The 57,671-nt window shown below is 52.6% G+C and carries 47 protein-coding genes (2 of these 47 cut by a window edge); 25 read left to right on the plus strand and 22 right to left on the minus strand.

Features of this window, described 5'->3' with window-relative positions:
- On the plus strand, nucleotides 1–1,403 hold the 3' portion of the coding sequence (locus HG66A1_RS16835; protein ID WP_145186352.1) for a hypothetical protein. It extends 34 nt beyond the left edge of the window; only the last 1,403 of its 1,437 coding nucleotides appear in the window; the start codon falls outside the window, past its left edge; it ends in the stop codon at nucleotides 1,401–1,403.
- 164 nt (nucleotides 1,404–1,567) lie between these two features.
- The gene (locus tag HG66A1_RS16840; RefSeq protein WP_145186355.1) at nucleotides 1,568–2,221 is read left to right on the plus strand and encodes a hypothetical protein; all 654 of its coding nucleotides are present in this window, start codon (nucleotides 1,568–1,570) and stop codon (nucleotides 2,219–2,221) included.
- A gap of 81 nt (nucleotides 2,222–2,302) precedes the next feature.
- Here the strand turns inward: HG66A1_RS16840 and HG66A1_RS16845 are convergent, their stop codons facing one another.
- The 6 genes from HG66A1_RS16845 to HG66A1_RS16870 all read right to left on the minus strand — a co-directional run bounded on the left by HG66A1_RS16845 (nucleotide 2,303) and on the right by HG66A1_RS16870 (nucleotide 8,398).
- Entirely contained in the window at nucleotides 2,303–3,535 is a 1,233-nt protein-coding gene (locus HG66A1_RS16845; RefSeq protein ID WP_197996630.1) for a PmoA family protein, read from the minus strand.
- A gap of 28 nt (nucleotides 3,536–3,563) precedes the next feature.
- On the minus strand, nucleotides 3,564–4,886 hold the full coding sequence (locus tag HG66A1_RS16850) for a Gfo/Idh/MocA family protein (protein WP_145186360.1): 1,323 nt from the start codon (nucleotides 4,884–4,886) through the stop codon (nucleotides 3,564–3,566).
- 83 nt (nucleotides 4,887–4,969) lie between these two features.
- Complete coding sequence (locus tag HG66A1_RS16855; protein WP_145186364.1) at nucleotides 4,970–5,380, minus strand: hypothetical protein; 411 nt, start codon at nucleotides 5,378–5,380, stop codon at nucleotides 4,970–4,972.
- 72 nt (nucleotides 5,381–5,452) lie between these two features.
- On the minus strand, nucleotides 5,453–6,409 hold the full coding sequence (locus HG66A1_RS16860; RefSeq protein ID WP_145186367.1) for a DUF1559 domain-containing protein: 957 nt from the start codon (nucleotides 6,407–6,409) through the stop codon (nucleotides 5,453–5,455).
- Between the two features lie 109 nt (nucleotides 6,410–6,518).
- Nucleotides 6,519–7,865 (minus strand): FecR family protein, encoded by a 1,347-nt coding sequence (locus tag HG66A1_RS16865; RefSeq protein WP_197996631.1) that lies wholly within the window; start codon nucleotides 7,863–7,865, stop codon nucleotides 6,519–6,521.
- On the minus strand, nucleotides 7,862–8,398 hold the full coding sequence (locus HG66A1_RS16870; RefSeq protein WP_145186373.1) for a sigma-70 family RNA polymerase sigma factor: 537 nt from the start codon (nucleotides 8,396–8,398) through the stop codon (nucleotides 7,862–7,864). The genes HG66A1_RS16865 and HG66A1_RS16870 overlap by 4 nt, the downstream gene beginning before the upstream one ends.
- A gap of 244 nt (nucleotides 8,399–8,642) precedes the next feature.
- Here HG66A1_RS16870 and HG66A1_RS16875 point away from each other — a divergent pair, with 244 nt between their 5' ends.
- Both HG66A1_RS16875 and HG66A1_RS16880 read left to right on the plus strand, forming a co-directional pair.
- Entirely contained in the window at nucleotides 8,643–10,124 is a 1,482-nt protein-coding gene (locus tag HG66A1_RS16875; protein WP_197996632.1) for a sulfatase, read from the plus strand.
- Between the two features lie 93 nt (nucleotides 10,125–10,217).
- Nucleotides 10,218–10,982, plus strand: coding sequence for a hypothetical protein (locus HG66A1_RS16880; RefSeq protein WP_145186375.1), 765 nt, complete (start codon nucleotides 10,218–10,220; stop codon nucleotides 10,980–10,982).
- 595 nt (nucleotides 10,983–11,577) lie between these two features.
- Here HG66A1_RS16880 and HG66A1_RS16885 read toward each other — a convergent pair.
- From HG66A1_RS16885 to HG66A1_RS16905, 5 genes are all read right to left on the minus strand, one after another.
- Nucleotides 11,578–12,180, minus strand: a complete 603-nt coding sequence (locus HG66A1_RS16885) for a hypothetical protein (protein WP_145186378.1) — start codon at nucleotides 12,178–12,180, stop codon at nucleotides 11,578–11,580.
- A 179-nt stretch (nucleotides 12,181–12,359) separates the two neighbouring features.
- A complete protein-coding gene (locus HG66A1_RS16890) occupies nucleotides 12,360–12,962 on the minus strand; it encodes a leucine-rich repeat domain-containing protein (RefSeq protein WP_145186381.1) in 603 nt (200 codons plus the stop codon).
- A 961-nt stretch (nucleotides 12,963–13,923) separates the two neighbouring features.
- A complete protein-coding gene (locus HG66A1_RS16895) occupies nucleotides 13,924–14,340 on the minus strand; it encodes a hypothetical protein (protein WP_145186384.1) in 417 nt (138 codons plus the stop codon).
- Between the two features lie 1,040 nt (nucleotides 14,341–15,380).
- Nucleotides 15,381–16,640, minus strand: coding sequence for a sulfate adenylyltransferase (locus HG66A1_RS16900; protein ID WP_145186387.1), 1,260 nt, complete (start codon nucleotides 16,638–16,640; stop codon nucleotides 15,381–15,383).
- 172 nt (nucleotides 16,641–16,812) lie between these two features.
- Nucleotides 16,813–17,634 (minus strand): sugar phosphate isomerase/epimerase family protein, encoded by an 822-nt coding sequence (locus tag HG66A1_RS16905; RefSeq protein ID WP_145186390.1) that lies wholly within the window; start codon nucleotides 17,632–17,634, stop codon nucleotides 16,813–16,815.
- 144 nt (nucleotides 17,635–17,778) lie between these two features.
- Here HG66A1_RS16905 and HG66A1_RS16910 point away from each other — a divergent pair, with 144 nt between their 5' ends.
- Complete coding sequence (locus HG66A1_RS16910; RefSeq protein ID WP_145186393.1) at nucleotides 17,779–18,588, plus strand: SDR family NAD(P)-dependent oxidoreductase; 810 nt, start codon at nucleotides 17,779–17,781, stop codon at nucleotides 18,586–18,588.
- Between the two features lie 90 nt (nucleotides 18,589–18,678).
- Here HG66A1_RS16910 and rpsT read toward each other — a convergent pair whose 3' ends face one another.
- Nucleotides 18,679–18,948: a 30S ribosomal protein S20 gene (rpsT, locus tag HG66A1_RS16915; RefSeq protein ID WP_145186396.1), complete on the minus strand. Its 270-nt coding sequence runs from the start codon at nucleotides 18,946–18,948 to the stop codon at nucleotides 18,679–18,681.
- Between the two features lie 213 nt (nucleotides 18,949–19,161).
- Nucleotides 19,162–20,571 (minus strand): tetratricopeptide repeat protein, encoded by a 1,410-nt coding sequence (locus HG66A1_RS16920; RefSeq protein ID WP_197996633.1) that lies wholly within the window; start codon nucleotides 20,569–20,571, stop codon nucleotides 19,162–19,164.
- A 349-nt stretch (nucleotides 20,572–20,920) separates the two neighbouring features.
- On the opposite strand from HG66A1_RS16920, the gene HG66A1_RS16925 reads away from it, so the two are divergent.
- From HG66A1_RS16925 to HG66A1_RS16945, 5 genes are all read left to right on the plus strand, one after another.
- Nucleotides 20,921–21,928 carry a DUF1080 domain-containing protein gene (locus HG66A1_RS16925; RefSeq protein ID WP_145186402.1) on the plus strand — a complete coding sequence of 336 codons (1,008 nt, stop codon included), beginning with the start codon at nucleotides 20,921–20,923 and terminating at the stop codon, nucleotides 21,926–21,928.
- A 58-nt stretch (nucleotides 21,929–21,986) separates the two neighbouring features.
- On the plus strand, nucleotides 21,987–23,387 hold the full coding sequence (locus tag HG66A1_RS16930; RefSeq protein ID WP_145186405.1) for an MFS transporter: 1,401 nt from the start codon (nucleotides 21,987–21,989) through the stop codon (nucleotides 23,385–23,387).
- Nucleotides 23,387–23,620: a hypothetical protein gene (locus tag HG66A1_RS16935; protein ID WP_145186407.1), complete on the plus strand. Its 234-nt coding sequence runs from the start codon at nucleotides 23,387–23,389 to the stop codon at nucleotides 23,618–23,620. The genes HG66A1_RS16930 and HG66A1_RS16935 overlap by 1 nt, the downstream gene beginning before the upstream one ends.
- 264 nt (nucleotides 23,621–23,884) lie before the next feature.
- On the plus strand, nucleotides 23,885–24,340 hold the full coding sequence (locus HG66A1_RS16940) for an Hsp20/alpha crystallin family protein (RefSeq protein ID WP_145041631.1): 456 nt from the start codon (nucleotides 23,885–23,887) through the stop codon (nucleotides 24,338–24,340).
- A gap of 9 nt (nucleotides 24,341–24,349) precedes the next feature.
- Nucleotides 24,350–24,733 carry an Hsp20/alpha crystallin family protein gene (locus HG66A1_RS16945; RefSeq protein ID WP_145186410.1) on the plus strand — a complete coding sequence of 128 codons (384 nt, stop codon included), beginning with the start codon at nucleotides 24,350–24,352 and terminating at the stop codon, nucleotides 24,731–24,733.
- 5 nt (nucleotides 24,734–24,738) lie between these two features.
- Here the strand turns inward: HG66A1_RS16945 and HG66A1_RS16950 are convergent, their stop codons facing one another.
- Genes HG66A1_RS16950 through HG66A1_RS16960 form a run of 3 tightly spaced genes read right to left on the minus strand, consistent with a single transcriptional unit; the run spans nucleotide 24,739 to nucleotide 28,413 of the window.
- Nucleotides 24,739–25,860, minus strand: coding sequence for a tetratricopeptide repeat protein (locus tag HG66A1_RS16950; RefSeq protein ID WP_145186412.1), 1,122 nt, complete (start codon nucleotides 25,858–25,860; stop codon nucleotides 24,739–24,741).
- Nucleotides 25,857–27,629, minus strand: coding sequence for a CRTAC1 family protein (locus tag HG66A1_RS16955; protein ID WP_145186415.1), 1,773 nt, complete (start codon nucleotides 27,627–27,629; stop codon nucleotides 25,857–25,859). The genes HG66A1_RS16950 and HG66A1_RS16955 overlap by 4 nt, the downstream gene beginning before the upstream one ends.
- A complete protein-coding gene (locus HG66A1_RS16960) occupies nucleotides 27,610–28,413 on the minus strand; it encodes a creatininase family protein (protein ID WP_197996634.1) in 804 nt (267 codons plus the stop codon). Before HG66A1_RS16960 ends, HG66A1_RS16955 begins: the two co-directional genes overlap by 20 nt.
- A gap of 204 nt (nucleotides 28,414–28,617) precedes the next feature.
- On the opposite strand from HG66A1_RS16960, the gene HG66A1_RS16965 reads away from it, so the two are divergent.
- The 6 genes from HG66A1_RS16965 (at nucleotide 28,618) to HG66A1_RS16990 (ending at nucleotide 33,268) form a co-directional block, all read left to right on the plus strand.
- Nucleotides 28,618–29,565: a DUF1559 domain-containing protein gene (locus tag HG66A1_RS16965; protein WP_145186419.1), complete on the plus strand. Its 948-nt coding sequence runs from the start codon at nucleotides 28,618–28,620 to the stop codon at nucleotides 29,563–29,565.
- 61 nt (nucleotides 29,566–29,626) lie between these two features.
- The gene (locus tag HG66A1_RS16970) at nucleotides 29,627–29,986 is read left to right on the plus strand and encodes a DUF4339 domain-containing protein (protein WP_145186421.1); all 360 of its coding nucleotides are present in this window, start codon (nucleotides 29,627–29,629) and stop codon (nucleotides 29,984–29,986) included.
- Nucleotides 29,987–30,106: 120 nt separating this feature from the next.
- The gene (locus HG66A1_RS16975; protein WP_145186424.1) at nucleotides 30,107–30,970 is read left to right on the plus strand and encodes a DUF1559 domain-containing protein; all 864 of its coding nucleotides are present in this window, start codon (nucleotides 30,107–30,109) and stop codon (nucleotides 30,968–30,970) included.
- Nucleotides 30,971–31,017: 47 nt separating this feature from the next.
- Nucleotides 31,018–31,296 carry a hypothetical protein gene (locus tag HG66A1_RS16980; RefSeq protein WP_145186427.1) on the plus strand — a complete coding sequence of 93 codons (279 nt, stop codon included), beginning with the start codon at nucleotides 31,018–31,020 and terminating at the stop codon, nucleotides 31,294–31,296.
- A 120-nt stretch (nucleotides 31,297–31,416) separates the two neighbouring features.
- A complete protein-coding gene (locus tag HG66A1_RS16985) occupies nucleotides 31,417–32,343 on the plus strand; it encodes a DUF1559 domain-containing protein (protein ID WP_145186430.1) in 927 nt (308 codons plus the stop codon).
- 19 nt (nucleotides 32,344–32,362) lie between these two features.
- The gene (locus tag HG66A1_RS16990; RefSeq protein WP_145186433.1) at nucleotides 32,363–33,268 is read left to right on the plus strand and encodes a DUF1559 domain-containing protein; all 906 of its coding nucleotides are present in this window, start codon (nucleotides 32,363–32,365) and stop codon (nucleotides 33,266–33,268) included.
- Here HG66A1_RS16990 and HG66A1_RS16995 read toward each other — a convergent pair.
- Nucleotides 33,265–34,023, minus strand: a complete 759-nt coding sequence (locus HG66A1_RS16995) for a 5'-methylthioadenosine nucleosidase (RefSeq protein ID WP_145186436.1) — start codon at nucleotides 34,021–34,023, stop codon at nucleotides 33,265–33,267. The genes HG66A1_RS16990 and HG66A1_RS16995 overlap by 4 nt on opposite strands.
- Entirely contained in the window at nucleotides 34,020–35,105 is a 1,086-nt protein-coding gene (serC, locus tag HG66A1_RS17000; protein ID WP_145186439.1) for a 3-phosphoserine/phosphohydroxythreonine transaminase, read from the minus strand. The genes HG66A1_RS16995 and serC overlap by 4 nt, the downstream gene beginning before the upstream one ends.
- Before the next feature lie 264 nt (nucleotides 35,106–35,369).
- On the opposite strand from serC, the gene HG66A1_RS17005 reads away from it, so the two are divergent.
- From HG66A1_RS17005 to HG66A1_RS17020, 4 genes are all read left to right on the plus strand, one after another.
- The gene (locus HG66A1_RS17005; protein WP_145186441.1) at nucleotides 35,370–36,386 is read left to right on the plus strand and encodes a ribose-phosphate diphosphokinase; all 1,017 of its coding nucleotides are present in this window, start codon (nucleotides 35,370–35,372) and stop codon (nucleotides 36,384–36,386) included.
- A gap of 42 nt (nucleotides 36,387–36,428) precedes the next feature.
- Complete coding sequence (mutS, locus tag HG66A1_RS17010) at nucleotides 36,429–39,029, plus strand: DNA mismatch repair protein MutS (protein ID WP_145186443.1); 2,601 nt, start codon at nucleotides 36,429–36,431, stop codon at nucleotides 39,027–39,029.
- A 128-nt stretch (nucleotides 39,030–39,157) separates the two neighbouring features.
- Nucleotides 39,158–39,556: a hypothetical protein gene (locus HG66A1_RS17015; protein WP_145186445.1), complete on the plus strand. Its 399-nt coding sequence runs from the start codon at nucleotides 39,158–39,160 to the stop codon at nucleotides 39,554–39,556.
- 156 nt (nucleotides 39,557–39,712) lie between these two features.
- Nucleotides 39,713–41,689, plus strand: coding sequence for a glycosyltransferase family 39 protein (locus tag HG66A1_RS17020; protein ID WP_145186448.1), 1,977 nt, complete (start codon nucleotides 39,713–39,715; stop codon nucleotides 41,687–41,689).
- Between the two features lie 6 nt (nucleotides 41,690–41,695).
- Here HG66A1_RS17020 and HG66A1_RS17025 read toward each other — a convergent pair whose 3' ends face one another.
- On the minus strand, nucleotides 41,696–47,848 hold the full coding sequence (locus HG66A1_RS17025; RefSeq protein ID WP_232106595.1) for an alpha-2-macroglobulin family protein: 6,153 nt from the start codon (nucleotides 47,846–47,848) through the stop codon (nucleotides 41,696–41,698).
- A 270-nt stretch (nucleotides 47,849–48,118) separates the two neighbouring features.
- Between HG66A1_RS17025 and cls the strand changes: the two genes are divergently transcribed.
- Nucleotides 48,119–49,549 (plus strand): cardiolipin synthase, encoded by a 1,431-nt coding sequence (cls, locus tag HG66A1_RS17030; protein WP_145186454.1) that lies wholly within the window; start codon nucleotides 48,119–48,121, stop codon nucleotides 49,547–49,549.
- Between the two features lie 8 nt (nucleotides 49,550–49,557).
- Here the strand turns inward: cls and HG66A1_RS17035 are convergent, their stop codons facing one another.
- Nucleotides 49,558–50,799: a c-type cytochrome gene (locus tag HG66A1_RS17035; RefSeq protein WP_145186457.1), complete on the minus strand. Its 1,242-nt coding sequence runs from the start codon at nucleotides 50,797–50,799 to the stop codon at nucleotides 49,558–49,560.
- Nucleotides 50,800–50,948: 149 nt separating this feature from the next.
- On the opposite strand from HG66A1_RS17035, the gene HG66A1_RS17040 reads away from it, so the two are divergent.
- The 3 genes from HG66A1_RS17040 to HG66A1_RS17050 all read left to right on the plus strand — a co-directional run bounded on the left by HG66A1_RS17040 (nucleotide 50,949) and on the right by HG66A1_RS17050 (nucleotide 53,528).
- Nucleotides 50,949–51,614, plus strand: a complete 666-nt coding sequence (locus tag HG66A1_RS17040; RefSeq protein WP_197993520.1) for a TlpA disulfide reductase family protein — start codon at nucleotides 50,949–50,951, stop codon at nucleotides 51,612–51,614.
- A gap of 26 nt (nucleotides 51,615–51,640) precedes the next feature.
- Nucleotides 51,641–52,669 (plus strand): alpha/beta hydrolase family protein, encoded by a 1,029-nt coding sequence (locus HG66A1_RS17045; protein ID WP_145186464.1) that lies wholly within the window; start codon nucleotides 51,641–51,643, stop codon nucleotides 52,667–52,669.
- 334 nt (nucleotides 52,670–53,003) lie between these two features.
- Nucleotides 53,004–53,528, plus strand: a complete 525-nt coding sequence (locus tag HG66A1_RS17050; RefSeq protein WP_145186467.1) for an HPP family protein — start codon at nucleotides 53,004–53,006, stop codon at nucleotides 53,526–53,528.
- 20 nt (nucleotides 53,529–53,548) lie between these two features.
- Here the strand turns inward: HG66A1_RS17050 and HG66A1_RS17055 are convergent, their stop codons facing one another.
- Both HG66A1_RS17055 and HG66A1_RS17060 read right to left on the minus strand, forming a co-directional pair.
- Nucleotides 53,549–54,451: a uracil-DNA glycosylase family protein gene (locus HG66A1_RS17055; protein WP_145186470.1), complete on the minus strand. Its 903-nt coding sequence runs from the start codon at nucleotides 54,449–54,451 to the stop codon at nucleotides 53,549–53,551.
- Nucleotides 54,452–54,469: 18 nt separating this feature from the next.
- Nucleotides 54,470–55,798, minus strand: coding sequence for a leucine-rich repeat domain-containing protein (locus HG66A1_RS17060; RefSeq protein ID WP_197996635.1), 1,329 nt, complete (start codon nucleotides 55,796–55,798; stop codon nucleotides 54,470–54,472).
- Between the two features lie 336 nt (nucleotides 55,799–56,134).
- Here HG66A1_RS17060 and HG66A1_RS17065 point away from each other — a divergent pair, with 336 nt between their 5' ends.
- On the plus strand, nucleotides 56,135–57,671 hold the 5' portion of the coding sequence (locus HG66A1_RS17065) for a PQQ-binding-like beta-propeller repeat protein (RefSeq protein WP_197996636.1). Its footprint extends 2,426 nt past the window's final position; the window shows 1,537 of its 3,963 coding nt (coding positions 1–1,537); the start codon lies at nucleotides 56,135–56,137; the stop codon falls past the right edge of the window.

Consider the following 57,671-nt stretch of genomic DNA (forward strand, 5'->3'; position numbering starts at 1 on the left):
ATGAACGCCGACGCCGCAGACTGGCGTCGGAATGTTCTGAATCGCTCGATAACGCGAATGACGATTCAGATTCCCCTCGACTTGCGCGCACGCATCGTTTCGCTGCGGGACAGTATCCGCTACGGACACTGATCTTTCCGCGTCGCTGGAAGCTGGCGCTCTATTACCTGCCGGTACTGCTCTGTTTTTCCGGGCTGATCGCGGCTGACTTTTATCGGGCAGAACTTCCGCCGGAAGGAAAAACGCTCTCTGGCTTGCTGTCACTGAAACAGAGTCCCCTGCTCCCCGTACTGGGAGGCGGCCTCTTGTTCATGACCGGGCAGCTGGCATTGCTGATCGCATCCCTGCGGACTCAAAGCCTGCATGATTTCTCCGGACGATACCGGCTCTGGAAATGGATTGCCTGCGGTCTGTTTCTGCTCGCACTGTGCCTGACGACACAGCTGCATAACGTCTGGGCCCAGACTGTGATAGAGCTGCGGTTGTTTGACTGGGGACCACATACGGGTCTGCTGGCCTGGCTGGCACCAGCCCTGGCGTTCGGGTGTACTGTGGCGTTAATGGCCTATCTGGAAATGCGTGGCGACCGGGCGGGGCTGAACCTGCTGATCGTAGCAGGGGCCACTTATGTTTTGAGCCTGACCTTCCAGTTTACCGATAACCTGATTCCGGGCGAAGCCTGGCATCACATGATCGACGCGGGGCTGTTTTACTTCGCTCACTGGTGTCTGTTTACCAGTCTGCTGCTGCATACACATCATCTGCTGTATCATTCTGTGGATCTGCCCGAGAAAGCTCCTTCCCGCTTCAAGCATGCGGCCAAGGGATATCTGTATCGACGTCGCATTCGCGGTAAAGCCAAGCGGGTTGCCCGGGCTCTGCAACGGAAAGCACGTCTGCAGGAAAAAGAACAACAACAGAAAGAACGGGCAGAACAGAAACAGGCCGAGAAAGTACGTCTGGAACAGGAACGCACAGAAAAAGCGAAACTGAAAGAGGAACAGGCGGCCGCTGCGGCTGAGAAGAAACAGGCAGCCAAAGCAGCTGCGGAAGAAAAGGCCGCACAGAAAGCGGCTGAAAAAGAAGCTGCGAAACAGGCAGCAGCCGAAAAAGCGGCCCAGAAAGCAGCGCAGAAAAAGGCCGTGAAACAGCCCGATCCTGAACCAGAATCGGAAACAGTCGATGAAACGTCCGAACCGGAATCTCAAGTCGAGCAACCGTCAGAACAGCAGCCCACTTCGAGCAAGCGGTCTAAGACGGTCAAAAAGAAAACACGCGTCGACCTGAATCATGATCCGGAACAGCTGAAAGGGTTGAGCAAGCGCGAACGTCGCAAGCTGCAGAAACAGTGGCGTGACGAAGAGCGTCGTCTGGCGGCACAGGAAGCCGAGGACTGGGAATAATTCTCCCGATTTTTGTGATCCGGATTTGAATTTCGCTCGTTTCCCTGCCCGATTCGTTATAGACTGACGGTCATCAGGCGGTCACCCCCTTGTGTTATTCCCTCGATATCGCCTGTTTTCGACACAGTTTTCGCTCCGCCAGCCGGAAAAAAGGATAAGCGACGATGTCCGACGACAATTTTTACGCAGACGATGATCAATTCAAACCGGAAGAATATTCGGCTCCCCCCAAACAGGGAATGAGCTCCGGCGTTAAGATCCTGCTCATCCTGCTGGCGCTCGGGGGCATCGGCATGCTGCTCTGTTGCGGCGGTATCTTCTATGCCGTACGGAACGTGAAGGCCAAGGTAACTGAGAACAAACAGGAAATCACCGAAATCCAGAATGAGATCGCCACGATCAACATTCCCGAATATTTCGTTCCCCAGATGGGCATGTCGGCGGATGTCATCGGCAAAAAGATCCTGATGGCGATCTACGAGGAAAAAGAGAAAGATGGCGGACTGGTGCTGATGAGTTTCGGTATGCCGAACGATGGCATGGTCGACATGAACCAAGAGTTCCGTCAGAACCTGAAACAGCAGAATCAGAACCAGCGGGAACTGAAGATCGATAAAACGGAACAGAAAGAATTTGAAATCAACGGTGAAAAAGTCGAGTTCACGTTCGCCGAAGGCACGGATAAGAACGACAAGAGGTTTCACCAGGTCATGGGTGTCTTCCCGGGCAAAACCGGAGCCACTTTCCTGTTCCTGCAGATCGCGTCTGACAAGTACAACGCAGAAGACATTGAGAACATGATCAAGTCGATCAAGTAGTCACAATCTGACTTCAGTCACTTCACTGGCCCGAATCCCTGTTCGGGCCAGTTTTTTATGCGCGTGATCCCGTTAACGGAATTAAGGACCACTGATCACTTTGACCTCAGGCGGCTCGGCCAGGTCAATCCATAAGCGTTGATCCACTTCCTGGCTGGGCTTTCCGTCATGCACGTAGAACCGATAGCGTGAGACATAGGGTTGGCCCGGCTGGATATCAAAGGGATCGAGCGAAGCGACCGCGAAACAGAAATAAGGCATCGTGGGATGCAGTCGCACTGGTTGTGGGGACCGGAAATTGGTCGGTGCACTGAAAATCGCCACCCCGGCGGTTTCGTCGCCCAGGGGACCATACATCTCGACCCAGTGTGGCCGAGACTGGTTGCCGTTGGTCTTGTTCTTGCCTTCGCTGGTCAGATAATCATAGCCATGGTTCGTATGCCAGTCGGCGTGTCCGCGAATGGTCATGCCGCCGTAATGGATCTTATCAATGGTGACCGGTTTTTCGGTCGCACACTTCTGGACAGAAACGATATCAAACAGGAACTGTTTCTCCAGCGCATAGACGCGGACTTTCCAGTTTTCGTTGAGCATCGTCACGGGGCCCGTCTTTTTCGTCAGGTCGATGTGTTCGATGGAAGTATCTATTTCGCCGAACACCGGACCACCAGTAAATGAATTGACCTGGCTGTGTGCGACTTTCCCCAGTTTGGATTTCTGATCCCAGCCGTTGTTTTCTCGCCCTTCGAAGAGGATCTTTCGCCAGGAAAACATGATGCCATGCTGGTGGGCATGGTCAGGGTTGAAGTCGTCGGTAATCACTTTGCCGGAGGGCGTATAAAGCGGATGAATGTAACCGCTCTTGTCGTAGTAAGACTCATCCCGTTTCGGTGCCTTGACGATGGCGTGATTGTAGGTCAGCACCGGCTTGTCGGCGACTTTGACATTCAGATGGCTGCCATCATCGACGACAGTCACCTGCTCGGCCGGCTTCGTGAATTGCGCCGCATGGAGGCGATATTGACGCGAGGTGCCTGCAGGCAGCGGTTTGCTGAGAATCCAGACCAGAGTCCGTTTGGAATCCGAGGCATCAATCTGCACCGGAACTTCCTTTCCGTCATCGAGGCAGACCAGCGTCAGCTGTTTCTGATTCTGAAGTGGTTCAGGTACGGGGAGACTGATGACGGTCTGCTGCCGATCGTGTTTGCCGGCGCTGACTTTCAGGGTGACGGCGGGACCTGCATACAGGGATGCATCGGTCCCTGCAAACAGTGCCAGCATCAGGAGTGCGATAGTTCGTAGTTGTGATTTCATGTATGACTTCAATCTATAAAGCGGCATCTTAGAGTGTCCATCCTTTGCGGTATTCGCGTTGTACGTATTGCGCGGCCTGGTCGGTATTCGTGGCAGCACCTTTGTCTGCATCCCATTCCACTTTCTCGCCGACGCGGAAGGCGAGATTGCCCAGCAGGATTGTTTCCGTTAATGGGGCTGCATAATCGAAGTGGCAGTTGGTTTTGCCGTTGCCTTTGCAGGCTTCATACCATTCCTGGCGATGATTGCCGATTGCCGGTGGAATCGTTTTCGGCGGTGCTTTGAAGCCGGCGAATTTTTCTTCGGGCAGCAATACGCGCTTACCGTAATCCGCGGCCAGCATGCCATCGGTGCCGACAAACAGAATTCCCGCCGCCCATTCGGGGCCACCCAGTTCGAGAACAGGTTCGGGGGTGTTGCGTCCGTGGTACCAGATCACTTCGACGGGAGGCTTCGAGCCCCGGGCCGGAAACTGCCAGTGACAATCGAGCCAGAACGGAGTGGAATCGGGGTGCAGATCGGGGCCCTTGGTTTCGACCGCATTGGGATACTGCAGATCCAGCGACCAGAAAATCAGGTCCATGTAGTGGCAGCCCATGTTCCCCAGCGTGCCGTTACCAAAGTCCCACCAGTAGTGCCAGTCGTGGGGATGGTAACAGGGATGAAAGTTCTGCATCGGCGCCGGGCCGACCCAGAGATCCCAGTTCAGGGTTTTGGGAATCGGCTGTGGTTCGGCAGGACGATCAACGACATGCTTATAACGTCGCCAGCCTCCCGGTCGTCCAAACCAGACGTGGACCTGCTGCACATCGCCGATGGCTCCAGATTGAATGAGCTCGACCGTCCGCCGGTAATTTTCCCCGGCGTGGTTTTGGGTGCCCATCTGGGTGACGACCTTTTCCTCACGGGCCACACGCTGCATTTCGCGGACTTCATGTATGGAGTGGGCCAGCGGCTTTTCGCAGTAGACGTGTTTGCCGCGCCGCATGGCGTTGACAGCGATAGTGGCGTGGGTGTGGTTGGGAGTCGTCACGACGACGGCGTCGATCTCGTTTTCCAGCTTATCGAGCATGACGCGAAAATCGGCGAAGGATTTCGCTTTCGGAAACTTCGCCTGGTATTTATCAGTGCGGGCGGAATCGACGTCGCACAGGCCGACAATGTTCTGGCTGGAAACCAGTCCCAGGTTCGCGTTCCCCTGGTTCCCCAGCCCGATACAGGCAATGTTGAGCTTCTCATTCGGTGAGGTGCTTTCTGCCTGGGCCGTGTGTGCCCCGAGCCAGAGGCCCGCCCCGCTCAACAACGATGTTTTGAGCATCTCTCGTCGTGTCACTTCAGTTGACGAACTCATGAATAATCCTTTTCCTTTCATCAGCGGCGGTTGGATTGCCGGTTTTCAATCAAATCGTAGTGGTCAATTCAGGTCGCGTGATTTCAGGGAGCCTGTTCGAGATGAAAGACAAACTTATTGTCCGCATCGGGAGAGACCTCGCCGATGAGTTCACTGTCTGTATTGTATTTCTTCGGAATATACGATTCCATGACATCCTCTCCAAAATCACCTTTCTTTCCGGTCTTGCGTGAGGCAAAGATCAGCACCTTTTTTCGGCCGACCGAGCTGGAAAACTCGAAATGGCCCTGCTGAATGACTCCCGCAGAGGCGCTCCCCTTGCCGTCAGCCGGCTCGAAGATGATATCCCCCTGAGGGAGTGGCGTCCCATCGATGGTGACATCCCCTTTGACGGGGGCCATCACCGGGCCGTCACTGGAACCGCAGGCCTGGCAGATTCCACTCAGTAACAACAGACACGCAACATGGAATACATTTTTCTTTCTGACGGTCATTCCGTTTCTTTCCCTGCAGAACAATCAACAATGGCAATTCAATCTGATTCTCTGTGAACGCACTGGAATCGGTTAGAACTCTCCGAGCACTTCACCGCCGGCGCGGGTGCCCAGGCTGCGAAAAGTGCTGGTATCGACATTGTCGGAAATGAAACGGACCGCGCCGTCTCCGAGCAGGAAATGTGCGCCGCCGGTATGGCGACTGCGGGCATAAACGGCATTGTCTCCGCCGGAACAGGAGGTACTGATGGGAGCATAGTCCCGCGAATAACCGTAGGTCACGGTATCGGGCACTGAGGTATTCGGGCCCTGCAGGGTTGTAAATGTTCCGCCGCCTACGTATTTGGTTCCCCAGACGCGGCCGCGTAAATCGCCCACGGTCAGGCAGTCGGCAACCGGACCAGCATTGGGAGTATCATCAACGAGATTGATCTCTCCGGCGGCGATCGTATTTGAAGAACCATCGGTGATGTCGCTGATGCGAACTTTCGAGATGTTGAAGAACATGCCATTCAGTTTGGGAAACGTTCCTGTCGCCCCCTGCGTCGTAGATCCCGAGCAAAGGAGGTAGTTCGAGTAGAATGTGCTTTTCTGACTGCCGATCTTTCCGCTGTTGGGATCTGAGGGGCACATGAAAACGGGCACCTTCACCGAACGTTGTGGATGGGAAGCGAAGTCGCTGACGGTACCGGACTGGAAGCCGTCCCGGAGTTTATCGTACAGCGGTGCCTGATCGACGTAGGGTAAAATCAGATGAAACCAGGACTGCCGGGCATAGTTCTGTCCGGTGTAAGCAGAAACGTTGACGCCACAGACCGTCGCGAAGGGGAAGACCCGATGCGTATCGTGGTAATTGTGGAGTGCGATGCCGAGCTGCTTCAGATTATTTTTGCAGGTACTGCGGCGCGCCGCTTCCCGCGCCTGTTGTACCGCCGGCAGTAAGAGCGCGATCAGAATCGCAATGATGGCGATCACCACCAGTAGTTCAATCAACGTAAAACCGTCTCTTCGTCTTTTCAGGTAGCCCATGTTTTCCTCTTTACGTTTATTAAATAACAGTAATACAAAAACCTCTTATGAATCAGGAACGTTTGACTATGGAACTCGTAATGCAGGCAGTGCTCAATGCAGCCAACGGTCAGTTAGCGGACTCGACGATCACGCGGAACTCGTCGACGTATTTTTCGCCTGAGAGCAGGACGAACGAAAGTGTTTTGCGATCGGCGGAGAGCATGACCTGATCGTAGCGGGCCTTGGGATCGACAATGCCCCTATCCACTTCGGTTCCCTGGTGATAAATGTCTCCGGCGGACTGTTTGACCGGCGGATGGAATAAGACATCGGTCCGGTTCAGCTTTTTCTTTTCGAGGATGACGCCCAGCACGGGTCGCTCAAATGTAATCTCCCCCTGCACCGGGAGAAAGGTTCCTTCCTGGAGGGCGGGATCATAATAAACGCGAAAACAATCGACCTTCGTCCCCGCGGGGAGCAGAATCGGATAGTGCAGTTTGTTCTCTGTGAGCTGCTCCTCCGGGGTTGGCGAGACCAGCACGCTTAAATCCCGGGGCAGCTTAACCTGACTGCGTTCGGGGAAGATGAAGGCCAGGTCGTCGTGTTCGAAGACCTGATACTTGCCGGTTGCGAGTGCCTCGGGCAGTTCTTCCTGGAAGATCACCGAGTTGGAATAACCTTTAATGCCGTATTGTTCGCCCCGGGTGCGAAAATCGGGGGTGTCTTCGATTCTTTTCTGACGCGAGTCGATTTTCGCCGACTGATGTTCGTCGAGCTGTCGACTGCTGCTGACAACGCCGGCCGGATCGACGAGGGACGCGATGACTTTGCCGCGAAAGACTTCAACCCGGGTATCTTCGGTTTCTGCAGTCTGTACGGAAAACAGTGTCCCCAGATCGATAACCCGACCGTGGGGCGTATCGACCTGGAACCCGATGCCCGTGCTGGGGACATTGGCGATGAACTTGCCTTCCTGCAGATGGATCGAATTCTTCCCGGTGACTTCATAAGCGGCGGGCGCGGAAATCAGAACGGTGGCCCCGGTCGGAAAGTGCAGTTCCGCCGATCCCTCAGCGAGGACCTGCCGGATATGATTCTGTACGCGTTCTCCCGAACTCAACACGACGGTTTCCGCTTCTTTCAGCTGGAAAGTTCCCTTCAGGAGATAGCCGCCCGTCAGCAGGAGCAATAACGCAGCGACCGCAACGACCGGATACCAGAGGCGGCGTACCGTCGGGCGTGGCTGCAGGTTGTCTGTCTCGGGGAGGAATTCTGTTTCAGTGGGAAGACCGAATACGTGGTCCTGGTCGGCGGCCCATTCGCGGAGGACGAGATCATCGCTGGCAAACTCGATCAGCTGTTCTGCGAGTTCGGGTTCGCGGCAGAGTCGTTCTTCGAGCCGCGCTGTCCCCTGGGCAGACAGGCTGCGATCCAGGTAAGCCTGCAACAGTTGATCGTCATTCAATTCGTTCACTCTCCTGACTCCTGCTGCAGACGCTGTGCGATGCAATCGCGCAAGATCGTCCGAATACGATGAATTTTCGCGTAAACCGCGTTCACATTCTGACCGAACTGCCGGGCGACCCGGGTACCGCATTCACCTGAGGTGTTGTAATAACGGGCGATCAACTCTCGACTCCTCCGGGGCAGACGCTCCAGGCATTCCTGCAATCTCTCCTGTCGCTCCGAGAGCGGCTGACGCTGTTCCACATGATGGGCGGCGTCGGAGAGTGCTGAGATGACCTGCGGACTGACCGGCTGCTCTTTTTTCGACTTACGGTAAAAGGCGAGAACACGGCGAGAAGCGATCTCGCGTGCCCAGGGAAAAAAGCCGTCTTCGGTCTGCAATTGCGAAAACGACTCGACCACCGCCATGGAAACTTCCTGAAACAGGTCATCCGCGTCGGTGGGATTGCGTACACATGCATAGAGGTAGGCGTACAATGCCCCCTGATACTGCACGAGCAGCTGTGTGACGGCAGATTGTGAATCTGTCTCAGCAGGCATGTTTCGCTTTCATTGGCTGTTTGTTTCCTGATTAGTAAGGTCGCGAGCACGCGATTTTTTACGCGCAAAATTGAAAATTCACCATATTTTATCCCAAAAGTAGCTCAGGGGTGCCTGGAGGGCTATGATAGGCGTGCCCTGACCGGTGATTTTTGTGAAGTTGTGTCTCCCACGCTGGCCACTGCACGGGCTTCTGACCGACGGGTTGAAATAATCCATGATTCCTCAACACTGGAGTGCTCCGATGCCAGTCCTGTCCCGTTTTGCTTTACTGATGCTGTTCTGTCTGAGTCTAGTGCTCGTCGGTGGAAATTCCAACGAGTTGCGGGCTGAGTCACGCCCGAATGTGCTGTTCATTGCCGTGGATGACCTGCGGCCCGAGCTGGGCTGTTATGGAGCGTCACATATTCAGAGTCCGCACATCGATCAGTTGGCGGCCAGTGGTCTGCTGTTCAATCGGGCTTATTGCCAGCAGGCGGTCTGTTCGCCTTCGCGGACGAGCCTGATGACCGGGCTGCGTCCCGATTCGACGAAGGTCTACGATCTGGATACGCACTTCCGTAAGACGGTGCCCGATGTGGTGACACTGACACAGCAGTTCATGAAGCATGGATACAAATCGATCGGGATGGGCAAAATCTATCATGGGAGCCTGAACGATAAGGCGTCATGGGATGCTTACCCCACGGTCAGAGGCAGAGGATATCAGCTGCCTGAGACGCTGGCGGGAATTCGGGAACGGACTAAAGGACTCGACGTAAAAAAAATGAACTGGCGGCAACGTTCTAAGCTGACGCGGGGGCCCGCTACGGAGATGGCGGATGTGCCGGACAAACAGTATCGCGACGGGGCGATCGCCGAACAGGCGATTAAATCACTCCGGGAGTTGAAACAGAATCAGCAGCCCTTCTTCCTGGCGGTCGGATTTCTGAAGCCGCACCTCCCCTTTGTGGCGCCGCAGAAGTACTGGGATCTCTACGACCGCAGGCAGATCAAGCTGGCTGAGAACCGCTTCCCGCCTGAGAACGCACCGAAATTCGCGTTGACCAACTGGGGAGAACTGCGGAACTATTCTGACATGCCGGCCAAAGGGGATCTGACCGACGAGCAGCAATTGCAGTTGCGGCACGGTTACTATGCCTGCGTCAGTTTCACTGATGCAAACATTGGTAAAGTGCTGGATGAACTGCAGCGGCTGGAACTGGATGAGAACACGATTGTGATTCTGTGGGGCGATCATGGCTGGAAGCTGGGCGAACACAACGGCTGGTGCAAGCATACGAACTTTGAAAACGACACCCGCGTGCCGCTCATCATTCGGGCACCGGGGATGCAGGCGCAGGGAAAAACCAGCGAGGCCCTGGTGGAATTTGTGGATATCTACCCGACGCTCTGCGATTTAGCGGGACTCCCCCTGCCCGCGCACCTGGAAGGGACCAGCTTCAAACCGTTGTTAAGCAACCCGCAGCGTCCCTGGAAGCCGGCCGCTTTCAGCCAGTATCCACGGGGACGCGTGATGGGTTATTCGATGAAAACGGATCGCTACCGCTACACCGAATGGCAGGACCGTAAGTCAGGTAAGGTCGTCGACCGCGAATTGTACGACCATCGGCAGGATGGTGCCGAGAACGATAACATCGCCGGTCAGCCGGACCAGAAGCGGGTGGTGAAACAATTGTCGGCTCAGCTGAAAAAGAACTGGAAAGGGGCCGTGGTGCCTGATTGAGCTGGGGGATATTGGATGCAGTCTTGCAGTGGTAGCCATTATTGAATCCTGACACGTTTTCTATTTCTCGTTGGTTTATCAGGAGTAAGCAGTATGAGCTTTTCCCATTTTCTCAGTGCGACAATTCTTCTGTGGGCTGTATTCGCCGGACCTGTGGACCGACTGTTCGCGCTACAGGAGAACTCACCGACGAAGGAGTATCTCGGGTTTCCGGAGAATATCAAAAAACAGCAGACAGTCGCCTGGCAAGATACACAGGTCCCATTACTGCGATCAGGGGCTGAGTCACCTGAGATGATCACAGGAAAACGTGCCGTTTATAAACTGAAGCATGGCTCCCGAAAGCGGACCATTCCTGTGGTTATCTTCTCCGATCCCCAATCAGGCCTGACCTGGGCGGGCCCCGAACAGAATACTTATCTGGTGTTGCAAGAGGGGATTCTGGGCTTTCGCCTCATAGGAGATCGCATCGACTGGTGCGAGAGTTTACTGCAGCGTGATCCGAATGCGGTCTCCCCTGAACTGACATCTCGTTTTGAACAGGATATCTCAGGCTTCACATTGCTGCAGTCAGCGCTACCATTAAGCAATGTGTTGAAACAAGAAAATACAACCCTGCTGGGGGCGCATATCAAAAACCCGTGGATGTTTACGAATGGTGCATTCAGCTCTCAAGGTGCCACCCCGATTCTCAAAAAGCTGCAATGGGACGCCGGCTTATTGAAACTCGATTTGACTGATCGGACGAAAAAGTTTGCTGCGACGGTCTGGATTGATCCCCAGACCAGAAAGGTAAAGAAAACTGAGGAGAAACCCTGGAGCTTTTTTGGTGACAGCAACCCAAAAGTGAAGCAGTAAAGATAGTTTTTCTCAGGAGTCAGACAATGCTTCTTACATTGACTGCCTTTGCACTTTGTTTTCTTTTCACTGTCATTGATCAGGTTTGTCTTTCCATCGCCTGTCGGCATGCGCGAAATGCAGACTTGATCATCAGTAAGCCGAATGAACTTCTTAATGTGCGTGAATTGAAAACATGGTCGATGATTTCTGATTTCGCCCGTTGTGATTCGAATGAGAAATTAAGAGACCTGGTCACAGTGCATGACTTCCTTTTCAAAGCTCGTATTGTGACTTTTCTCCTGTTTATCCTGGCAGGTCTGTACTCTGTAACCAAATGGTAAACGGCATCAGACAAGAATCGTGTCTTTTCTCCCTGTCGCCCGGCGGGCGGACACGTGGGTCCGCACGCTCCTATTCCGGGGTTGGCAGGCTGGTTCTGAGTTGATTTTTCAACCGGGGCTAAGGCCCTGCGGCTGCTTTGATTTGAGCGGAATAGCGTTTGCCACCGTGATGTACTTTGATGATCTCACTGATTACCGGCGGCTAGCGCCTTGCCGCTCAGGAGGATACGGGGGCGATTGCAAATCACGTTTTGGAAGCATCCGATTAATCATCACATGATGAATCCATTGTTGAGATCGGGGAGATGTTGCCAGAGTTGCAGCATTCCCTCGCGTGTGATTGCGGTGCCTCTTATTTCGAGCAATTTCAACTGAGTCATGCCGTTTAAGTAGGGCAGGCCTGCATTCGTTACTTTCGTGTGATCGACCCACAACGTTTTTAGCCTGGGGAGCTTTGCAATTTCCTGCAGAAACGGATCTTCGATGTTGCTTTCAATCAAATTCAGATTTTCAAGATCTTGGCATTTGACGATTTGTTGGAAACCTTCCACGGTCAACTTATCGCATTCACGAAACGAGAGTTTCTTGAGTGATGTGAACTTGACGGTGGCGAATCCGGTTCCGGTTATTTTTGTATCCCCCAGGTCAAGTATTTCCAGTCGCTGCAGGGACGCTAATTTTGCAAGCCCTTCGTCGCTAATTTGCGTTCCATTAAGATATAAATGCGTTATTTCATTGGCACATGATTGTTTAAAAATGTCCAGATCGAGGTCATCAACATTTTGGTTAGCAAGTTCTACCAAACAAATATCGCCAAGTTCATTTTGCAGGGAGACCCCATCTTTCTTCTCAACGAACGCAGCTAATTCATCCATACCATTCCTTTCTTATTATTGAGTTCACTGATTGATCATGTTGACGAATCGATGAAGGGAGCAGGATCTGAATCTTCAGTTCGATCTGAAATGTTTCCTACTCGCTGTGCTCGAACCGAATTGCACTCGGGCCTACCCGGGGCGCTTGCGAATCACGTTTCAATGCATCCGATTAAGCATCACATGATCAATTCCTTGTTGAGATCGGGGAGATGTTTCCAGAGTTGCAGCATGCCCTCTCGTGTGACTGCAGTGCCCCTGGTACTGAGCGATTTCAACTGAGTCATGTCGTTCAAATATGGCAGACCTGCGTTTGTCAGTCTGGTGTAATCAGCCCACAGAGTTTTTAGCCTGGGGAGTTTGGCTATTTCCTGCAGAAATTGATCGTCGATGTTGCTTTCAATCAAATCCAGTTTTTCAAGATTTTGGCAGTTGACGATTTCTTTGAATCCATCCACTGTCAGCATATCACATTCATATAATGAGAGTTTCTTAAGTGATGAGAACTTGACATTGGCGAATCCGATCCCTGCAATTTCTGTGCCCCCCAAGTCAAGGTCCTCCAGTCGCCGCAGGTACGTTAATTTTGCAAGCCCTTCATCTGTCACTTGTGTGCCGCTGAGAAATAAATACGTAATTTGAGAGACGCCTGATTGCATAAAGATGTCCAGATCCTGGTCATCTACCTTTTGGTTCGTCAGATCTACCCAGACAAATTCGCCCTGTTCGTTTTGCGAAATGCGTCCGCCCTTACTTTCGACGAACGATATTAAATCTTCCATACCATTTCCTTTCCTGATCATGGATTTCAAATGTTGAGATTGATGAATTTCTGTTTTGTCGAGTTGAAGGGAGCGGGAACCGGATTCTTCGGTTCTCTTTGTGAAGTTCGGATCCGTTCCACTTCGCGATTTTCAGCTACGGGCGTGCGTTACTTTTGCTTAACATCGACCGTCGGGTTGACGGGATCAGCAGCAGCCCTGACAGAGAACATTGGGGGGCTGATTCAGAATCAGTATCACCAGGCGGGGACATGGGAGTCCGCACACCATAGTTCGATCTGGGATGATTCCTGCTCGCTGCGCCCGGCCCGAAATGCATTTGGGCCTAACGGTTGTGGCAACCGACGTCAGCGGGTTTTCAGTCAGGTGCCAATGAGAGCAGGATGGGATCAAATGGCATCTGGCAGACACGCAGGCCTGCTTGTACGGGTGATCTTAGCGGAAACTTGTTCGAGATGGAAGACATAATCGGGAATGAAGGATCTGGCGGGCGGATACGTGGGGTCGCACCCTGGTTTTCAGAGGTTGGCAGGCTGGTTATGGTTTGTTTGTTTCGACCGGGGCTAAGGCCCTGCGGCTGCTTTGGTTTTGCCTGTTGTTGTCGTGTCTTAATGCTGGCAGGTAGCGAAGTGTCACTGCAGACCATCTGACTTTGGGATCAGTTTTCCCAGATCCGATTATCTGGCGCGCAAAATCCTGTAACGAAGTCCAACAGTTCGAGTATTCGATCTTCTTCCTTTTCGGTTTTACATTCCTGGCGAAGACCTTCCAATGTCGTTCGAACCTTCTCCTGCTGAAAGCCCTCGCTTTTCACCTGACGCAGTTCTTCGATTACGAACTGTAATGATGTGTCAGATACGACGAGTATCTTAAGACGTTGTTTCAGTGAATGATCCATCTGATGTCTGAGTAAAAAGGTGTAAGCCAATTGTCCCCTGCTGCTTGTCGATTTCAGGGTCGACTATATGAAATAGAGGATACTCACGATTCCTATGGAAAATACGCCGGCTGCGAATGCAATTTTTTTGAATGTTTCTGGGGGGTATTTTTCTTTCAATCGCCGACCGAGCCAGAACCCGAAAAGACCGGCCATGAGTATGATGAAGAAAGGATAGCCATCCAGCCAGTTACCACCTGAGATGATGGGATTCGCGGCCGGTGCCATAAAGGCGCCCAGAACACCGAACATCATCGCATACCTGACACAGGTGGAGGCATCGAGTTGTTCTTCCAGTCGATAAGCGATCCACAATCCCATGAGAGACCAGACTGCAATCGTGCATAACCTGAAAGTGAACTCCCCCGGCAGGACAGCGCCGACGCCCATGCCTGCGATTACGATCAGCAATACGAGGAAATCCTTGAGATAGTTTTTCATTTTCAATACCCGATGTTCGTGTGAAACAGTTCTCAGCTTCGGAATGATATTTCTGTGATTGTTTAATGAGACAGCGGTAAGGTAGCGAGGACCTGAACTGGTTATTGGTTCAGATTAACATTTTTCAGCTAGGGGTGTGAGGGGCATTCCTTAAAATGATGGGTTTGGAATGTAGTTCCGTTGGTAATGATACTGGATTCATTATCACCCGGAGGGCGGACACGTGGGGCCGCACCCTGTTTTTCACGGTTGGTTTCCTGTTTCTGGATTGCTCTGTTGCTCTGATGGTTTTCTGCTCGCTGCGCTCGGCCCGAATTTTATTCGGGCCTACCCGGTTGTGGGCTGGTTCTGGATTGTTTGTTTCAGACTGGGCTAAGGCCCTGCGTCTGATTTGGTTTGAGCGGAATGGTGTTGGCTACCGGGATGTGCATTGACTGTCTAGCTGATTACCGGCGGCTAGCGCCTTGCCGCTCAGGGGATTTGGGTTCGATGTATTACTCTGGTTTACTGGTTTCTTCAGACAAGGTGATATGCAGGGAGACCGAACAGGTGGCTCGTGTTGAGATTGATTTTGTTGAAGGGCAGCTGGGGGTCAAGACAGAATTTTGTCCCGATGTGGCCGGATTTTGTCCTGGTGTGTCTCGGATTTTGTCCTTGTCTGACCGGAATCTGTCCTGGTCTGCCCTGAACATCGGGGGGAGAACTTTGCGAACCAGTTCAATCTGTTCCACTGAAAAGCCGGTGAAAAACGTCCGTGATTCAGGTGAATCTGAGTCAGTGGTGCGTCCTGTTCCAGTGCACGATGACCTGCCTCGCGCGCGAGCCACGTTCGAAACAGGATACGGATCGACGGGGGCGGTTCAAGTTCAATTTGAGCAGTCCCACTCAGGATCTGCGCAGTGGTGCGTACAGGAAAGTGAGATCTGTTTATGAGAGAACAACCAGGAGTGGGACGAGCGAAGCGTGTTGTGCGCATGAAAAAAGGCAGACAGGTCGAAGCCTGTCTGCCGATAGGTGGTTCTCGGTTAAACCGGGATCACTCAGGAGACCTTCATGGCCTCAGCGAGAATCTGGGAAGTACTTTCCCGCATGATCCGGGGATCAACCATTTCGCCCTTCTGGAGGGTGGCACGGACTTCTTTTCCGGAGATGAAGACCGGCTTTTCTTCGGAATGGTTTTCCATCAGGTCGACGCGGCCCATCGATTCGTAGTAGGCTGCGAAGCCAACGTTGACGGGCTGAATCAGCAGTTCGCCATTCAGGTTGTTGAAGATTTCCTGGGCGTCGAAGTCACCCCAGATCGCGGTGCCGTCTGCGTAAGGAGCGTCGGCATGTTTACGACCGATGATGATGTTCGTGTAGCCCATGTTCTGACGGTAGATGGCGTGCATGACGGCTTCTTTGGGACCGCCGTAGAACATTTTGATGTCCAGACCGAGCAGCAGAACGCGATCGGGAGGATTGTCGTCGCGGGCACCCCAGAGTTCGGGATCGCTGTCGCCATCGCCCAGTTCACGGTTTTCGATCAGCTTTTCGTAGGTCTGCATGCGGATCTCTGCACTCACGTCGTCGCTCTTGGTTTCCCCGATCAGCGGGTTGAGGACAGCGCCGGCGTTCTTGCCGTCTTTCAGGAGTTTTTCGAGACCGTAGACCAGGGCGTATTCGTGAGCCCGGTGCAGCGGGTTACGAGTCTGGAAGGCAACCACGGCATCCCAGCCTTTTTCTGCGATCAGGGCACGGACTTCGCGAGGAGTCAGAACGTATTTGCCGAATTCGCTGTTCTTGGGCTGAGGCAGCACGCGGATTTCACCACCGATCAGGTGAGTTTTATCGGCATCGCCTTCGAGGACCATGGCCGCACCAGGGTGGTCGGTGCGTTCGGTCTGGTAGACGCTCTGGATGTATTTGGGTTTGTCCCATTCGAAGACGTCACCGATTTCCAGGATCGCGACGATTTCGCCTGCCGGGCAGGTCAGAGCGACTTTCTGTCCGCTGGAGAGGGTGCCGGCCAGTTCGGAGGTGACGGGCAGTGCGAGCGGGATGGTCCAGGCGTATTTCTTACCGTTGACTTCGATGCAGGCTTCGTCCAGCACGCGATTGTAGACGTCCCCGTTCATCGGTCCGGTCAGCGGGCTCAGAGTCCCGTCGCCGAGGCGGTATACGGTAGACAAGTCGGCGGCAGAAACAGGAACCTGGGGCAGGCTGGCTGCTTCGGCTTTGAAGCTGTCAATTTCCCCTGCGGGCACTGTACAGCAAACGGGTTCAGTCAACCCTCCGTGAGGGGCAATCAGATCGGCCATTGTTTGAATTCTCAATATTTGTAAAAAGTTCCGAAATTAACGCCAGCCAGTGGGCGTCTCCAGCAGCGAAATTAGGGAAACGCCGTCAAAACTTCAAGCAACAGACAGGGGGATTCATGGAAATCAAAAAACTCTCTCGTTTCACGGCAATTTCCGCCGGTTTAAGTCGAATTCAGCCACGCAAACCGGCCTGTTTCATGAGGGAATCGGTGGATTCGTATGCTTCGCGGACCCATTCCTCGATTTTGTCGGGTTCGGGGGAGTACTCGAGCTCGAGTGAAATGGCCCCGTCGATGTTCAATTTTTTAATCTCAGCCAGGTAGGGTTCGAAGTGAACAACGCCACGCCCGGGAGGCAGATCGCCGTGTACTTGACCGTCGCAGTCCGAAATGTGAACATGGATGGCCTTGCCCTGCAGCTTCTGCAGTTCGGGTGGTTCGACGCCGGCGAGCAGGAGGTGCGAAACGTCGATATTGGCCTTGAGCGCGGGATGATCGACTTCATCGACGAAGCGGACCATGGAATCGACGTCGTTGAGCAGCGAGAGGGGGAACGGTTCGAGTTCCAAGGCGATTTCCAGCCCCAGGTTGACTGCGTATTCGGCGAGCCTGCGACAATTCTCCACCGCGGTTTGCCACTGCTCTGCGGGGGGAATGACTTCGCGGTTCCAGATGTATTCCCCGAGCACCAGCAAGAGGTTGTGTGCCTGGTACTCGTAACAGAGGTCGAGGTAATCCCTGACGCGCTGGAGATGGAACCGCTGCACGCTGGGATTGAAATCGATCAGGCCGACCGCGACACAGCAGACGGACATGATGGGCAGGTCGAGCTGGTCACAGGTATCCTTGACCAGTCTCCGCTCGCGGATGTCGACATCCTGTGGATCGATGAAGATATCCACGCAGTCAAAGCCGATCTCTTTCGTTTTGTGCAATCCCCAGGCGGTATCACGACCGGCCTGAGCCCAGGCGGAGTTGATCATCCCCAGTTTCATAGAGGTTCCTTTGCAGCTGCGGTTCCGGGTGTCCTGTTTCGTTTCCTTCAAGATAACAGTCCGCTTGCAGGGAGAAAAGGCATCGATCAGAATGGGCGGAACAGTTACTGGACTCACCTCATCTCTCTGCAGGATCAGCAGCATATGGATCTCAAATTACAGAACGTCCCCGTTATCATCACCGGAGGTGCCAGCGGCATTGGACTGGCGACCGCACGGACCTTTGCCGAGGAAGGTGCCCTGCCCGTTCTCTGGGATCAGTCGGACCAGGTGACGGCGGTGGCGGAACAGCTCGCTTCAGAAACCGGGCAGATGGTGCATGGATTTCAAGTCGATATCACCGATTTTGAAGCGTTACAGGATGTGACTCGACAGACGGTGGCGGAGGTGAAGCCGTTCGCGCACCTGGTGCATGCGGCGGCGATCGGGTCGGGTAAATTCGGGTTCCCGTTTACGAATCTCACACCGGCTGACTGGCCGCGCGTGTTTGAAGTCAACATGCAGGGCATGGTGAATGTGGCGCATGCGGTGACTCCGGTGATGCAGGAGTCGGACGCGGGGAGCATGGTGTTTGTGAGTTCGATTGCCGGGCAGATCGGATCACAGACCGACCCGCCTTACAGCGCGTCAAAAGCGGCGAATATCAACTTCGCCCAGTGCCTGGCCAAAGACCTGGCTGCGGGGGGAATTCGTGTGAATTCAGTCTGTCCGGGGATGGTACAGACGCCGTTGAATCAATCGGTGTGGCAGGCGTGGAACGATCGTCAACCAGAGTATCATAAACGGAGCTACGAGGACTGGGCGGGGGATAAAATCCGTCAGCTGGTTCCCCTGCAGCGGTGGCAGACGACTCAGGACATTGCGGATATGATTGTGTTTCTCAGTTCGGCCCGTGCCGCGCAGGTGACGGGTCAGACCATCAACGTGGACGGAGGTTTTGTGATGCACTGGTGAGGTGAGGAGAGGGTTCCAAAAACAAAACCCCGCGCAGAGGACCTGTGCGGGGCTGGTGTGTTCGGTTTCAGATCAGCTGGTTGAGAGAGACTACTCAGCTGGTTTCTGATTGGCGCTCTTTGCCAGACGAGATTTGGTCCGGGCAGCGGCGTTTTTGTGGATGATGCCTTTGGCAGCAGCCTGATCAATCTGTTTGCTGGCCAGCTGTAATGCTTTGGTGGCAGCCTGTGCATCGTCACCGGTGATCGCAGCACGGGCATTTTTGATGGCAGATCGTAATTCAGATCGGGTCGCACGGTTACGGACACGACGAACTTCACTTTTCCGCAACGCTCTTTTGGCACTTTTCGTGTTTGGCATTTTTCGACTTAAGTATTTTCTGAGTAACTATTTACTGTTCATACCAGCAACCGCAATTCAAGACGGTCGCCACAAGATATCTCAGGCAGATTGAGAAGTGTAACAATCTGTCGACGGTTATTCCAACCATCCCGAGACGCAAATATGAGGTTTTTTCAGGAATTCTGGAGAGAAACCGGCCATTTTCCCCTGCTAAGAGCGGGGAAAACAGGCCTATGCTCCCCCTTCCATGTCTTCCAGACGCTGGCGGGTATCCCGGAAATCGTAGTCGACGGCCAGAATTTCGCTGTAGTGATCGGCCGCCTGGGATTTCTGGTCTGCATCCTCATAGAGGCGTCCCAGCAGGTAGTGGGCTTCCTTGAACGTATCTTCCTTTTCATCCGGCGACAGCTTGGGAAGGGCTTTTTCAAACTGCCGCTTGGCGAGTTCCTTTTTCCCGTCTGCAAAGAAGCACTTCCCGAGAGCGACCAAGGCATCAGAACTGATGCGGGTGTCTTTGACGGACTGCTGCAGCAGCGGAATTGCGGAAGACCATTTTTTGAGACGGATGAAGCGTTGCGCGAGATCGTACTTGTACCGCATGTCTGCGGGATAGCGTTCCACACGTTTGGTAAGAACTTCGATCTCTTTCTTGATCAGCGCTTTGCTGAGCAGGGTGACCTCTTTTTTCGCTTCGGGATTTTCCCGATCCTGGTTGAAGAGATCCCGGGCTGCGGTGAGCTTCTCTTTGAGCAACTCGATGTCGATGTCTTCGACCTGCTCGCCGATGTTCGCATCTTTGCCGGAAAATTCGTATGCCTTCACATAGCTTTCCCGGGCCTCAACCAACCGACCTTCGCGTTTGTAGTAATCGCCCAGCTTGAGGTAATGGTCCTTGTTTTCAGGCTCTTTGCGAACGGCGCGCTGCAGATCTGCTTCGACAGACTGGCCGGGGCCATCGGCAGTATTGCCCCGCTGGGCCTGATGACGCTGTTCGCGGGAAGCCCGCCCTTCGTCGTAGGCAGACTGACGTTTGACAGACGAAGACTTGTCGGCACCGTCGTATCCGCCACGCACGCGAGTTTCGGTCGCCATCAGAGAGGTGACCTTGGAACGGGCATCGCCGTCCATGGGATCCAGCTTGAGTACCATTTCCCAGCACTCGCGGGATTGTTTGTACTCTCCCTTTTCCTCGAGCAGGTCTCCCAGTTCGCGGAAATACGCCTTGTTGGTTTTATCGTTTTCGATTGCCACCTTGAAGCCGAAAATCGCAGCATCCTCGTAGCCGAGGTTCTGACAGGCAGTAGCCATTTCCGCATTCAGGACGGCGTCCCAGGGATTCAGAGAGAGCCCTTCTTCGGCGAGCTGATCCACACCAGCCCAGTCCTTCTTCCGCCGGGCATTCTTGATTTTGGTTTTGATACTGGCGAGCTTCAAGACGCCCATCTTGGAACCGCTCTGGTTATCGCCGTACTTCTTTCGTTCTGCGCCCCGTTTGGTCTGGCGGTAGAGCAGTGCTTCGGGCTCCAGTTTGACAGCGGTCGTGAACATCTCAATCGAGTAATCCCAGTTCTCTTTGGACAGGGCCTCGTTTCCACGTCTCCAGCAGTCAGCAGCGATTTTTTTGTTTCTGTCAGATGTCATAAATCTCTTCCGCAGTTCCTCAATGCTCAAAATCAATTCTTGAGTAGAACGACACCTCCCCGACTCCCGCATTAGGGATATCGGTACGAAAGGCCCGCACCTTGTTCTTTATCTTCTATTACGCCTCAGTGTTACATCATACAAGATTTTTTAACACCCTACCATCACAAGTTTTAGTTAATTTTACTGCACAAACGCATCGAGCGAATGGATTCGGACGACCTGAACTTGCATCTCTGATGCCGCCTTCGCACAATGGAAGCCTCTTCGCTGATCAATTGATCTGGGGAGACCCGTCCCATTCCATACAATCAATCGACCGACTCAAGAACACTCCGGGAGTATTCCAATGAAGCAGTTTATGATTCGCGCCCTCACTGGCTGCTGTGCTTTTTTAATTCTGGTCCCACTGGGACTGGCTGACTCGAAAGACCCGAAGTGGGCCGCCAACAGCGTAGAAAAAGCGGGTCCCGACTTTAAGATTCAGGGCGAATACTCGGGGATTCTGGGCGGTGGTGACGAAACCCTCAAGTATGGGGTACAGGTGATTGCCCTGGGTGATGGTAAATTTGAAGCCGTCGGTTATCCCGGTGGTCTTCCCGGCGATGGCTGGAACCAGGAGAAGAAAGTCAGCGCTGAAGGGGTCAAGGATGGCAATGTCATCAGCTTCAAATCGGAAGATGGCCGCGGTGATCTGGAAGATGGGAAGATTACCATTTATGACGCAGAGGGAACCGAAGTCGGCGTCCTTAACAAAGTCCACCGAAAAAGCCCGACCCTGGGTAAACCGGCTCCTGAAGGAGCCACCGTGCTGTTCGATGCGAAACAGCCTGAAAAGACTGTGAAGAACTTTGAAAACGGTCGCGTAACCGAAGATGGTCTGCTGATGGAAGGTGTCACGAGTAAAAAGAAATTCAAAGATGGTCACCTGCATCTGGAATTTCAACTCCCCTTCATGCCGCAGGCACGCGGGCAGGGACGCAGCAACAGTGGCTGTTACGTGCTGGGGCGATATGAAGTTCAGATTCTGGACTCCTTCGGTCTGGAAGGGAAAGACAACGAGTGTGGCGGGATTTATAAAGTCGGAGCTCCCAGCGTGAATATGTGCTTCCCGCCTCTGGCCTGGCAGACCTACGATATCGATTTCACTTCTGCGAAATATGATGATGAAGGAAACAAAACAGCGAAAGCCCGCATCACCGTGAAACACAACGGCGTCACCGTGCACGATGATCGCGAGATTGATGAACCGACTCCCGGAGGGACCAACAAGGATGAAACCGTTGCAGGTCCTCTGTTCCTGCAGAACCATTCGAACCCGGTCCGGTTCCGGAACATCTGGGTGATTGAAAAATAATCCTAACCGTACTGACGGTAATCACTCATGAGATTTCACAACCGGGGGCCGCTTACTGATGACAGATACCGAGACAGAGACGCTTTCACTGGAAAAGACTGATTTCACACTGAAAATGCGGCTGATTGTGATGATGTTCCTGCAATACTTTGTGCAGGGCTGCTATCTGCCCATCATCACGCTCTACCTGATTGATGCCCTGGGCTTCTCCGCATTTCAGATCGGTGTATTCGGGGCGGCACTTGCCGTAGGCCCCCTGCTCGCCCCGTTTGTGTTCGGTCAGATCGTCGACCGACATTATGCGACAGAGCGCGTGCTCGCGTTCTGCCATTTATCGGGTGGCGTGATCATGCTGGCTCTGTTTCTTCAACAGAGTTACTGGCCGGTCGTGATTCTGGGCGTGCTGTATTCGATTCTGTATGTCCCTACCATGATGCTCACGAATTCCCTTTCGTTTCAGCATCTGAAAGACAGTGACCGCGAATTTCCCCTGATCCGTTTGTGGGGAACCATCGGATTTGTGGTTCCCGCCTGGCTGGCAGAGGGACTCTTTTTGCGCGGACTTTCGGGTGACGCGTTGAATACAGGCCGGGGTATTGTGTTGGCGATGGCGGGGGTGGCTGGTCTGTTGATGGCTGCCTACTGTTTATCGCTCCCGCATACGCCGCCGGTGAGTAAAGATAAGAAAGACCTGGCCCCGGGTAAGGTGCTGAAGATGCTGAAATACCGGCACTTCCTGGTGCTGGTGCTGGTCGCCTTTATTATTTCGATCGTGCATAAGTTCTACTTCCAGTGGAACAGCCCGTTTCTGAAAAACGTCCTTGTCATGGGAGACGTCACAGGGGCCTGGGAGCAGCGAATCAGTTCGATTGGACAGGTGTTTGAAGTGCTCGTGATGGCGGTCCTTGGATTCGCCCTCAAGAAATTCGGGTTCAAACTGGTTATGCTGGTCGGTCTGCTCTCCTACCTGGTTCGCAGCCTGATCTTTGCTTACGCCTCTACATTGAGCGATGCGTTTCCGCTGGCAATGGCGTTGACCTGTCTGGGCCAAGCGATGCATGGTCTCTGTTTTGGCTGCTTCCTGGCGGCTGCTTACATCTATGTCGATAAGGTCTGTCCGCTGGATGCACGCGGCAGTATGCAGACGTTTTTCGGAACGTTTGTCTTTGGACTGGGGATGTTTGCCGGCGGGTTCATCAGCGGTTCGATCGGTGACTATTTTACATCGCCCGGAAAAGAGACGCTGGTGCGGACGGCGTGGAATATCGAGTCGCAGACTGGCATCCAGGCTTTCACCCAGAAAAACCTCGAAGGGCATCCGATAGATCTGCTCCGCGACTGGCCGGGAATCTGGCTCAGCAGTGCCGCGATTGCACTGTTGGCGACGCTGTTGTTCTGGTTCCTCTTTCCCAGGCTCGACACGTCCCAGCGTATGGATCCGGATGAAGACCAAAGTTGATGCCTTTTCAAATTCCCGAAAATGTGGTGATCGGTCTGTTTGTCGCGGCTCTCTCGCTGTGGGGGCTGATCAAGGAAAAGTGGTTCCTGGCCGAGACACGCAAAGGACAGAAGCTGACGCGCTGGTTTGGACCTGCTCGTGCGGTCTGGGTGCTGCGCGTGATCTTTCTGGTCGGAATCCTGTTTGGCCTGCTGCTGGCGGGTGGGCTGATCCGGCCCATACAATGGGGATGAGAGGGCAGGTTTCTAACTGAGCATTGCCTATCACTGTCAATTTGGCACGGTCCCCGGTGGTCATCCACGCCGTTTCTTCATGCCAGAATGACATCTGAAACGATTTCCGTCATCCACTTCATCCAGACGCAGACACCTATCCCACTAATATATATACACTTACAACACGCCACGTGAAATAAGCATCTCCCTGAAAGAATGGTATGCTCTTTGCTTTCTTATCGAGTAGAGTTACGTATCTAAACTTAGAGTGAGGATCATACCATGCCGATTTTTCGCTGGGATCAATCCTGGAACCCGTTGCGGGACCTGGAACGTGAAGTTGATCGACTGATTCAGGGAGTTGAATTCTCAGTTCAGGGGATTCGTATGCCCCGCCAGTATCCGGCTGTGAATATATTTGAACTGGAGCACGAGTTTCTAATCACTGCAGAGCTCCCGGGCATGCAGGTGGAAGACCTGGAGTTGACGATTGCCAACAGCGTGCTGACGCTCAAAGGGCATCGCGACTCCCCCGTCTCTGAGAACGAAGCCATTCCAGAAGAACGTTTTCGACGTCGAGAACGAACCTTCGGCGAGTGGCAACGCTCGATCAGTATTCCGGATCGGATTTCGGACGAACATCTCTCTGCTGAGTTCAATGACGGTGTGCTGAAGATCCATCTTCCCAAGCTGGAAGAGGAAAGTCCCCGTCAGATTCCGGTCAGCTCAGGAGAATAGGAGGCTTAGATGAGTCAACCACACGAACATGATGAACCGCGTTCTCTGTCGCATCCAGAGCAGTTTGTATTTACTCCGCCGATTGATATTTACGAAACCGATGAAGGTCTGGTGCTCTACGCGGATCTGCCAGGCGTCTCCGTCGGATCACTGGAACTGCAGGTACAAGACAACAAACTCACATTGCTGGGCAAAGTCGAGCCTCAGATCCCCGAAGGCGCGCGTCCGATTCATAAAGAATACGAAGTCGGAAATTACCTCCGCTCATTTATTCTCAGCGGAGAGATTGTGCACAGCGAGATTGAAGCCAAGCTGACCAACGGGGTCCTGCGTATTTTTCTGCCGAAAGCCCCCAAAGCAGAGCCGCGACGGATTCAGGTCAACACTGGCTGAGAGCGTCAGTTATGCTGAGCCTGTTTCTTTTCCACGGTGTCGCTCTGTAGCGATGAGGGGCGTAGATCGTCTTCCTTGATCAATTCCTGATTCCGTTTCTGAAGTTCCAGGGCCTCTTCACGTTTCCCCGTCAGACCGGCTGCCCGGGCCAGAGCCGAAATATAATGGCGGTTGCTTTGGTGGTTTTCATAGAGCGGTTTGAGCATTGCGTAAGCTGCCTCTCCCTGACGCTGGTAGAGAAGCAGATCTGCCTTGATGAGCAGGCTGTCAAAGTCCTGAGGATCAATCCGCAGCGCCTGATCAATGTGCTGGAACGCGGACGCGATCTGCCCCTGGTTGCGGTCGATGGTCGCCAGATAGCGCAGGGCAGCGATCGATTCAGGTTCCTGCTCCAGACACCAGCGCGCTTCCCGTTTCGCGGTTTCCAGATCTCCGGTATACAGAGACGCGTAAGCCAGACTCAAATGAGCCGGGAAGAAATCGGGCTGAAGATAGAGTGCTTCCTTGAGGGGCGCGAGCATTTCACTGGTCCGCCCTGCTTTTTTGAGAATCTCAGCCAGCAGCAGCTGATTCTCTGCGTTACCTGGTTCGAGTTCCACACAGCGTCGGGCATAGCGGAGCGCGCGTCGGTAACGGCCTTCCTGCTGATAGATGCGTGCCAGGGCTTTCTGGTAATCAATCTGCTCCGGATACTCCCGTACCAGTATCTGCAATGCCGGCTTCGCACGGTCGGGGAGATCCTGCTCCAAGGCGATTTCCGCGATCGCTGCCACCGCCTCAAAGTAGTGCGGGTGCCGGGAAGTAACATGCGAGAAATTTTCCAGAGCTTGAAAAGGGGCACGATGCCGAATCAGTTCACCGAGCTGATAATGGGCGAACTCATCCTGTGGATGATCCTGCAGATAAGCGATTAATTCTTTCTGCCGGTCTTTATCAGACTTCTGTTGTACCGACGATTGTGAGTCTTGCTCTGGGGCAGATGACGTCGATTCACTTCGTCCCAACCAGAGGAACAGCACCAGTACCCCGCAGCCGAATATTGCCACGACGGCCCCGCTCGACCAGAGTTTTTTCTGGGGGGAAGTCAAAGTGCGAAAGGGTTGTTCCGGTTCAAACGGCGTGTTCATTCTTCAGACTGGCTGGGGGTTGATTTCTGTGAGTCGCTGTTACCTTCTATCAATGTATAGTGCTGCCCCGCCTTGAATCCAGTCCAGATCTCCGATTTCCCTCCGGGCCAGATGACTTTCACCGTAACAGCGTCACGCTGCTCCCCCAATCCCACCAGTATTTCAGACTCATCAACTGACAGATAGCTGCTGCTCCCCTTTCGTAACCGCATCAGCTTCCTCTTCCCGGCAGTGATTTCCACAACGGCTCCGATCGCGCTGCGGTTCGCCTCGGTTCCAATCAGTTTCAAGGCGATGCTCTGACCGGTGGTCCGGGTTTGATTCTGCAGCAGGACGACCTTTTGATTCAAATGAGAGACAGCCAGATCAGCCAGTCCATCCCGATTAAAATCGGCCGTGGCACTCCCGCGTCCGACCCGTCTCGTCTGAAAGAAAGGCCCTGCAGAATTAGAGATCTCACGAAAACGCGTTCCAGATTCATTCCTGAAGAGCTGCGGTTCCTGTTCAAACGGCTCACTTTTACCCAGTTGGGCCAGCCGGTCATGCACATGTCCGTTGGCAACAAACAGATCTTCCCAACCATCGTTATTCAGATCGACAAACGAAGTTCCAAACCCCAGACGGACCCGACTCGGCGCCGCCAGCCCGGTCTCATCGGTGACATCCAGAAAAAACAGGGCACCTTCGTTGCGATAAAGCGTATTAGTTTCGCCGAAGTAGTTAGTCACGAGTAAATCCAGGGTGCCATCCCCGTTATAATCAGCACCGGCCAGCCCCATGCCCGCTTCACGGTCCCCTTCCCGATTAAAGGCCAGCCCCGCGATCAATGCCTGATCGGTGAAGTTTCCCCGACCATCATTGATCCAGAGCTGATTCGCCACGGAGTCATTGGCCACGTAGATATCCTGGTCGCCATCCAGATCATAGTCTGCAGCAAAGACTCCCAGTCCCTGTCGGGCAGGCTCGCTATGCAGGCCGGACTGCTGGGAGACATCCAGGAATTTACCGTTCCCCAGGTTGCGAAAGACCACATCATATTCGCCTGGTACATAACGTGGATGACAGACAAAATAAACCCGCGAGTTATCAACCCGACGGCTGCAGAGAGGATAGTGCTCCCGGTCAATCTCGAGATAGTTAGCGATATACAAATCCAGCAGCCCATCGCCATTGAGATCTACCCAGGTACAGCTGGCACCGTAACCGGGATGATCAACGTGGGCCGCCTGTGAAATATCGGTAAAGGTCCCGTCACCATTGTTGGCATACAATTGATTGCGACCAAAGACACTGACATACAGATCCTCAAAACCATCGTGATTAAAGTCGCCAACAGCCATGCCCATTCCGTAACCGAAGCCGGTCAGCCCCGAGGCCCGGGTGATGTCCTGAAACGCACGCCCTTCCACATTCCGAAACATGCGATGTGACCAGTCCAGGTCTGCAACCTGTTTCTTACGCAGTGCAGATTGCCATTCTTCTCCCTGGGCACAGAACAGGTCGGGAAAGCCATCGTTGTCATAGTCGAACCAGCCAACCCCCGATCCCATCATCAGGTGCAGATGCCGGGTGACGGTCAGCGGCGAGCGATGCTGAAATGAAAGCTGCACAGCGTCGGTCACATCCTTGAGCTGTATTTTATCCGCCGGTTCCTCAGCGGAAAGCAGAACCGGATCTGCAATCGACTGGCAGCTGAGCAGACAGACCGTCCAGGTCATCAGCTGCAACAGACGGGAAGCTGTATTTCGTCTAAAACGGAAATTGCTCATCCAGTTCCGCCTCGGAGAGTTCGACCAGAAACTCGGACAATCGCTCGACCAGAATCTGCATCAGCTTTTCCCCTTTTTCAGCAGATGCCTGATGTGGATTTCCGGATCCCGTATTGGTGGTCAGCAGATGCCAGGGACGCGTAATGCTCACCCAGCCTGAATTGACGGCAGTAAAGCGGGTCGGATTCGTGGCCCCTTCGTCTGCGAGCAGCGCTCCGGACTCAGGATTCCGGACAACCAGATGAGGGAAAAATGCCAGAGCGAGCGATGTTTCCATCTCCCCGGCGTGATCATCGGGATTCTCAAAGATCTGTGGCTTCACGTCAGCGGTGGTCCCGCGAAACCAGTCAGCCAGAAAGATCTGGACCGGCGTGGTGCCATGCAGTTCTCGCAACAATGGTTTGAAATCATTCCCCCCGTGGCTGTTCAAAATCAGCAGCTTCTCCACACCATGATTCGCGAGGGAATCGACCAGATCAGAAATGATCTGCCCCAGTGTGGAAGGATTCACATTCATGGATAACGGGAACGCACTCTGGTTGGTCTCGGTGCCATAAGGAATGGGGGGCAGCATCACGACCTTCGCACCCTGCTGCCAGGCCGCTTCACAGACACGTGAACCGATGGCTTCGGCTTCGAATGTATCGGTCCCGTAAGGCAGATGCAGATTATGTGGTTCAGTAGCCCCCATCGGCAGCACCGCTACTTCATAGGAACATTCTTTGACATGCGCATAGTTGGTTTCGGCTAAAATCCAGGGACGCATCGCAGGTTCTGCAGACACTCAGTTCTCTCCTTGTCTGGAGTTTTCCGGAAGCGGTTTGATATGTAAATGCATACTAACAGTTTCATGAGCAAACCTCATTCATGATACTTCTGTTATCTGGAACAAGATACAGACTTTTGACCTATCACACTGTACCCCACACGGTCACATGTGTATACTCAAGTATTTACTAAGAATTAATCTTGTCTAAGGAGCAGCCCCATGGCCAACTGGTATGTCAAACGAGGATCAGAGACAGCTGGCCCCTTAACTCAAGACCGGATTAAAGAACTCGCCGCTCAGGGGAAAATAGAAGAAACGGACCTGATTCGAAAAGGGGATCAAGGCGATTTCTTTCCTGCAGGTCAGATTCCGGGATTATTACCTGATCCTGAGTCAGAGCGCCCTCCCACACCTCAGGCACCATCTTCCCCAGCGAATACACCTCCCGCCCGGAAGAAAAAACATTCCAGCCTGCCAATCCTTCTCTGCATCGGATTCTTAGCAGGGCTTTCTTTTTTATTCATTCTTTATGAAGCCTGGAACAGATCGCATCAGGCCGCGCTGCGTGAGACCTCTTATAATCGCTTGCGACAGATGGGGCTGGCAATCCATAACTATCACGATATATTCAGACATTTTCCTCCAGGAGGAACACTCAGGGATGATGGCACCCCCATGCATAGCTGGCAAACAGCAATATTACCTGAACTTGGCCTGGAACAATCACGGTTATACGATCAGATTGATCAAGATCAACCATGGTCTTCTCCACAGAACCAGCAAGTATTTCGATACCAGGTTAGTCAGTACCTGAATCCTGCCATATCAGAAACAGCGACTCCAGACGGCCTGGGACTATCGCACTATGTTGGAAATGAACTGTTATTAAAGAAAAAGACTCCACTCAGATTTCGTGATGTTACGGACAGTGCAGCCAACACCATCATGGCTCTGGAAGCTGGTGAAAACTTCAAAGCGTGGGGGGATCCAGGCAACATTGCTAAACCCCATGAGATACTGGGGCCCAGTCAGAAAAAATCTTTTAAGGGAGGCACCCATGTTCTCATGCTTGATGGAAGCGTGCGTTTCATTTCAGAAAATACTGATCCTGAAATCTTACGAAGTTTAAGTACTCCCGATGGAAATGAACGGATCTGGGACTATTGAACCATCCTTTCCATTCCAGATCCATCTCTCCTGCTCCGAAACTCGGAAACTGTAGTGCCTCATGTCTAACTTATACCTTGAACAAGCCTCTGAAATCACGGGCCCTTTCACGCGAGGTGCGCTGAAAGAACTCGCATCGCAGGGAAAAATCTCTCCCCGGGACCAGATTCGCGAGGGAATGTCAGGCACGGGAATTCAGGCACGCGAGATCCCCGGACTGTTACCAACCCTCAAGAAGTCCAGTGTTCCGTCTCGTCCCCGAGGCAGGAAATCAAGAGAGCGGGTACACGATCTGGACCTCGAATCCAGCCCGCTACTGACGATCGAGCAGAAAGAATGGATCGTCATTATCTGTGGTTCGATCTTTATGGGCAGCCTGTTGCTGATTCCCCTGATCCAGGCACTCGTGAACCTGTTATAACCAACTGATCTTTCAATCATGGTGAATGAGAATCTTAACCGCGGTGCTTATCAGTAGCTCGTAAGTTTTCAGCTAATATGATTTCGCCAGAACACAAAAAGTAGAGGCAGCGACCCCGTCATGAATTCACAGCCCGACTCTGAAACACGTACTCTTGCAGCTTCAAACAATTTTACTCCCACAGCGTCGACGCTGGTTTTGATTCTGGCGGGCTGTCTGTTCTCCCTGATTCTGCTCCTCTTCCTGTTTCAGAACATTCTGCAGGGCAAATTCCATCAATCGTCTAACGGAACCCAAGCCGATAAAATCGATGCCCGGGTTGTCACCACACGAACGCAACCATCCGCCCCGAAAACGTCTCTGGGGCGGATCTTTCTGGCCACCGATCGTTCTAACTCAAAAAAACATCTGAATCAGATCGGTCTGGCAATGTATAATTATCACGGAACACACAGAGTGCTACCGCCAGGCAGGACTGAAACCAAATCAGGTCATCCCTATCACAGTTGGCAGACCTACCTGCTCCCCTACCTCTATCGAGGTGATATTTATTACCAGCTCGATTTCAAGAAACCGTGGGACGATCCGAGAAATTACAAAGTGTTTCAACAGGAGGTGCCAGAGTACCTCAATCCCGTCATCAAAGAGAAGCTTGCCCCTGATGGAACAGCCCTGTCTCACTATGTGGGAAACATCCTGGTTTTGAAAGAAAATGAGAGTCTGCCATTTAATCAGATCACGGATGGAATGGACAATACAATCTTCGCCATAGGTCGAGGCAACAACTTTCATAATTGGGGGGATCCGACTTCGCTGGCGGATCCACAAACTCTGATTGGCCCCGATCGGGTATCTGCTTTCCCTGACGGAACCCAGGCTTTGATGTCGAGCGGTGCGGTACGCTTCATCTCAAAGAACATCGATCCTGCTATTCTCAAAGCACTGAGCACCCCGGACAGCAATGATTCGATTGGCGATTTTTAGCCGACGTACTGTAAATCAACGAACTTACCTGCAGGAATTCTCTTTCAATGTCAGACGAGCCAACTCCCCCAGAGCAAAAAATTAATCAGTCTCAGCCTGCAGAGCAGAAAAGTCAGATAGCCCCGTTCTTTCTCAAACTGATCATTGGAGGAATATCGGTGTATATCGTAATCATGCTGGGATTCATCATTCTGACAGGCACCCGGGAAGCACGCGATTCTATGCGTCGAAAGGAGATAAAACAAAATCTGACACAAATCGGCATTGCGTTAGAGCAGTATGCTGCCCAAGAGGAAAGCGACGAGTCTTCCCTGCCGTCCAAGTAATTCCCCTGGAGGTTCATCTCTTCTGTAAACACGCAAACTTCCACTACTCCTCTGTACCCCCACTCTGTCACCCGCTATGCTGGACGAATATCGACATCAATACCACAAGGAATTCAGCACATGGCAAACTGGTACGTGAAACGAGGCTCTGAAATCGCTGGCCCTCTGACTCAGCAGCGTCTCAAGGAACTGGCTACAGAGGGACGCATCAAGGACACAGACCTCATCCGCAAGGGAGAAGACGGCTCGTTCATCGAAGCACACCAGATTCCCGGTCTGTTACCGGACGAGGATTTTGAAACGGTTTCCTCCTCCCGCGAGCCAGCAACAAAAAATAATAAATCAATGCTGTTTATCATCGCCGTGCTGGGGGGAGGTGGAATTCTGGTTGTGCTCGTCCTGATGGCATTACTGCTGCCGGCCATCCTGTCGGCACGTGACGCCGCCCGCCGATCACACTCAAAAAATAACCTGAAGATGATCGCAATTGGCATCCACAATTACCACGATACTCACAGTGTATTTCCACCTGGAGGAACAGCCCGCACCGATGGTACTCCCTACCACAGTTGGCAGACCTATATTCTGCCTTTCGTAGACAACGCACCGCTCTACAATCGAGTCGATTTTAATGAGCCCTGGTCTGCCCCGCAAAATCAGACTCTGTTTCAGCTGCAGCTACCTGTCTACCTGAACCCACAGATCAAGGATAAATATACCCCCGCCGGTCTGGCATTGTCACATTATATGGCCAATGAGAAAGCATTAAACGAAAACAGCAATCTACGGATCCGGAACATCACAGATGGTACTTCGAATACCATACTCGCATTTGAAGCGGGAGATAATTTCAAAGCCTGGGGAGATCCCACGAATTTTGGGAATCCCGTCGACTATATTGGCTCAGGTGCGAAATCCGCGTTCCGCGGCGGCAGCCACGTCATGCTGGGAGACGGCGCCGTGCGCTTCGTTTCAGAAAACATTGATCCCGGCGTTCTGGAAGCATTAAGTACTCCCGCTGGCGGCGAAATCGTGGGAGAGTTCTAATTCATACTGAAAGAGTTCCATGGCTGACTGGTACCTGAAACGTAACGAGCAAATCACGGGACCGTATTCAGATCAGGAACTGGAAGATCTCCTGACAACAGGAAAAATCACAAAAACAGATCTGATCCGGCAGGGAACAGACCGGCAATTTCAGACTGCAGACAGTTTACCGGAACAGTTTTCTCGCCCCCATGAAAATGCATCATATCCGAAAACTCCCCGCCACAGATTTGATCCAGTCAATCTGGTTCTGGTTCTGTTAATCGCTGTTGCCATCCTGATCCCTCTGCTCGACATGCAGTTCTTCAGGTCCAGCGGTCGGCGGCGGTCTGTTACCAAGAATCATCTGAAGCAGATCGGTCTGGCACTACACATCTATCATGAGCAGAATACCACATTTCCTCCAGGCGCCCTCTCAGACAGCAAAGATCATCCCTTCCAGAGTTGGCAGGCTTTAATTCTCCCCTATCTCGACCACGAGTCTGTTTTCAAACAAATTGACTTCCAGAAGTCGTGGGACGCTCCAGAAAACCGCCCCCCGTTCCAAGAGGAAATCTCCGTCTACCTGAGCCCAAACACCAGCCAGACCCGCTCCCGGGAAGGTTATGCACTCTCTCACTTTGCAGGCAACAAACTGGTTCTGAAACAGAATCAAGGCATGAAAATACGGGAATCCATCACGGATGGATCGTCAAATACCATCATGGCCGTCGAACTCGGAGAAGGATTCAAACCCTGGGGAGACCCGAGCTCATTAACAGTCCCCTCCACAGTCATTGGACCAGGGCAGAAATCGCTTTCCCGGGGAGGAAATCATGTGCTGTTCTGCGATGGTCGAGTAATGTTTGTCGATCGCAATATCGATCCTGCCATTCTCAAAGCACTGAGCACACCCGACGGCGGTGAGACCATCATTGATTACTAATGCCGGGCATCGTAGAGTTGCACAACCACGCCTTCCAGAAAACTGGCCAGGCGAGTGGCAGCACGAGACGCATCACCTCGCATCTTCCACATCTCTTTGATACTTTCCGGACGCTTGAAGACCGCTCCCAGTGCAGCGCCCGCACGAACAGCACCCGTCTCCCCTAGAATTGAGAGCACTTCTTTGGGCAAGTCCGTTGAGCAGTCATCGCTGATCACCCGGATCGCCATGAATCCCCGTTGTTGTGCGTGACAGACCTGGGCCACCGCGAGGCTTTCCAGATCGACGGCCAGCGCATCATACTCCGCGGCCAGTTTCTGTTTCTCCTCGACGGTCCGGACGATTTCATCAGCATTGAGAATCCGGCCAACATAGAGCCCGTTCTCCGGATCTTCCGGAAAATGGACGTCGTTCGTCAGCTCCTGTCCGTGCAGATCACAGATCGACGTCGCGACCACGATATCCCCCACTCGCATCCCGGACTGCAGTGCCCCCGAGAAACCAATGGAAAGAACCCATGGTGGAGAGTGTGCGTCGATCAATGCCTGGGTTGCAGCCCGGGCGCGGGCAAAACCCACTCCCGTCTGCACCACAGCAACTTTGATTCGATCCAGGAAACCACCCCGAAACACATACGAACCACCGGTGTACTTTTTAAGGTGCTCGCAGCGGTCCAGAAAAGGCTGGACCTCCATCGGCAGAGCACAGACCAGCCCTATATCCGCATGTGCTTTATCGTCCTGGGGTTGATTCAAGAGGCATGTTCCTGTTCGAACTGATTCATCGTTTCAATTAACTTATCGACGCCCGCTTCCGGGAATGCATTGTAAATGCTGGCACGCATGCCGCCGACACTGCGGTGTCCTTTCAGGCCATCCAGACCTGCTGCGGTCGCCTGTGCGATGAATTTCGCATCCAGGTCGGCATCGCCGGTTACGAAGGTAACGTTCATCAGCGAACGGTCTTTCTTTGCCGCAGTCGGCTTGAACAGATTGCTCTGATCCAGGTAATCATAGAGTTTACCGGCTTTCGCCTGGTTCTTCTCCTGCATGACCGATAGTCCGCCCTGGTCTTTCAGCCATTGCAGAACCTGCCCCAGAATATAAATCCCGAAAGTCGGCGGAGTATTATACATCGAACCAGCTTCAGAATGGGTCCGATACTGCAGCATAGTAGGAATGTCGCTGGGGCCCTGCTCGATCAGATCATCGCGAATGATCACAAGCGTCACACCGCTGGGGCCCAGGTTTTTCTGAGCACCGGCATAGACGATTCCGTATTTGCTGATATCCAGCGGACGGGAAAAGATATCGCTGCTGGCATCGCAAATCAGCGGCACATCGCCGGGAACTTCAGGCTCACTGGCGAATTCGGTTCCGTAGATGGTGTTGTTCGAGGTGAAGTGCACATAAGCCGGCTTTTCACTGTAGTTGACTTCTTCCGGGATGTAGGAGAAGTTCTGATCTTCACTGCTGCAGGCAACATTCACATTACCAAACATCTTGGCTTCTTTGACCGCTTTTTTCGACCAGGAACCGGTCACCAGGTAGTCTGCAGTCTGATCCTTGGAGAGCAGGTTCATGGGAATCGTGAAGAACTGGGTGGAAGCGCCCCCCTGGACAAACAGGACTTTATAATTTTCGGGCACCCCTGCCAGTTCACGGCAAAGAGCTTCAGCAGCTTCATATACCGCCAGGAAGGCTTTGCTGCGATGGGAGTGTTCCAGAATTCCGATACCAGTATCGCCCAGAGAGATCAAATCTTTCTGAGCCTGTTCGAGAACGGGTAACGGGAGCGCTGCAGGTCCCGCAGAAAAGTTGTAAATTCTTTCTGTCATTTTAGATATCTCAACATCGTTTGCGGGCAAAATTCGGAGGTTTCACCCTGAGTAACCAGTGTGGTGTCAATATTACCGACGAAACTCTCACTCTTGGAACCATCCTTGAGGATAATGGCAGGCGTTCGCTTGTTTTGCCATTCAGCATCGATATTATGGAGTCTGCATTTCTTCGTGAATGGAGCGAAGCCAAATATTCAAGAATTCCCGGGAATAGTCGCGTTTCAGGCGAGTAATTGCCCCGTTTGATTGATCTATTATTTAATGTCACAATCTCCCAACCCATTATCCAGAGGGCCCCGCGTCCAGTCTTTCCAACCTCCCCAGGGCGACCTGACCATCATGGCCGGTTCCGGCAACCCGCTGCTCGCAAAAGCAATCGCTGATGAGTTAGGCATTCGGCTGACACCTTGTGAAGCGCACAAGTTCAGCGAGGGTAATATTTTTGTCCGGATCCTCGAGAATGTCCGGGGCCGCGATGCCTACATCATCCAGGGTGTCCATTCTCCAGTTAATGACAACTTCGTTGAACTTCTGTTCTGGATCGATGCCTTGAAGCGGGCCAGTGCCCAGCAGATAACTGCGGTCATCCCCTTCTTCAGTTATGCCAAGGGAGATAAGAAAGACGAACCCCGCGTATCCATCCGGGCGCGTGTCTGTGCAGACGCCATCGAAGTGGCGGGGGCCGACCGTGTTCTGACCATGGATCTGCACAGTCCCCAGATCCAGGGATTCTTCAGTGTCCCCGTCGATCATCTGTACGGGCGACATGTCATCAGCGATCACATTCGCAAACTCAAAATTGAGGATCTGGTCGTCTGCAGTCCCGATGTTGGATTCGCCAAGGAAGCCTCTGATTTTGCGAAGCTGCTGGGAGCACCGGTGGTCATCGGTAACAAGATGCGTAAAGATCACTCCGAAACCGTCGAAATGCTGGAAGTCATTGGTGAGGTAGCAGGGAAAAACGTCATCCTGGTCGACGACTTCACAATCACCGGACGCACCCTGATCAGCATGGCCGAACTGCTGAAAAACAAAGGTGCCAAAGACATCTATGCCGCAGTCACGCATGGGGTTTTATCCAGAGGGGCGGCCGAACGAATTGGCCAGAGTCCTTTGAAAAAGATGTTTATGACTAATACCATTGAGTCACAGATCGATCCCCTGCCGGATAACATTGAAATCATTTCAGTTGCCCATTCCTTTGCTGCCGCGATCCGGTCCATTCATGACCGAACCAGTGTCAGCACTCTTTTTCCGGAAAAGCGACTGAAAAAGTAATTCCGAATTGTAATAGCTCTCTGTCAGAGAAAATCAGGACGCATGGCAAAAACAGGCAAGAAGCTGACCCCGATGATGGAGCGGTATCTGGAAGTCAAACACCAGAATCCGGGAACACTGTTATTGTTTCGGATGGGAGACTTCTATGAGCTGTTTTACGAAGACGCGGAAATCGCAGCCCGCATTCTGGGAATCACACTCACCAGTCGAGATAAAAATTCCAGCAACCCGATCCCCATGGCCGGGTTCCCTCATCACTCGCTGGACAGCTATCTCTACAAGCTGATTCATGCCGGCTACCGGGCCGCCATCTGCGATCAGGTAGAAGATCCCAAAAAAGCGAAAGGGATGGTCAAACGCGAAGTCACCCGGGTGATTACACCGGGAACTCTAACGGATGACGCCCTGCTCGACCCGCATGAAAACAACTTTCTGGCCAGTATCTATTTCGGAAAAAGTGATATCGGCCTGGCCTGGCTGGAACTTTCGACCGGGCGTTTCCTCACGTCCAATACGACGGCAGAACATCTGGTCGATGAACTGGCGCGGATCCATCCTGCTGAGTGTATCTTTGCCGAGGGGAACACAGCACTTCAGAACGCCATCGGTCATCTGGATACGATGTTGACAGAACGCCCTTCCTGGACGTTTGCAGAAGATGAATGCGAAAAGCTCCTGCTCTCACATTTCGGTACCAAAACCCTCGAAGGCTTCAACCTGGAACAGGGAACGCCCGCCATTACTGCTGCCGGTGCCCTGCTGGAATACGTTCAGGAAACTCAGCGAAGTGCCATTCCGCATATCAACCAGATCGAACCTTACGAACGGGGCGATCGTCTGCTGATTGACGAAGCGACCCGCCGCAGCCTGGAACTGACCCGGACGATCCGCGAAGGGAAACGGGAAGGCAGTCTGATTTCCGTCCTGGACGAAACCGTGACCTCCATGGGGGCCCGCCTGCTCAACGACTGGATCGCCAACCCGCTTACCAGCCTGGATGAAATCCAGAAACGCCACGATTCTGTCGAAGAGATCTCACAAAATCCGGTGCTCTGCAACGATGTACGGGAACAACTTTCAAAAACATATGATCTGCAGCGTCTGACGGCACGAATCGCCACGGGACGTGCCAGTGCCCGGGACCTCAGCTTCCTGGCACAAACCCTGGCATTATTACCGAAACTCAAGGCGAAGCTTTCCGGACGCAAAGCAGAACTCCTGCAGTCCCTCGAAGCGGGAATCGATCTCTGTGCAGAAGTCCGCAATGAGATTGAAACCATGATCGTCGAAGATCCACCTCTGACACTCAATGAAGGTGGCGTCATCCGATCAGGCTTCAGCGATGAGTTGGACGAACTGCGTTCGCTCTCTAAAGGGGGCAAGGAATGGATCGCCAGTTATCGGAATGAAGAATCGGAGCGGGTCGGCATTCCCCATCTCAAAGTCGGCTATAACAAAGTCTTCGGCTATTACCTGGAAGTCTCAGCGGCCCACGCGGACAAAGTCCCCGAACACTACATCCGCAAACAGACACTGAAAAATCAGGAACGCTATATCACTCCTGAACTCAAGGAGTACGAAGAAAAAGTACTCAAAGCAGAAGAACGGGCGATTGAACTCGAACAGACCATGTTCGACACGCTTAGGGAAAAGGTTGCGAAAGAAGCCACTCGTACCCAGCGAACAGCGGAAGTACTGGCCCAGATCGACGTCCTGTTCGGTCTCGCGCACCTGGCAACACACGCCGGTTACACGCGTCCCGAAATGACCACTGACCCGGTACTCGATATTCGCGAGAGTCGGCACCCCGTGCTGGATCGCCTGCAGCCCTCGGGTGAATTTGTTCCCAACGACGTCCTGCTGGGCGAACCTTACGGACGAGTCCAGATTATCACCGGACCGAACATGGCGGGTAAGAGTACTTATATCCGTCAGGCAGCCCTGTTGACACTCATGGCACAAATCGGCTCGTTCATCCCCGCCAGTGAAGCACGCATCGGAATTGCCGATCGTATTTTTGCCCGCGTCGGTGCCAGTGATGAGTTGAGCAAGGGCCAGAGTACCTTCATGGTCGAAATGACAGAAGCCGCGCGCATTCTTAATTCCGCAAGCGACCGAAGTCTGGTCATCCTGGATGAGATCGGGCGGGGGACGAGTACCTACGACGGGATTTCCCTGGCCTGGTCCATGACCGAATTTTTACACGACCAACTTAAAGCGAGAACCCTGTTCGCCACCCACTATCACGAACTGACCGAGCTGACACAGACACTGAAGCAGGCCAGTAACTGGAATGTGGCCGTTCATGAACAGGATGGTGAGATTGTCTTCCTGCACAAAATTGTCGAAGGGTCAGCCAACAAGAGCTACGGGATCCACGTCGCCCGACTGGCAGGAATCCCCGATCAGGTCATTCAACGGGCCAACCAGATCCTGGCAACGCTGGAAAAAGACCACTTCGATGACAGTGGCCAGACTACAATCCCCCCCCGCAAACAGAAGAAATCGGTGCATCAGCAGCTCTCTCTGTTTGGAAATGCCCCCCATCCGGTACTGGATGAAATCAGGGATCTGAATGTAGATGAAATGACCCCTTTGGCGGCTCTGGAAGAGCTCTACCGCATCCGCGAGCAACTGAACTGATTATCAGTTTTTTCAGATTATCTCGGTTATAACAGTTGAACACAAAAATCCACGTGTACACAATAATATACACGTGGCCCCCATGGGGGCGGTTTACAATTTCCAGTTGTTTAACGAGGGGGAAAGCCATGTTGAAACAGCATGCTTTGAAAATGATTGCCATTTTGTCCACAGTGATCGCATTCACCGTCTGTACGGCCGATTCTATTCCGGCTCAGCAAAAAGAGGGCGAGTCTGCTAAGCCCACCGCTAAAAAAACGGAAGGCACAAAGGCTCCTGCCAAACGGAAAGTCCGCTTACCCAATCACTATGGAAAGCTGAATCTCACGGATGACCAGCGCGAGAAGATTTATAAAATACAGAAGGACTATAAAGCCCAGATCGACAGCCTGAAGAAACAGCTCGCTGAAATCGATGCGAAAAAAGACGCCGAGTGTGCGGAAGTACTCTCAGCCTCACAGAAAACGATTCTGGGAGAAATCCTGGCTCAGATCGAAAAAAAGAAAGCCGCTAAAAAGAATAACTGAGATCTGTCTCTGTTCCCTGAAAAAGGCGTGGTCTACTCGGAGATCACGCCTTTCTTTTTTCCAATCGGCACAGCTATACTCTCTTTAAGGAATAGAAATCTATGATTTTCCTTTGAACTCGCAGCAGGTTCCAATCCGCAGAAATCAATACGATTCATGAATTCGAAACAGCAACCTTCCTCCCGGCCCAACTCGGGAGCGGATACAACGTCTACATCCCCCTCCCGCTGGATCCCGCTGATCCATCTGTTGTTCCTGATCGGATTGCTCTCCTTACTGGCCCCCTATGAATGGAACCGGGTTGAATCCGAGAATCTGCAACTCCCCTGGCTGTCCCGCTTCTTTCTGTACGTGAATGTCGACACAACGCCGTATTTCATACTGCTCCTCTTCAGCCCACTCTGCTGGTGGCTGCCACTCCCCCTCCACTGGGGATTCTTCTCCCGGGCTCTGCGCCCCCGGCTCTCCCTGGCATGGGTCGAGAAAAAGCGAAGTGACAAACAATGGGACTGGTTCGCCATTTCGATCAGCCTGCTCCTGGCGTTGACGTCACTTTTTATCAGCGGCTGGACTGCAGATCATATTGTGGATACCGAACGAGAACTCACTCTCGGCGACCTTCCCCCTGCCTATCACGATGAATATAGCTACCTTTTTCAGACCGAAACCTTACTGGCGGGACGGACTTCATTTCCCAGTCATCCGGAGGCACCGGAACTGTTCGATCAGGTCCACGTCCTCAACGAAGGGAACATGGCCAGCCGCTATTTCCCAGGAACGGGGCTCTGGCTCGCTCCGTTCCTTGCCTGGGGACATCCTTACTGGGGGTACTGGCTCGCGGGTGCGGTTACCACGTTCTTTTTCTTCTGGGCAGCACGAGAGCTCGGAGGGAATGGCGTCGGCTTACTGGGCGGCCTGATCATTGCGTTCTCACCAGGTATGGCGATCTTCAGTAACCTGTTACTGGCCCATCATCCGACACTGGTCGGACTGTCCCTCTTTCTCTGGGCCTACCTGCGCATGCAGCGAACCAGTTCGTTTGGGGACGCCTTACTGGCAGGGCTCGGACTCAGTTTCGCGATGCTGTGTCGCCCCATGACGGCGGCCGGCTTTGCCCTGCCGTTTGGAATCAGGCAGGCGGTTCAACTGGTCCGCTGGTGTCTGCTAAAAATAAAGAAAACAGAAACTGAAAGCTCAACCCGGCAAATCTGGTTGCCTGTGGCGGGACTGGCGCTGCCTCTGGCGTGCGGGTTAATCTGTCTGTTTCTGTATAATCAGTCTATCACCGGTAGCGGCTGGAAGATGCCCTATCAGCTCTATACCGACATCTACACTCCTCGGCACGTGTATGGTTTCAATAATGTCATCCGGGGAGAGCAGAAACTGGGGCCCAAAGTCCTGGATAATTACGACAAGTGGGCCGAAAACCTGACGCCGGCTCTGGCTGTTCAGAATATACAGAACCGATTTCTGGCCAGCCTGCAGTGGACGCTGGGAATTATCCCCCTCTCCCTGGCTGCACTTGTCTTTTTACTGACCGAATGGAAACAGTGGTCCCGCTGGTGGCTGGTATTCGCTTCCATCATATCACTGCACGTTGTCCACATCCCCTACTGGTATGACGGCATCATGCACTGGCATTACGTCTTCGAAACCGGCCCGCTCTGGGCGCTGATTTTTGCCCGCGCCACGCAGACGCTGTTTCGGATCTGGCAACAAATCGACCGCCCCCTGATGAGCGTTCTCTGGCTGGCCATGATGCTGGCCGCCTTCCTGACTAACCTGACGGTCCTGCCCCCACTCTGGGGTGTCTCCAAACTGGAAATCATCGTGAGCAATGTCGCCTTCTCTCGTCTCAAACATTTTCAGTTTCAGCAGATGCTGAATCATCATCCGCAAATCAAACGTCCCGCGTTGATGCTCATCGCCCACGATCCGCACGACCGACACATCGACTACGTCATCAACTCGCCCGACCTCAAACAACAGGAGATCCTGACCGGTCGTTACCTTCCCGCTCAGTATCCCCCTGCCCGCGTGCAGCAAATCTTCCCGCAACGCACGCTCTATCTGTACGATGCAAAACAGAATCGGCTCAGCAGATGGAATGGTACCATCTGGGAGCCGATCTGATCTCGATTATTTATCGATGATTTGCAGTTTCATTTCGTCGGAATTGGCTTTGAGTTCGGGAGCGTACATGCCCTCGCCCGTAGTCGGTAAGCCACTGAACTTCCCGGGTATTTCGGCTCGCAACCGGTAATTCAGACTATGTTTTCCGCGGGGCAGTTGTCGGATGTAAAAGACCACGCGGTCATCCCGAAATTCCTGATAGTTCCTCAGTCCGTTGTAGGAGTATCCACTGCGAAGTTCGACCGGTTCCAGACCAGCGGCGCGGAAATCTTCGAATACCAGATATTCATAGTCATTTTTGCTGTCGAAGATCAATTCCACTTCCACGAGGTCGCCACTCTTGAGGGCAGTCTCACGTGTGATTTCCTGACGCTGGTATTTCTCCACGCGCTGGTCGACGACCTGACCTTCCGAGCCGGACGTTTTAATGTCTGCGTCTTCGGGAATCAGCTGGTAATACTTGCGCTCAACTTTGACTTCCAGACCTGTGGCTGTGATGAAGTCTTCCTTCGTGAAGTAAGTCACATAAGCATTATAGTATACCGGCCCCCGCCCCTGCTTCCGGATCTCCAGACGATGGGCCCCCCCAGTCAATGCATCCCCTTCCAGAACAAACTTGTTGTCATAGGTAAACAGATCGGCGGCAGTAATTTTCACCTCTTTCTGTTTCTCACCGTCCAGGTAAACTTCGAGAGTCAGATCGGGTTGATCTTCTCCACTGGCTGTCCAGTATTCGGCCAGTGCTTCGACTGCGATCGCAGTGTCAGACACAGAACTCCAGTAGGTGCCGTGCTTGCGATTGTTAAGCAGATACTTGACCAGCTGAGCCGCTTTGGGGTTCTGCGGATCCACTTTCGACAACAGCTTGAGATAGTAGGCATTCGCTTCCACTTCATTACCGTACCAGTGCCACCACCAGTTGTTTTCTGGCAGATTAAGATAGGCGGTCTGATTTTCAGGATCCTGTACCAGGTACTGGTCCATATTATCCATCAGCATCGCCAGCCGATCCTGTCGTTCCAGCTTATGAGACGCCAGTCCCAGCATCCCCAAGGCATAGACCGACAATTCAGTACGATCCCGATACAGGAAATCATACATCTGCTCATTGGTGACGCCCTGATTAACCAGAACCAGGAATACATAGGCATCCAGGTTGGACGCATATTCTTTATAGGGTTTCGTTTTAGCTGGCGCATTCAGAAGCTTCCGAACTTCCTGTTGCTGATAGTTCTTCAACCACTCGACGCCGCGTTCCAAAGTGCCAGGCACCAGCGCAACATCGCTCTGCTGAGCCAGGGCCAGCCCCTGTACGACTCGGGCAGTGAAGAAGGGAGACGACCGTTCCTGCCAGCCAGAGAACCAGCCCCAGCCGCCGTCAGACAGCTGCATACTGGTCAAATCTGCGACGCCCTGCTTCACGATCAAATCCACCTCACCCTGATTGAAGATCGGATTCTGACCATAGCGTTTCCACTGTTCAGCCCGTTTCTGATCATCGCCAATTTCCTGGGCATTCAGATTGGTCCGTTTCCGCTCAATCTCCTTCAGATCCAGCCCCATTTGTTTCAGAATGTTCTGGGTCATCACGGTTGGCAGAAAACGATACAGGGTGCAGTCCGTCGTTTTATGGGGGTTGTAAATCAGATAAGGCAGTGCATCGACCATCGCTCCTGCCAGAGAGGGAGAATAACGAAGTTCCAGGCGACTGAGTTCTGTCGTCCGCTGGCCAGGAATCTGAAAACTGATCTGAGCCGAAGAATCGTCGGGACGAATACTGCCGGTAAAAGATTCTGTTTTCAAAATTCCGTGTACTTTGACCGGGAAAGTCATCTGCATCGCATCGGATTCCTCATCGGTCAGTGCTTTCATACGAATCACGGCAAAACCGGCACGCGAGGCTTTGACGCGCCAGTCAATCCGTTTCTCGCCATTCGCGTCAATCGTCACCGTCTGAGTCAGTTCATCCAGCGGTTCCAGCGCATCGCCGTCCAGTTCAAGCACTACCTTCACATCCTTGGATGTCTTCAGATAGTTATGCACATTCGCACTCAGCACGACTTCATCAGTCTCTGTAAAGAACCGGGGAGCCTGGAGCCGGATAATCAGATTTTTACGAGTAACAACTTCACGCTGACCTTCACCGACCATGGTCCCTGTGCCCATTGACCAGCTGCGAATCTTCCAGCTGGTCAGATTCTCGGGCATCTTAAAGGAGACCTCAGCTAATCCATCCTGGTCCGTATTGATCGCGCCATTCCAAAAGGCGGTATCTGCGAAATTCTGACGAACGGCTGGTTCGACTACAGCTGAAGATCCTGCCGAAGCCACAGCAGCATCTGCCTGTAACTCACTTGCCTTTTCTTCGGCAGGGGCCATGCTGAGGGGGACTCCCGCCATGGGGGTTGCTCTGCCAGACTTCATAGCTGGTAAGACACCCGGCCCCGGGCCTTCCATGACTCCGAATTGATCCGATTTATCAGCATTCGCAGGCATCAGATTTCCAAAAGCCCCCAGCATCTGCATGCCGACTTCACCTTGCTTAAGCAGGTTATGAAAACTCCGACTGAGGCTACTGTAGGTCAAAGGGTGATGTGAGCGCTTCCATTTCCAGAAGAACGATTTGATGTCACTCACATTCGAACCGCCGCTGATGTACTCCACACTCTTGTCATAGACGCTCACCACCAGGGAACCCTCAACCGGATTTCCTTCCGCATCGGTCACCTTCAGCTTCACGGTCGCGTCCTGACCGGGCTTATATTCGGTTTCAGAAGATTCGACTTCCAGATTGACCACCCGTTTTTCTGGTGGAACGGCAATTTCACGTGCTTCGGTAAACACCTGCCCCTGGTGAATTGTTACAGCTTCCACAAACAGGTTCGGTAGATCTTTGCGCGTCAGTCCCAGCTCATAAGTAGTACTCTTTCCAGCCAGCTTGAGCACCTGTGGTTTCTGATAGACTCCATTCACAGGACGCAAGAACAACAAAACGGTGCTACCCGGCTGATTCGTATTGATCAATAGACGAACTTTTTCCACCGGCTGGTAATTCTTCTTTTCGACAATAATTTCCAGGTCATTGAAGCGATACTCCTTGCCGTCAAATCCTTCACCTCGGATCGTGAACAGGGAGCCCCCTTCAATCTGCTTTCCCTGCTTGTCAGTTACAACACAGGCAACTCGATATTGTCCGGATTGAGCCGCGGACATCTTTTGAGTGATTGTGCCGTCCTCCTGGGGATTGACGTCCCATTCCTGGACCGCCGTTTCCTGTGGTTCTCCCTGTTGATTGTAGGTAATGCGGTATAACACGATCTTCCCGGTTCCCTGGACCGGTTTTTGATCGAGAGTCTGTGCCTTGAAGCTGGCCGTCATCGAATCGCCAACCCGATAATACCCCCGATTCATCCAGGCAAACACTTTGAAAGGTTCACGGGCTACCAGCACCGATCCTTTTCCCACGATCGTACGCCGAGACTCGTCAACGACTTCCGCTGTAATTTCATATCGATGGTCTTCATCACCGTGAATGGCTTTCGCCAGTGCTGTATCGATCTCGATTTCAACCTCACCATTGCTGCCAATCGGAACCGTATTCGACATGACGACTTCTGGTGGTGCAGAGCGACGATGGATCCACCACGGACCGGGGGCAATACATCCCCAGCGGCCCCATCCGGGATACCAGGGATGATCACCGGTAAACCACCAGTAACCGGATCCGTACAACCAGTCCCAGGGATCATAGGGATACCAGTGCTGCTCGTAAGAGGTGCGCGTTACTTTGTATTTGACTTCCGCGTTGATCACCGGACTGCCAAAATAGTACTTTGCCTTAATTTTGGCTTTAATAGTATCTCCCAGCGCCACGGGTTCATCAGGTGCCTCGACTGAGACTTCGTACTCCGGCTTCTTATATTCCTCAACGCGGAACGAGAACGACGAAGCAAATCTGCGATTTCGATTTTTCCCCGATGCAAAGTCATATTTGACTTCGACTACAAAACTATAGGAGCCCAGAGCGGCATCTTTGGGAATCTCCCACTCCCCGTTTGCACCGCCGTATTCGTCGGTTGTCAGCGTTTTTTCAAAGATCTGTTTCTGATCTCGCCCGATCAGCTTTAATGTAACCTCACGTTGATCAAACAGGGCTTCTTCTGATCTTGAAAGATCATAACCCACGTTCCGGACCCAGAATTTATAATCGACCTTCTGGCCGGGACGGTAGACGGGACGATCGGTGATCCCATAAATCTTGTTGACTTGATACTGTTCCTGGGGGGACGGCTGGTACCAGAATCGATCGAACCCCTGGTAAGCAAATCGACCTGACTTCGTACGGGCGATGGCAATCCATTGAAACTCGCGTTTCAGCAGATTCTCTTCAGGAAATGCCTGACCGTTTTCATCGGTCTGCTCTGCAAAACTGGCGGTCAGAGTCTGTCGCTGATTACGGGCGACGTATTTGTTCTGATATCCAAAAAACTCCAGATTCGCATTGGGCACCGCCTGCCCGCTGCGGGCATCAGCCACATAATAGAAGGTCCGGTCTGCCATCCGCTTGTGCACGATGACAGTATCATCCAGCCAGACGACAATCCGACTGGTATTCCCGTCTTCCATTTTCGCGATCAGCAGATATGCTCCTGCATTCTGCAGCGGGGTGGCGACAGTCACACGACGGTCCCGGTGTCCTGCCAGAGGTTCCAGTTTCATATCCCAGCGAGAGACCAGTTCTCCCTGATATTTTTTCTGCTGTTCCTGAACCAGACGATATCCCAGGTTCGAAATATTGATTTTATTCCAGTCCAGGCGGTCCGGATGTGACTTGAGATAGTCTTTGACATCTTTCAACAATTCAGCAACGTTGATCTGATACGCTTCAAAATGGACCTGCTTACCGTTCCGGAAACGATAATCGACCTTAGCCCCCTGACCTGCGGCCTGTGTTTGAGTGGGCGCGAATTCTCCCCAGTTGCCAACAATCTGCTTCAGATGTTTCTGTTTATTTTGCCCGGGATCACCATACTCTTGAATGTTCTGCTGCAGGTATTTAGCAGCTTCTGGATACTGTCTCCGGTTCTCAAAGACACTCGTCAATTGAGCCAGTGCGTTTTCGGCCTGGTTGCTTTTACCCAGTGAGATCACCTTCTGATACAGCAGAATATAATTCTGATCGGCGGGCAACTCGAAGCGTTGAATTCCCGTTGACAGACGTGCGAGGGTTTCGGATCCTTTCAGACTCTCCAGAGAATACGGATTAACCTGCTCTTCCTCTTTGGCATCGTCCATCGCGCGAGTCCGGTACAGCAGGGGAAAATATTGCTGCAGGGTCTGTACGCCAAACTGACTGCGGGTAAAATTCGCGACTTCCAGAAGCACACGCGCTTCCCGCATGGGCTCCTGTTTGACTGATTCCGCGAGCATCCAGCGCCAGCGTTCTCCATCATTAGCCGCTCCCTCCCAGGACTCGGGCACTCGATAGTAAACGGGCTTGCCATTCGCATCCACGGGCGCCCCGTCCGGCCCTCCGCTGGGTTCACCCCGAAACCAGTTACCAGGTTCTGCCCCGACGCTCTGGTAGTCGGGGGTTGCCTCAAGATCAGTCAAAATCTGAAGCTTCCAGGCAGCGCGTCCCTGGCGGCCTGACATCAGGTATCTGGCATAGTCAGCATAAATCTGGGCTGCGAGCGCCGGGTCATTGGAAGTCTTCAATTCCTCAACCGCCTGACTCATCAGCTGTAAGGCCCGGAGACGGTCCTGTTCCCGTGTATTCACATATCGACTGCCACCCCGCTGGTGACCGCGGATGAACTTACCATCGATGATATATCCGAAATATGGTCCCTGAATCAGTGTTTCTGCAAGACGGGAGAGAACCAGCGGTTCGTCGCTGTGTACTTTGAGAATTGCTTCTCGAAACGCGTCGATTTCACTGACGCGATTCAAACGCTGCAGACACTGGATGCCTGCCTGCAGATCATGCACCACCTCTGTTGCTGAACTGTCCTGTCGGGTTGCCAGCTTCTGATACAGCTCCCAGGCATCCCGGTAGTTCCCCTGTTTCTGATAGGAATCTGCCAGCGAACGGGCTTCGGGCGGACTTTTTTCTGCCGCAAAGAGATAAACTCCCAGCGAGGTCAGGCTAACCAGCATGCATGACCAGAGAAGGTGTTTTTTTATGGATAACTTTAACATTGCAGGACCTGTATCAAGATGTGTTTAATTTTGAAGTGCTTCAGACGGGAATCATAATATTTCGCGTTGGTTTGACGAACGGAATTCCCGCCGAGTTCCCGAAATTCTCATAATTTTCAAGCCATACAGAAAAACAAGGTAGGAGAAACCAGTGGATTACTGCATAATCCTGAATCAAATTGATCTTCCTGCATGTATTATGCTTCCTGGCGCTCGAGAGACTCTTCGATGGACTGGATTACAGCGACAATCTCACTTACCGGTTACCTGATTACACTGGCGCTGATTCCCCACATCCTGCTGCAGAAGAAACGACACCCCGTCTCCACGGTTTCCTGGATTCTAAGTATTCTGCTGCTCCCCGGTCTAGGTGGTATCATTTATCTCTTCTTCGGAATCAACCGCGTTCAACGACGTTCCAGATCGAAAGAGCGGGCCAATCAGTCGCTGGCTCCCAAACTCCCCCAGATCATCCAAAACCAGCTGCTCTCCAATGATGAGTACCTGGTCCTGAATCAGAATCTGATGCGGCTGGCACAGAACATCGCCCATACTGTGCCCACCTATGGCAACAGTATCGAACTGTTGACAGATACCAACCGCACACTGGGACTGATTAAACAGGCAATTCTGAACGCCCAACATTCCCTGCACCTGGAATACTATATCTGGCAACCCGATCAATCAGGCACCATGTTGCGCGACCTGCTGATAGAAAAAGCAAAAGCAGGCGTTGAAGTTCGCTTTCTCTACGACGGTTTCGGGTCAATGAATCTCAGGAACCACTTTTTCAAGCCGATGATTGCCGCAGGAATACAGGTCGCCCCCTTCCTGCCAGGTGCCTCAATTCGCGAACGCTGGTCGATCAATCTTCGTAACCATCGTAAAATTGTGATTGTCGACGGGAACGTGGCATTCACCGGTGGTATGAACATCGGAGATGAATATCTGGGGCAGCATCAGAATCTTGGATTCTGGCGCGATACTCATCTCAAAATCGAAGGCCCGGAAACACTGCAGCTGCAACAGGTGTTTGCAGAAGACTGGTTCTTCGCCACCGGAGAAGCATTGACTCATTCGCAGTATTTTCCCCATCCGGAAACCGATGGGAACGTCACAGCACAGACGCTCTGTTCCGGGCCGGAAAAAAATGCAGATGTTTTCCTGACCCTGATGTTTGCCGCCATCAATGAAGCCCGCGAGAGTCTGTTACTGACGACGTCTTATTTCGTCCCGCCAGAATCATTAACAACCGCGCTCGAATCAGCAGCGCGGCGGGGAGTTCATGTGAGACTGCTGGTTTCCGGTAAGTCAGCAAATCCCTCGACCGTACATGCCGGCCGCTCCTATTATGATTCGCTGCTCGATGCCGGTGTGGAAATCTATGAGTACAACAAGGGAATCCTGCACTCCAAAACACTCACGATCGATGGCTGCTGGTCCCTCGTGGGGACCGCCAACTTTGATTCCCGCAGCCTGATTCTCAATTTCGAAGTCGGACTGGCAATCTATGACCGCAAGTTTGCCCAGCGGCTGAGAGAAACCTGTGAACAGGACCTGCTGGATGCGACCAAAATCACTGAAGCTGAATGGGATCAACGCAGCAGACTGGTGATATTAAAACAGAATATCTATCGCCTGTTTGCGCCCGTCATGTAACGGCACGCCTATCGCGTTGTATGCCGATAGGCTTCTGACGCCCCCTCAGGCAGTCGGGACAAATAGCGAATCAGCTGAACGGCCTCGGCTTTCGTCAGTAAATTCAGCAGCCCATCCGGCATCGACGATTTCTTGACGGGAATGATCTCATCCACGTCCTTCTTTTTAATCAGCTGCCGCTTCCCTTCACTGGTCAGCAACATGATCTCATCGGGTCCCGCTGCGCCCATCATGCCGGTATGAGACTTACCGGCACTGGTAATGATGGTAAACGTGGGATATTCTTCGGAAACGAAATGGGAAGGAAAGATGGTCGCCTGCAGGATCTCCTTCTGCTGGAAACGCCTGCTGACATGAGTCAGATCAGGTCCGATTTTCTCACCTGTTTTTCCAAAGAGATGACATTTGACACAGGTCGCTTTTACAAACGCCTCAGCTCCCAGCTTCAGATTAGCCGGTTTAGTCGACTCGTTCTTCAATTCTTTCAACAGGCCGGCATATTTCCAGCGGCTGTCCTCTGATTCCACAGGAAGTTCCGCGGGAAGTTCGTCTGGATATTTTAGAGCAAACCATTTCTGCCAGGCCACGAGCGGAGATGAAGCAGCTTCTCCCGACTGTTCGGGATGTTGTCCAGTCCAGTGCTCCAGCAGTTTCACTGCAATCGCCTGTCCCTCAGGATTCTGCTGCAGCCCGACCAGAATCACCTGCCGAATCCATTGTGCTTTGTTGGATCGCCTGTGAAAGCGAGTCAATGCCTGCATCACGGCCCGGGCCTGTTTTCCTTCGACGATATTTAACGACCGAACGAGAATTCGCCAGTCGGCGTCCCGGCGCTGATTTTCCTGTGAATACCAGCTGATCGCCTCAGCCACATCATTTCGTCGCTCGGGATAGGATTCGAAAAGTTCATGCAGGTAGATCAGAGTCGGTTCGTCCGCAATGCGTCCCATGGCAATCAACAGCGCATTGAGCTGTTGCGCTGCCCGAGGATCTTTCTGCTTCTGTTTCTGTAACTTGATCTCCAGATCGCGTAAAGCAGGTAGCTCTGCCCCGGTAATGCGTTTCAGAGGTTCTCCTTCCACCAGAATCTGATAGTCACCATCCGCGACTTCATACAACCAGGTGTTTTCCAATCGCTCAATTTGTACGGAGATCTCTGGTGAACCGGCTCGGAGAGGTGAGCGAAGATCCGCTAACAGCGAGAGACTCAATACCGTGCAGATCAGAAACGTTTTGCCAGGGAGATTCATAAAGGGACTCGGATTAAAAAGACATTTCAATAATTATTGGACTCTTTAATCTTACTGAAGGAAACCCGCTTCACACTATGCTCCTTTTCCGTTTTTGTTTAAAATTCGAACAGGTATATCCGATTAATTACACTTTTCAGGGACGAACCATGATCCTTACAAAACTGATACACAACCTTCGTCAGCAAAGTCTGTTTCGCGCCGCTTTTGTTTGCAGCCTGCTGCTACTCACATTCAGCTGCTCGTCACAAGAAAGCCAGGAAACGACAAAAACTGAGCCGCAGCCCGAAGCTGCTCCCTCCGAGACAGCAACTCCCGAAGCCAAACCTGCTCCCGAAGCCAAACCTGCTAAGACAGAAGATATCACACTGACCTTAAGCGATGCTGCCGGTTTTGAAGAGATCCTCAAGCAACAGCAGGGTAAAGTCGTTCTGGTTGACTTCTGGGCAACCTGGTGTATTCCCTGTGTCAAGAATTTCCACCATACGGTGGAATGGAATCAGAAACTCGCCGATCAGGGGTTGAGTGTCATCTCGGTCAGCATGGATGAATCAGACGAGGCAACTCAGAAAGCCGTTCGCGAATTTCTCGAAAAGCAGAAAGCGCAATTCACTAACGTCCTGGCGACCGCAGCTGATGACAAGGATCCGATGGAGACCTTTGGAATCGATGACGGCGCGCTCCCGCACTACCGTATCTACGACCGCAGTGGGAAACTGGTTAAGAAATTCTCTTTTGCAGACCCCAGCCAGGAAATCACGCAGGCAGATATTGAAGCAGCAATCGAAGCAGCCCTCAAACAGAAACCGGAATAAGACATTCCCCAGTCCGAGTTTATTGCATGTTTCAAAAGCTCTGGTCGACTTGCCTGGATGAGGTTGTTGGTTTCTATCTCCTGCATCGGTTCTTCTACTACCAAAAGCAACCGCTGGTGGTCTCGAGTGCGCGTGAAACCACGCCGGAACTCCAGAGTGGTGAGTTAGACCAGTTTTTTTCTCCGAAACCGGATCCAGCCCAGTTGGAGTATCAGTCCGAGTTACGTCCGGTCTCCAAGACTACATTCCCCTCTGCGGAAGTAAAAGACTTCAGGTTTCAGTCCAGCGTCGCCAGCGGATTTCCTGAAAATGACCGCGTCAAAGGTCGCCACTGGAAATCGACCGTTCAATCCACGCAGAGTAACAACCCGGAACGCCTGACCGTTGTCGCCGTTGATGGAATTGTGCAGTTGGGGGTCCGCAGCTTTAACAGGCTGGCGGAACGATTAACGCCACACGGGATCGATGTGGTCATGCTGGACAGCCCTTTCAATTTCCGACGCACTCCTCCGGGATACCGACCTGGCCAGTTAATCGCAGGGGGAAATATCGACCACCAGTTGATGGTCGCCCGGCAGGGAGTTCTCGATCTCTGGAGTCTGATTCTGACACTCCAGTCTCAGGGACATCGTATCGGTCTGATGGGCATCAGTCACGGGGCCTGGTTAACGCTGATAGCGACTCTGCTGGTGGAAAACCTTGAATTCGCGCATGCGATTACGCCTCCTGTCGATCTCTTGCGAATCCTTGATGAAGGGGGCACTGTAGTAAATGCAATCCGCCGTGGCGCCAGTCATGATCCGCCTGAGGAAGCTCAACTGGAAACGCTTTGTAAACCACTACGATTGAATCAGTGGCAACCATTGTTATCTCCAGATCAGATTCGTCTGCATATCGCCGACTTTGATCGCTTTGTCCCCTCACTGCGGATCGCTGAGCTGGCAGATCAGTGGGGCACCAGGGTCTCGCATCACAAACTGGGACACATTGAAGCGACCACGGGGCCGAAAGTCGTCTATCAGGTCGCAGAAGAGATTCTCAAGCGCTATCAGTAAAAGCAGTGACGCGGTCAGTAATATGCTCTCTAACTGAAAGCTCATTCAGTTCAAAGATCTTCTCGATACAACCTGTACAACCCGCATGGTTTTCGCACAGTTCCCCGCTTTTCGAGAGAATGTGTTGAGAAAATGCATCATGTTGTTTCCTGGCAACCTATCTTTGATTGAAAGGCTGGTTGAAGACTATTGCTCTTTTAGCTGTGGACTTGAACCACTTTTCAGTGGGCCTGTAATTTTCAATCTCCCCTGTGAGATAAACCGATTTCATCCGTCCCTATTGTAGAAACCGTTTTGAAACCATTCAAAACAGGTCATTGCCAAGGAAGAAACAATGCAGGTACGAGTTCGTGATCTGATGACCCAGAGTCCGGTCAGTGTGCCACTGGGAACAACTCTTCAGCAAGCCGCCCGGCGCATGATCGAAGCAGAATCGCCTGAAGTCTACGTGACCGACCATCAAATGCGACTGGTCGGCGTTGTCCCCGAGTACAACTTTCTGAAACAGAAATTGCAGCTCGCTGACATGAATGCTCCGGTTGAATCCATCATGCATGTTCAGTTGGAAACCCTCTCACCGGACGACGATGCCTTGCTGCAGGCTCCGCTGTTCCGTGATCGTCGCAACAGCTGTATGCCTGTGACAGACGAGGGACTGCTGATCGGAAAACTGACCTGCCGCGACCTGTTCCGCCTGATGCTGACATTAGATGAAGTCGACTGCGACACAGAGCAGGAAGTGAAAGTGTCTTCCACGACGGAAATTCACTCCTCAACGCACGACATCAATCCGCCACACCTGAATCGAGTCAATTCTCATCGCCAGTTGCTGCAGTTGCATGGTCTGATTGACGACTAGCCGAAAAGACCTCACAGCTCCTAATTTTGAGTTGTCTTGAGGTCGATGCCCATATCTTTGAACAGTAAGATCATGTCTTCCCAGACGTTCTTCTTGGCGGATGGGTTTCTCAGCAGGTAGGACGGATGGTAGGTACACACGACTCTGGCCCGACCATATTCGTAAAACTGCCCGCGCATCTTGCCAATCGGAAGCTCTGAGTGCAGCAGATTCTTTGCAGCCACTGACCCCCAACAGACGATGTAATCCGGATCGACAATCTCGATCTGAGCATCGAGAAAGCCTCGACAGTTTGCCGCTTCCTGATCAGACGGATTCCGGTTTCCAGGAGGCCGACACCTGAGAATATTCGCGATATAGATCTCGCTGCGTTTCATCTGGCAGGCTTCGATAATTTTATCCAGCAGCTTCCCTGCCCGTCCCACGAAGGGCTCTCCCTGTTTGTCTTCATCCGCCCCGGGTGCCTCACCGATAAACATGATTTTTGCACTTGGATTCCCGACTCCAAATACGGTCTGAGTGCGTGTCTCAGCCAGTTCCGGGCACTGACGACATTGAGAGACTTCCCCAGCCACAATATCCAGTTGTGCCTGGCGATCTGCCTTGGAAAGTCTCGATTTCGTTGTTCGGGGCACGCTCATTTCCTTTCGCGGGTCTGCGGTCTCAACAACCGGTTCAACAACATGTTCTACTGCTGGCTCTGGCGGGGAGACCGGTGTGCGTTCGGGTGGAGTCTCAGGCTCAGCGGGACGTATTCGCAGCGGCGTTTTCGATTCAGGGACAGCAGGTGGAACAACTTCTACAGGCGCAGAAACCACGGGCGCCGGCTCGATATGTTTGATATGCGTCAGCCCGGAACGCTGCCAGCTTTGCATAAACTGACGAACGGCCCGTTGTGCCCGCTGTTGTTCCTGATCAGACATCGGCTCTCTACCAATCCTTTAATGCTTGACCTTGCAACCGGGAACCGCTTCCTTGAACTTCTTGATCCCGTCATCTGTCACCTGGGTGAAGCTGACCTGCACTTCCTTGAGATTCTTCAAGGCTGTGAGTTTCTGTAATCCTTCATCACCGATTTCCGTTTTGCTCAGGTTCAGATATTCGAGTTTTTTGAGGGGCAGGAGATGCTCCAGACCAGAATTGGTAATCTGGGTACCTTCCAGATTCAGCCGATTCAGATCGGTAAATCCGGAGACCACCTTCAAACCTTCATCAGTAGTTTCGGTACCCCAGAGGCCGAGACGGGTCAGTTTTTTCAAATCTTTGAGCTGCTCCAGCCCTTCGTCCCCGATCATCGATTCATCCAGATCGAGATAGGTCAGCTCCGTCAGTCCCGATAGATTCTTCATCCCTTCATTAGTGACCACAGTATCACGCAGATGCAGTGTCTGCAGTTTCTTCATATCTTTGATATTTTCGATGCCGGCATCCGTCACAAAGTCGCGACGGAGATGCAGGGCTTCCATATTGGTCATCCCCTTAAGATGCTGCAGTCCTTCATCAGAAATTTCTGTATCATCCAGTTCCAGTGATACCAGGTTCTTATCCTTGAGCAGAGCCAACGTCTTATCTGAGATGTTGCGTCCCCAGGTATTCAGTCGCTGCAGATTTGGTAGTTGAGCGACATCTTTCATGCCGTCATCGGTCACCTGAGTTGCCTGGACCTTCAACACTCTCAGGTTTTTCATATCTTTGATCAGCGGCATTCCTTCGTCGTTGATTTCCTTATTGAAACGCAGATCAAGGTCTTTCAGCTTGGGAAACTGTGCGACTGTCTTCAGTGCATCGTTGGTAATATTGGTCGCCCGCAATGAGAGTACCTGCAGATCCTGCAGGTCGGCAAGATTTTTGACCCCTGCATCTCCAATGGCCGTGCTTTCCAGACTGACAAACCAGAGCCCCTTCTTTTTACCGATCTCTTTGGTCGCTGCATCGGTAAAATTTGGCCCCCAGATAATCAGCCGTTCCAGGGAAGGCAAACCAGCCAGATGCTTCAGGTCTTCGTCCTTGGCGTTGGTCCCTTTCAAATCGAGAATGAGCACCCGCCCATCGTCGGAGGTTACCATTTTCGCATCCAGAGCTTTGAAGGCTTTGACCGCTTCAGGATCATCGGGTTTTACCGTCGCTTCTTTCTCTGGTGCGGTTTTCTGTTCTTTACCTTCTGTCGGCTGTTCCTGTTTCTGCTGTCCCTGATCAGACGGAGGATTGTTAGCGGGGCAGCCGCTAAACAGACACAAACCTGCCAGAGAAAGTAATATCTTATTCTTCATCCTGAGATCCCTCATAGATTTCAATTGGACACGCACTTCAGGTACCGATTTTTTGATAAATCGTGAGCTGATTGCGAGTGTCAGGCCAGCGTTCCCTGACTCAAAATCAAAGATTCACCAAACGCACTCACAAAACTAACAATGATCCCCAAAATAGAGCCCTGCCAGAAACATTGCAATTCAAAGCGTCTGTTTTCTGCAACTACTTGCGATTCCACGACCAGCCCCGGTATACTCGATGGCATCAATATCCATCGATATGTTAGCTTGGTTATTACCCGCCCCCTCAAACAGGCGGCTCGGAATGATCTCCGCCAGATTATGAAGGATCAATCAGTGAAACAGCGACTCCCCCTCCTCACCCTCTGTCTGCTTACCCTCGTCTCTGTTTTAACTCAGCCCGGGCATGAGCTGTCAGCGAAAGACTGGCCGACTTATCTCATGGATCGGGAGCGTGCTGGTGCCACTACGGACAGCGTTCAGACTCCCCTGGTCCCTGTCTGGCAATACTCTGCTCCAAGTGCACCTCAGACTGGCCAGACCGACCCCGGCGAACGGGTCATCGAAGGCCACGATCTGGAATCGCGGGTCGATTTTGACGATGCCTTTCAGGTCGCGATCTCAGCAGGAAAGGTCTATTTCGGATCCTCGGTCGATCATCAGTTGCGTTGTGTTGATCTGAAAAGTGGACAGGTAGTCTGGCGTTTCTTTACCGGCGGCCCGATTCGTCTCTCCCCTACCGTCCATCAGGCAAAAGTCTATTTTGGCTCCGATGATGGATTCGTGTATTGCCTTGACGCAGCGACTGGAAAAGAGATCTGGAAACTGCGGGCAGGGCTGAACGAAGAAATGATTATCGCCCGTGGAGAAATGGTCTCCCGCTGGCCCGTCCGCACAAACGTACTGATCGACGAGGGAATCGCTTACTTCGGTGCCGGCATTTTTCCCCATGAAAATATTTACCTGTACGCCGTTGATGCCAATTCCGGAAAAGTAATCTGGAAAATCGATAATCTGAGTCAGACCAGCGCTGGTCGAAATGAACTCTCTCCCCAAGGCTATATTCTGGCCAATGACGAATTCCTGTTTTTCCCCTCTGGTCGTTCTCTTCCCGCTGCCTTCAATAAAAAGACAGGGGAACAGGAACACAATCGATCTTACAGTTGGCGCAGCACCGCGGGTGGTGTTGTCGGCGGGACTCAGGCACTGTTAGCTGATGGTCAGATCTATTCGATGGGTGCTCACCACATTCTTGCCCTGACTCAGGATGAAGGCGACGTGGGCTTTGCCTGGATCAACGGACAACAGATGGTTGTCAAAGATGAATACGCTTACCTGGCTACAGATACGAGCCTGTTGAAAGTCAATCGACTTGAGCATGCAAAAGGTTCTCAGAAGGCCCACGCTAATGAAATGACCATCAACGGTTTGTTCCGTAAACTTCGCAGCCTCAAAGGCGACAAAGCCACAGCGGCCCGGGATCAGATCAAGAAATTACAGGAAGAAAATAAACAATACACTCAAGCAGGAGTCATCTGGGAGAAGCCAATCGTTGCCCGTGACTCACTGATCGTGGCGGGAGATAAAGTCATCGCCGGCGGTCAGGAGCAGGTGCTGATTCTCGAAGCCGATTCCGGCAAGGTCCTGCAGACATTGAAAGTCACAGGGAAAGCTCGAGGCCTGGCTGTTTCTGATGGTCAGCTGGTTGTCAGCACATCCGCTGGCGACATCATCGGTTTTGGTTCCTCAAGTACTCCGACTGAAAAGCTGACGGAACTCGATACAGTCTCAACAGAAAACCCATATGCGAAAAATACAACATCAGTCCGTTACCAGCAGGCTGCTCAGGACATCCTGAAGCATACGGGAGTCC

It is taken from the genome of Gimesia chilikensis (assembly GCF_007744075.1).
GTDB classification, from domain to species: Bacteria; Planctomycetota; Planctomycetia; order Planctomycetales; family Planctomycetaceae; genus Gimesia; species Gimesia chilikensis_A.

Bases quoted from the DNA above. Each gene is read 5' to 3' on its own strand.
- HG66A1_RS16840 (WP_145186355.1), top strand. From the start codon at position 1,568: ATGTCCGACGACAATTTTTACGCAGACGATGATCAATTCAAACCGGAA.
- HG66A1_RS16845 (WP_197996630.1), bottom strand. From the start codon at position 3,535: ATGAAATCACAACTACGAACTATCGCACTCCTGATGCTGGCACTGTTT.
- HG66A1_RS16850 (WP_145186360.1), bottom strand. From the start codon at position 4,886: ATGAGTTCGTCAACTGAAGTGACACGACGAGAGATGCTCAAAACATCG.
- HG66A1_RS16855 (WP_145186364.1), bottom strand. From the start codon at position 5,380: ATGACCGTCAGAAAGAAAAATGTATTCCATGTTGCGTGTCTGTTGTTA.
- HG66A1_RS16860 (WP_145186367.1), bottom strand. From the start codon at position 6,409: ATGGGCTACCTGAAAAGACGAAGAGACGGTTTTACGTTGATTGAACTA.
- HG66A1_RS16870 (WP_145186373.1), bottom strand. From the start codon at position 8,398: ATGCCTGCTGAGACAGATTCACAATCTGCCGTCACACAGCTGCTCGTG.
- HG66A1_RS16875 (WP_197996632.1), top strand. From the start codon at position 8,643: ATGCCAGTCCTGTCCCGTTTTGCTTTACTGATGCTGTTCTGTCTGAGT.
- HG66A1_RS16880 (WP_145186375.1), top strand. From the start codon at position 10,218: ATGAGCTTTTCCCATTTTCTCAGTGCGACAATTCTTCTGTGGGCTGTA.
- HG66A1_RS16885 (WP_145186378.1), bottom strand. From the start codon at position 12,180: ATGGATGAATTAGCTGCGTTCGTTGAGAAGAAAGATGGGGTCTCCCTG.
- HG66A1_RS16890 (WP_145186381.1), bottom strand. From the start codon at position 12,962: ATGGAAGATTTAATATCGTTCGTCGAAAGTAAGGGCGGACGCATTTCG.
- HG66A1_RS16895 (WP_145186384.1), bottom strand. From the start codon at position 14,340: ATGAAAAACTATCTCAAGGATTTCCTCGTATTGCTGATCGTAATCGCA.
- HG66A1_RS16900 (WP_145186387.1), bottom strand. From the start codon at position 16,640: ATGGCCGATCTGATTGCCCCTCACGGAGGGTTGACTGAACCCGTTTGC.
- HG66A1_RS16905 (WP_145186390.1), bottom strand. From the start codon at position 17,634: ATGAAACTGGGGATGATCAACTCCGCCTGGGCTCAGGCCGGTCGTGAT.
- HG66A1_RS16910 (WP_145186393.1), top strand. From the start codon at position 17,779: ATGGATCTCAAATTACAGAACGTCCCCGTTATCATCACCGGAGGTGCC.
- rpsT (WP_145186396.1), bottom strand. From the start codon at position 18,948: ATGCCAAACACGAAAAGTGCCAAAAGAGCGTTGCGGAAAAGTGAAGTT.
- HG66A1_RS16920 (WP_197996633.1), bottom strand. From the start codon at position 20,571: ATGACATCTGACAGAAACAAAAAAATCGCTGCTGACTGCTGGAGACGT.
- HG66A1_RS16925 (WP_145186402.1), top strand. From the start codon at position 20,921: ATGAAGCAGTTTATGATTCGCGCCCTCACTGGCTGCTGTGCTTTTTTA.
- HG66A1_RS16930 (WP_145186405.1), top strand. From the start codon at position 21,987: ATGACAGATACCGAGACAGAGACGCTTTCACTGGAAAAGACTGATTTC.
- HG66A1_RS16935 (WP_145186407.1), top strand. From the start codon at position 23,387: ATGCCTTTTCAAATTCCCGAAAATGTGGTGATCGGTCTGTTTGTCGCG.
- HG66A1_RS16940 (WP_145041631.1), top strand. From the start codon at position 23,885: ATGCCGATTTTTCGCTGGGATCAATCCTGGAACCCGTTGCGGGACCTG.
- HG66A1_RS16945 (WP_145186410.1), top strand. From the start codon at position 24,350: ATGAGTCAACCACACGAACATGATGAACCGCGTTCTCTGTCGCATCCA.
- HG66A1_RS16950 (WP_145186412.1), bottom strand. From the start codon at position 25,860: ATGAACACGCCGTTTGAACCGGAACAACCCTTTCGCACTTTGACTTCC.
- HG66A1_RS16955 (WP_145186415.1), bottom strand. From the start codon at position 27,629: ATGAGCAATTTCCGTTTTAGACGAAATACAGCTTCCCGTCTGTTGCAG.
- HG66A1_RS16965 (WP_145186419.1), top strand. From the start codon at position 28,618: ATGGCCAACTGGTATGTCAAACGAGGATCAGAGACAGCTGGCCCCTTA.
- HG66A1_RS16970 (WP_145186421.1), top strand. From the start codon at position 29,627: ATGTCTAACTTATACCTTGAACAAGCCTCTGAAATCACGGGCCCTTTC.
- HG66A1_RS16975 (WP_145186424.1), top strand. From the start codon at position 30,107: ATGAATTCACAGCCCGACTCTGAAACACGTACTCTTGCAGCTTCAAAC.
- HG66A1_RS16980 (WP_145186427.1), top strand. From the start codon at position 31,018: ATGTCAGACGAGCCAACTCCCCCAGAGCAAAAAATTAATCAGTCTCAG.
- HG66A1_RS16985 (WP_145186430.1), top strand. From the start codon at position 31,417: ATGGCAAACTGGTACGTGAAACGAGGCTCTGAAATCGCTGGCCCTCTG.
- HG66A1_RS16990 (WP_145186433.1), top strand. From the start codon at position 32,363: ATGGCTGACTGGTACCTGAAACGTAACGAGCAAATCACGGGACCGTAT.
- serC (WP_145186439.1), bottom strand. From the start codon at position 35,105: ATGACAGAAAGAATTTACAACTTTTCTGCGGGACCTGCAGCGCTCCCG.
- HG66A1_RS17005 (WP_145186441.1), top strand. From the start codon at position 35,370: ATGTCACAATCTCCCAACCCATTATCCAGAGGGCCCCGCGTCCAGTCT.
- mutS (WP_145186443.1), top strand. From the start codon at position 36,429: ATGGCAAAAACAGGCAAGAAGCTGACCCCGATGATGGAGCGGTATCTG.
- HG66A1_RS17015 (WP_145186445.1), top strand. From the start codon at position 39,158: ATGTTGAAACAGCATGCTTTGAAAATGATTGCCATTTTGTCCACAGTG.
- HG66A1_RS17020 (WP_145186448.1), top strand. From the start codon at position 39,713: ATGAATTCGAAACAGCAACCTTCCTCCCGGCCCAACTCGGGAGCGGAT.
- HG66A1_RS17025 (WP_232106595.1), bottom strand. From the start codon at position 47,848: ATGCTGGTTAGCCTGACCTCGCTGGGAGTTTATCTCTTTGCGGCAGAA.
- cls (WP_145186454.1), top strand. From the start codon at position 48,119: ATGGACTGGATTACAGCGACAATCTCACTTACCGGTTACCTGATTACA.
- HG66A1_RS17035 (WP_145186457.1), bottom strand. From the start codon at position 50,799: ATGAATCTCCCTGGCAAAACGTTTCTGATCTGCACGGTATTGAGTCTC.
- HG66A1_RS17040 (WP_197993520.1), top strand. From the start codon at position 50,949: ATGATCCTTACAAAACTGATACACAACCTTCGTCAGCAAAGTCTGTTT.
- HG66A1_RS17045 (WP_145186464.1), top strand. From the start codon at position 51,641: ATGTTTCAAAAGCTCTGGTCGACTTGCCTGGATGAGGTTGTTGGTTTC.
- HG66A1_RS17050 (WP_145186467.1), top strand. From the start codon at position 53,004: ATGCAGGTACGAGTTCGTGATCTGATGACCCAGAGTCCGGTCAGTGTG.
- HG66A1_RS17055 (WP_145186470.1), bottom strand. From the start codon at position 54,451: ATGTCTGATCAGGAACAACAGCGGGCACAACGGGCCGTTCGTCAGTTT.
- HG66A1_RS17060 (WP_197996635.1), bottom strand. From the start codon at position 55,798: ATGAAGAATAAGATATTACTTTCTCTGGCAGGTTTGTGTCTGTTTAGC.